Origin of the sequence: Psychrobacter sp. YGAH215 (genome assembly GCF_007280595.1) — a bacterium.
In the GTDB taxonomy this organism is placed as follows: Bacteria; Pseudomonadota; Gammaproteobacteria; order Pseudomonadales; family Moraxellaceae; genus Psychrobacter; species Psychrobacter faecalis.
The window spans coordinates 1-47,528 of the sequence record NZ_VKLR01000024.1 but is presented as its reverse complement, the minus strand read 5'-3'; the positions used below and the strand labels follow the sequence as shown (position 1 = coordinate 47,528).

Sequence of the window (47,528 nt, the reverse complement as noted above, 5' to 3'; positions counted from 1 at the left end):
GCTCAAGGCGTGGATTTACAAACGCCACTCAGAGCCAACATGAAAGAGGATAGACCCAAACCTGTGGTAAGGCGGCTGATGAAAGCCCGCCGTATCGTTGAAACAGTCATTGGTCAGTTATCAGAACGATTTAATATACAAAGGGTACGAGCAAGAGATTTATGGCATTTGTCTCATCGATTGATTCGTAAGATTCTTTCACACAATCTATGCTTTGTACTCAACAAAAAACTTGGTAATCCGCCTCTTCAGTTTGATTTGCTTATTTCAAGTTGAGAGTGGGGTTAGATAAGCAAAATAACGGTACGATTACGTCAGATGAGTCAGCTACTTTAGATATGGTCAATGGCTTGGCGAGCACGGTAGCTGAAGCGCCGACCTATTATACGTTAGATTTTGAAAACGAAAATACGCTAGTGCCGGTTATCGGTATGGCGTATGAAAAGCCGGAGATCGCCTTGCGTGCCGCATTAACCTATCGCGCCCCTGCTAAATATCTGGTATCTAGAGTAGAAAACCTGCAAGTTATTTTGCCGCCTGTCGCTGGTGGTGATGGGGTAACACCGGGACCAGCGACTGATGAAGTTGCCTTACCGCTAGCGGGCAAGACCGAAGTGAAAATGCCGCAGTCGGTCAATTTCGATTTCCAAACCGGTCTGAGTGAAAAGTATGAGTTGCTGGGTATGGTTAATGCCCGCTGGGTAGATTGGAGTAACTTTAATGTTGCCCCGCCTTTAGCGACATTATCGACACAAGAGCCTTTAGCCGCCTATAAAAAAGATGGTTATGCGGTTGAAGTGGCATTAGGTAAGCAGTTTAATCCAAAAGCTTCAGGCGAAGTACGTGTCGGCTATGACCACGGTACTGGCGCACCGCTCAGTCTATTAGGACCTTATGACTCTATCAAAAGCTTGGGGTTAAGCGCGCAATACAAACTGACCGAGCAGCTTAGTGTCTCTGCGGGCGGTCAATATATGTGGTTTGAAGGCGGTCCAGTCGATACTAAGGTTGATGGTCGGGTAGCCAATATTGACGATGGAACTGGCTACGCACTTGGCATGAAATTGGGTTATCATTTTTAAAAATTGACTGAGATTGTTTGTTAAAAATAACTCATATTAGTGCTGATAGAAAATAGAAAAAATCACTAACTTAAAAGTAGGTGCTTTTTTTATTACTAAATTTTAGCAAAAATTAATGATTCTATTAGCTTAACACCCTTATAAGGTCACATAAATAATAGCGTTTAAAAGGTTGGAAATACACTTGCGTAGGTGTTTTTGTTTGTAAGTATTACTTGGAATCGCGGTATCTACCCTTATAAAGAACTCGGCTGATAAATGGCTGTCTTAACAACTAGCATGGCTATTTATCAAAGCTCAATAACTCTTATAAATCTATTTTATAACAACAAACAAGGCTCCTCATGGCACACGATACCTTATTCGAACCCGTAAAAATGGGTACCCAAACTCTAAAAAATCGCATCTTTATGGCTCCCTTAACCCGCTTACGCGCGGTCGAGCCGGGCGATGTTCCTACGGCACTAGCCAGTGAATATTACGCACAGCGTAGTGGTGCAGGATTGGTCATTACCGAAGCAACGCAAGTGTCTTTTCAGGCAAAAGGCTATGCTGGCGCGCCCGGTATTCATACCGAAGATCAGACGACGGCGTGGAAAACCATCGTTGATAATGTCCATGCCAAAGGCGGCAAGATTGTCGTGCAGCTATGGCACACCGGTTTGGTCTCACATGAAAGCGTCCAGCCGGAAGGCAAAGCGCCTATTTCGGCGTCTGATGTTCATGTGGGCGTGCGCACGACATTGCGTGACAGTAATAATCAACCCATTCGCGTTGAATCTACGACCCCGCGTCCAGCCACGCTTGAGGAAGTAAAGCAAGTTATCGCTGACTTTGGGCTTGCGACTAAGAACGCTAAAGAAGCAGGATTTGATGGCGTAGAAATTCATGGCGCGCATGGTTATCTGTTGCATCAGTTTTGGGTTGAGCAAACCAACCAACGTGATGATGAATATGGCGGTAGCCGCGAAAACCGTGCGCGTTTGACCCTTGATGTTATCGATGCTTGTGTCGCTGCATGGGACGCTGACCATGTTGGTATTCGCATCTCGCCGCTTGGTACTTTTAATAATGTCGAAGCAGGCTACCATGAAGACGAAAATATCTGGCTTATTGAGCAAATTAATAAGCGTGGGTTGATGTATTTGCACCTATCTGAGCCTGATTGGGCAGGTGGTACGCCTTATAGCACAGAATTCCGTCAGCGCGTTCGTGATGCGTTTGGGCAAATGATTATTGCTGCGGGTGGTTATACCCCTGAAAAAGCCGAGCAGAATATTAAGGATGGCTATATCGATGCCGTTGCTTTTGGCCGTGATTATATTGCCAATCCTGACTTAGCTGAGCGTATCCGCCAAGGTGCGCCGCTTAATGAGCAACATCCGCAAAGCTTTTATGGCGGCGGTACAGAAGGCTATACCGATTATCCTTTTTTAAAACAAGCTTAAATATTATCGGATAGCCATTTTAAATTGGCTTTATCGATTAAAATAAAGTGATAATGAATAAAAAGCCACCTTGCTAACAATAGTAAGGTGGCTTTTTTAATAGATGAAGTTTAGCTATTTAACAAAATTACCCGTTTGGTAATCACGAAACGTTTGTTTTAACTCCGCTTGGGTATTCATGACAAACGGACCATAGCCTACCACTGGCTCACCGATAGGCTCACCGCTTAATAGTAGCAGTTTAACTATGCTTGACGATGGCTTATCACCAGAAAGCTTATCATCAGCTAGCTTGGGGTACGTTAGCTTAATGCTATCGCTTACCTGCGTTGCTGATTGTCCATTGTCGAAATCAATAATAGCGATATCAGTAACAGTCGGCGCTGTAAACTGAATCAGACTGCCTGCGCTTACTGACTTATCATTAACCAGTAGCGTGCCTTCTTGTACCAATATCATGATGTTATGATTGTTTGGCACTTGCAGCATCGTTGAGCCAGTGCTATGCAAGGCAATATCCCACATATTGATAGGCGTAAAGGTACTTGCTGCGCCTGTCGTATTTTGCCATTTGCCTGCAATAATCCTCGCTTGACCAATAGCATGTCCATTTTCAATATTGCTTAAGTCAACGATAGGCAAATCAGCGCGTTTTAGCGTTTGATATTTGGGCGCGGTCAGCTTATGGGCGCTTGGCAAATTGACCCATAATTGCACCATACTAAAAAGTCCACCACGGCGACTAAAGTCGGGCGAGTGGAATTCTTCGTGCATAATGCCTCGCCCTGCGGTCATCCATTGCACATCGCCTTCTTTGATGATGCCACAACCACCAGCCGAATCGGCATGGCTAATCTCTCCCGCGTAGGCAATCGTTACCGTTTCAAAACCCTTATGCGGATGCTGCCCGATACCGTGCGGCTCCTTCTCATGGTTTGGATTTGGCGCAAAGGTGGTCGGCTGACCATAGTCTAATAATAAAAACGGATCGGTATGCTGATAATTAAAATCAGCTTCGTTATCTAAATGATTAAACAAAGTTTTGATATAAAAACCATCGCCGACCCAATGCGGTGCTTTATTATTATGAATATGTTTGATGGCGCGCATTGCTTACCTCGTCAGCCTAACTGTATTAAAGAATATTTATTTATTTCACTGCCATTCTTTAATAGAAATGAAATGCCTACTCTTAAGTAATTCTAAATCTGTATGGGTTTATATGGTGGTTAAATTCAAAATAGTCAAATATTTAGTGTTTTTAAATTTGTATCACTGGCTTTTAAATTAAAGAGTATGTATGACTTAACATCAAACCACTTCGCCGCAAACAAAACCACTGGCCCACGCCCATTGAAAGTTATAGCCGCCAAGCCAACCGGTGACATCGAGCACTTCACCGATGAAATATAGCCCGTCTTGATATTTGCTTTGCATGGTCTTTGACGAGACTTCATCGGTTGTGATGCCGCCGCGTGTGACTTCAGCGGTTCGATAGCCTTCAGTGCCAGACGGTTTTAGCTGCCAGCCGTTCAGCGTTGCTCCAAGCTCTATCAAGCGCTCATCTTTAATATTGGCAAGCTCGGTATCTTTTATATCGTCCCACAAATGCGTTTGTAGCGCTGCCAGCAGTTTTTTCGGCAAAGCATTGTTGGTATTGTCTGACAAGACCGTGCGGATAAGCTGGCGTGGGTGCGTTTTTTTATGAGCAAGTAAAAGCGCCGTCATATCTATTTCGGGTAGCAAATTGATAGTAATGGTTTCGCCAACATGCCAATAATTGGACAGTTGCAGCATAGCTGGGCCCGACAGGCCACGGTGAGTAAAGAGCAGCGGTAGCTTAAAGGAGATGCGCTCATTACTGGCAATCACCGGCAGACTGATACCGGCAAGCGTGCGAATCAGCTCACCCGTTTTATCGGTAAAGGTAAATGGCACAAGGCTGGCATCAGTTGCGACTAACGTATGACCAAACTGCTGCGCCAGCTCGTAACCAAAGCCGCTCGCACCTAAGGTCGGAATCGATAAGCCGCCCGTTGCTACCACAAGCGATTCGCAGTTATAACTGGTTTGCGGCAGCTTACTTTGATTGCCGTTATCTTTTCTCTCTTGTTTTTCTTTTTTACTCAGACTTTTGCTGGTAATTAATTCAAAGAGAGATTTCTTATTATTCTCATCAGTTTTTACTTGTTCAATGTAGGTATTGAGCTTGACTTGCACGCCCACGGCAGCGCATTCATCAAGGAGCATGGTTAAAATATCTTGTGCCGAATCATCACAAAATAGCTGCCCATGCTCGCGCTCATGGTAAGGGATTTTATGCTGCTCAACCATAGCAATGAATTCCCAACTCGGATAACGGCTCAGCGCAGATTTACAAAAATGGGCATTACTACCGATAAAATGCTCAGGCTCGACGAAGTAATTGGTAAAGTTGCAGCGCCCGCCACCTGACATGAGGATTTTTTTACCGGCTTTATTGGCGTGGTCGAGCACCAAGACGCGGCGACCACGGCGACCCGCGGTGAGCGCACAATATAACCCCGACGCGCCAGCGCCGATGACGATGACATCGTAGTGATTGTGTGCTGCTGCATTGCGCGGATTTTCCATGATGATAGGTTCCAAAAAGCGCTAAGCTTTAAAAAATAGAAATAAAAAAATCGTAAAATTAAAAAGTAGCTGAGTGGACGTTTTAATCATAAAGGGTAGCTATTGTCCATGTTTTATAGCAGGTTACAAGGATTAAATATTTTTGCCCAGTCAACTTATAAAAGTTGCTACCCCTGATTAAGTATACAGCTGTGCAGCGAAATTGTTGTGTTTTGCGCTCGACGTCTTGCAACGACGCTGCTTATTTGTCAAACTAACTTAAGTGTCAGACATTATGGAAGATGACTCTTATCACTTGTATAGGCCACCGTTTGCCGTTCATATTTAACGCAAGCCGTTTAATGATAGTCGCAACGACAGCTGCTACAAGTCAGAATAATTAAAAAAGGATGACTACGATGACTCAAAAATCATTTCCTATCACGGCTGAGTTTGTCGCCGCTGCCAATACTAGCGCTGAGCAGTACACCAAAGAATACCAACAATCTATCGCGTCACCTGAGGCGAACGATGCCTTTTGGGCCAAGCGTGCCGAGCTGATTGATTGGATAAAAAAACCCACCAAAATCAGCGATGTCAGTTATGACTTAGAAGATTTTCATATCAAATGGTATGAGGATGGTGAGCTTAATATTTCAGTCAACTGCCTTGATCGACACGTCAAAAATCACCCTTATAAGCCTGCTATTATTTGGGAAGGTGATCATCCATCGCTACACAAAATCATCTCATTTAAAGAGCTGCACGAAGCGGTGTGTCGTCTCGGGAATGCCATGCGCAAACTTGGGGTCAAAAAAGGCGATCGCGTCACTTTATATATGCCAATGATACCAGAAGCGATGGTTGCCATGCTGGCGTGTACGCGCATCGGGGCGGTACATTCGGTGGTATTTGGCGGTTTTTCTGCCGAGAGTTTGGGCAATCGCATTATCGACAGCCAATCAAAATTGGTCATTACCGCCGACGAAGGTATTCGCGGTAATAAACGCACACCGCTCAAAGCCAATGTCGACCGTGCGTTAGACATGGATGGCACGGAAAGCGTGACCAATGTCGTGGTCGTCCATCGTACGGGTAATTCTGTGCCGATGAGCGGTCGGCGCGATGTTTGGTATCACAGTTTGGTCGATGGCGAATCAAAGCATTGCGAGCCTGAAGTCATGAATGCCGAGGATCCGCTGTTTTTATTATATACCTCAGGCTCTACCGGCAAGCCAAAAGGCGTGCTGCATACCACTGGCGGTTATATCACTTATGCGCTTTCTACGTTTCGCGATGTGTTTGATATCAAAGAAGATGATGTCTACTGGTGTACGGCCGATGTCGGCTGGGTGACCGGTCATACTTATGCCACTTATGCACCGCTTGCTAATGGGACGACGACGGTCATGTTCGAAGGTGTGCCAGAGTATCCGACGTGGGCGCGTATCGGTCATATTATTGATAAACACCAAATCACGGTTTTATATACAGCACCGACCGCCATCCGTGCGATGATGAAAGAAGGCGATACCTTTGTCCGTGAATCTGACCGTTCAAGTTTGCGCTTGCTTGGCTCCGTTGGTGAGCCAATCAATCCAGAAGCGTGGGATTGGTATTACAATGTCGTTGGCGGCGGTAAATGTCCGATTGTCGATACGTGGTGGCAGACAGAAACCGGCGGTATCTTACTGGCGCCAATACCGGGTACTGTCGATATGAAACCGGGTGCGGCGATGAATCCGCTATATGGCATCGAGCCGGTCGTCGTCGATGCTGATGGTCATGTCTTAGAAGGTGCGGCAGAAGGTAACCTTGCGATTAGTGGCGGCTGGCCGGGGCAGATGCGTACTATTTATAACGATCACGAGCGCTTTTTAAAAACCTATTTCACAGAATATCCGGGCTATTACTTCACAGGTGATGGTGCGCAGCGTGACGAAGATGGGCACTACTGGATTACCGGACGCGTGGATGATGTGCTCAATGTTGCCGGGCATCGGCTAGGCACCGCAGAGATTGAAAGCGCGGTGGTTGCGCACCCAGCAACGGCTGAAGCAGCGATTGTCGGTATGCCGCATGACATTCGCGGGATGGGGGTTTGTGCCTTTATCATTCTAAAATCGGGCGAAACCGCAACGGATGCTTTAAAATCTGAGCTCAATCGCCATGTGCGCGCGGAAATTGGCCCGATTGCTAACTTGGATGCTATTTATATGGTGGATGTCTTACCCAAAACGCGCTCTGGTAAAATCATGCGCCGTATCCTGCGAAATCTTGCCGCAGGGCAATATGTTGGTCTGGGCGATTTATCGACCCTTGCCGATAGCGCTGTCATCAATGAGCTGATTGACGTGGTCAAAGCGGAACGCGGAGAGTAAAGAGTATAGTTGGATATGTATTAAAATAATTTTTCCCTTCTTTAAAAGCCATACTATCGTAAATAGTATGGCTTTTTTACCTAGAGGTTATTGCTATTAGGGCGCTTTAAAGCTTCAATGACTTTTGTTTTTCTCTACATTTAAAGGTTTACCGTCATTATGCCGAACTCTTCTTTGCAGCCTACGCCGATATCAGCGCCAAAAATTGCCATTATCGGTGCTGGCTTAACGGGACTATTTACAGCCACCTTATTAGAACGCGCTTTTAGCCAAATGAATGAGCAGAAAATTAATGACAAATCCTCAATACCAGAAATCACTATTTTTGAGAAATCACGCAGCGTCGGGCGTCTAGCAACACGTTACCGCAGCGATAGCCTTACTGATAAAAACTGGCAATGGGCATTTGGAGCGCAGTTTTTTACCGCCAAGAGCGCAAGCTTTCAACAATTTATTGAGCCGTGGTTGCAGACAGGTTTGCTACAGCCATGGTGCGCGCAAGTAGTGAGCTTAACGCCAATGTCGGCAAATAATCAGAAACCCGATATTCACCTCAAAGAGCAATGGGGGAGTACGCAAGCGCGTTATATCAGCACGCCAAAGATGACCAGTTGGGGACGAGCATTGGCTGATGAATTGCAGCATAGCACCATTAAGTTTAATACCCGCGTCGCGCCATTAGCTGGGTATAAGCAAACTCTCGCTAATAAGATTAGTAATAAAACTGAGCTGTTCGATGAAAATGGCAACAGTCTTGGTCATTTTGATTGGGTGATTTGTACGGTGCCAAATGGTCAAGCCGTCGAGCTGATGGCAGATAGCGGTTTTAGTGAATACGTAAAAATCACTGAGCCAACAATGCAGGCGTGCTATAGCTTAATGCTTGGTTGGAATGAGAACCAACCATTACCTGAGGCGCTAAGCCGTTTGGACACGGCGTGGGATGTGGCTTATGTACAGGATTCTATCATTGATAGAATATTTATCGAACATTATAAGCCTGAGCATCATGCACTATTACCCAGCATGACCATTCATGCGCGCAACGACTGGTCAGAGCAGCACGTCGATGACGATATTGATACCATAAAAGCGCAGTTACTAGCAGCCGCCAAGCGAGCATTAAATTGGAATACAGAGAGCGCGCCAAGCCAAGTTGATTGTCACCGTTGGCGTTACGCCGCGACCGTAACCGCTTCTCATAAAGAGCAGTTAGGAGTATTGGTTGATGATGAGCGGCAATGGATTGTCAGCGGCGATTGGTGCGGACAAGGTAATATAGAAAGCTGCTATCAAATTGCAGCGCAGACTGTTGCAGTGATTGTTTAAATTCAATATTCAAAGCATTGCAACTGCGATGGATATACGAAATAAGCTGATTGCTTAAAACATCATTTTATTAAGACTATATAAATCATTAACTTACAGGCAAAAAAAGAGCCCACGAAGGAGGTGTCGTGGGCTGAGGAAACTTATCATGCGACCGAGCTACTACTGATTCGCGAGCCACAAGTAAATTGATCAAGGTTTATTATTGTTAATATAAAGATGATGACGAAATCTATGATTTCAAGAAATTCTCACATCTGCTTACAATTTCCAGTGTACAACTGTATTTATTACACAGTCATCATAACTGAAATTGGCCGATTTACCTAGCTTGCTTACATGTCATTACGTTTTGGTTTATTATCCGCCGATTATTGGCTAAAAATATTCATAACAAACATTTTGCTAAGGATTTTTTGCTCAAAAACACTTGCAATTGAGTAAAGCCAAAACCAACCGGCACAGAAGCATGACGACATGGCTGAAAAATGCTAAGCTAGCCACATTCTTATCGCTCACTATAAACTGGGTTTGTCATGACCGAGAGTACACCGCTGCACACACCAGAACAAAAACCGCTACCAACGCCAAACGACAGAAGTATCTTTAACCTACCCAACAATCTTACGATTGCGCGTATTTTAATGATTCCGCTGTTTGTGGCGATTGCTTATTGGCCACCCGCCATGGGAATTGGCATGCCAGCGATTTCGGACAATGTCATCGCGCGGGTAGGTATGAGCGAATTTAGCGACAGTTTGCTGCGTCATTTGCTGTTGACCGGTGTGTTTATTATCGCCGCGGTGACCGATTGGCTCGATGGTTATTTTGCTCGTAAGCTTAACGTGGTCTCTGCTTTTGGGCGCTTCTTAGACCCAGTCGCTGATAAGCTCATGGTCGCAGCCGCACTGATTATCTTGGTGCAATGGCATCCCAATATCATTATGGCGATTGCGGCGATTGTGATTATCTCGCGTGAAATTGCCGTCTCGGCGCTACGAGAATGGATGGCGGAGCTTGGCAATCGCACCAGTGTCGCCGTTTCTTATGTTGGTAAACTCAAAACCACTTTTCAGATGATCGCCATCACTGTGTTATTGTTAAATTGGCAATCGCTTGAAATGATAGGGTATGTCTTGATGGTGGCGGCGGTAATTTTAACCTTATGGTCGATGATGATTTACTTAAGAGCGGCTTGGCCGTATTTAAAACAAAGCGGTTAGTATATAGAATAAATGCTATCAGTCCTTAAGTTTACATGCTTAAGTTTAAACCGCTCATAAACAAAAACGCCAGTCATGATAAGTGACTGGCGTTTTTTATTTATCATAGTTTTAACTGTATTTAATGATCAAATAATTACAACTCAATAGAGAAATTTTCCCCTAAGCTTTTTTCAATCGCTGTATCGGTAACTGCCGCCGCCGTCATTTTGACCGCGCTGGTAATGGCATTACCATTTGCCCAGTATTCCGCCCCATGCGGCACCACTTTAATCAGCTGTACCCTTGGATCTTCTTTGCCTTGCACAAAATAGGCGTTATACATAACCGACCATAGTTCATCGAGTTTTTCCGCATCCTCAACCAATTCAGCGGTACCAGAAATAGACAAATACTTATCGTCACCTTTCGAGGTATAAGCCAAATTTACTTCTGCATTTTGCTTAATGTTATCGACAGTTTCAGATGGCGTGTGTCCAATAAACCAAATCTCTTTGGCGCCAATGCTGGTTTCGGTGGTGTTCATTGGGCAAGAGTGCAAATGGTCTTCGCCATTGCGCGTGGTCATCATGGTGTATTTAATGTCTTTTACCATCGCTTGGATGGTGTCCATTTGCGCTTGTTTACTCATAATAGTTATCTTTTACTATTGAAATAGGCAGTTTGAGTTTTAAGTTTAAAAGCTTGGGTTTAAAAGCTATCGGCAGATAATTGATGAATGATTAATAACTCTTAGCCGATGACTCGTTATGTGTGCAATCAGTTATTAATATAATAAAGTTGCTTAATAAAACGATATAGCTGCTCTGTAATACGCTGTGACGCTTTGTAAGCTTTAATGTGTTGAAAATAACGAGCAAGGTTGTAAACATATTGGCAAAATTAAAAACAAAAAACGCCAGTAAATAAAAATTTACTGGCGTTCAAATAGATGTCTTGTTTTTTATTTTTTTATTATTAAGACAGCAAAACTTACAGAAAGCGAGGTTATAGAGAGACGGAGAAAGTCTCACCTAAATCTTCAGCAGTTTTACCTTCTTGTACCGCTGCGGTTGCCATTTTAAACATATTGACCACTGAGCTACCGCTAATCCAGCATTCAGCGCCATGTGGTACCACTTTAATCAACTGGACGTTTCCATCTTCTTTACCTTCGGCAAAAAAGGCGTTATAAACAGGTGACCATAGCTCATCTAACTTATCTTTATCGTTCGATAATTCAGCGTTACCACTGATAGAGACATAGTTCTTTTCATCTTGAGTAGCGTACGTTAATCCAATTCTTGCATCGTTTTGAATGTCTTTGACGACGTCTGAGGTTTTATCACCGATAAACCAAATTTCTTTGGCAGCGACATCCGCTTTATTAGTGGTCATCGGCCAAGCATGAATGTCACCTTTTTTATTGGTGGTACTCATCATGGCAAATTTTACGTCTTTGATGATTTCTTGGATTTTGGCGATATGCTCTTGGTTACTCATTAGGTTTATCCTTTTATCATTATAGCAAGTGGTTCTTTGTTTAACTTATGGTTGCTTATTAATCATTCAGTTTAGACAAGCCAGCGCCGTTTATAATAATTTTTATGAGCAGGTTATAGATATAGTTTTAAAGCTCTTTATATTTATTAGCTTGTTATAAGGCGCTTAACTCATCACAACTGCCAACTAGAATAGCGATTATCACTCTCTTATTTATATAGGTCGCCAGTAATGCGATGTGAGTGTTTGTAAGGTTTACAAGAATTAGGTAAAAATTGTGACGCCAGCTGAGCAATATTTCTGTTTTGAAAAGCTTTTTATCTCGGTTTTGACCTGCTTATTACAGGGCTTCTTGTTATAATACGCAGACCATTTACTTTGCATGGCAGAGATGCCTTGATCTTACGGATTATGCCTTTATGATGACCATCGCCGGACAACCGTTTCTTACCGATTTTCAGACGCAGCAACTCATCAGTCAGTTTCAGCAAAAAACCGAGCTAAATGTCAGCCAGATTCATACTCAGCAGGTTTATGTGCTATCGCGCGACCTCGTAGGTGATGAGCAGAAAAAAGCGCTGGATTTGTTTGGGGTGCATGCCGATATTCAACTTGCCGCTCCAGAGGCCAATCAAGTACAAGTGATCGTCGGTCCGCGTTTTGGGACGATTTCGCCGTGGGCCAGTAAAGCGACCGATATTTTTAATAACTGTGAAATTGAGATTAAACGCGTCGAGCGCGTTATCGTTTATACCCTAACGATTGACGCAAAAGCAGACGGTGAATTGAGCGCGACCAATAACAAGTTATCTAAAGCCGCTGAGCAATTATTGTTTGACCGTATGACCCAAAGCCTAGTTTATGATTTAAATGACGTAAATAAGCTGTTTGATGATGAACAGCCAGCATCGCTTAATCGCATCGACGTCATCGGCCAAGGTCAATCAGCGCTAGAAGCCGCCAATAAAGAATTTGGTTTTGCCTTGTCGAGCGAAGATATCGACTATCTAATGAATGCCTACGTCAATGAGCTAAAGCGTAATCCAACTGACGTTGAGCTGATGATGTTTGCACAGGCCAACTCAGAGCATTGCCGTCATAAAATCTTTAATGCCCAGTGGACAGTCGATGGTGCAGTACAGCCAAAATCCCTATTTCAGATGATTAAGAATACTTATAAAGCCAATCCACAAGGTATTTTGTCGGCTTATAAAGACAACGCCGCGGTGATGGCTGGTGCTAAGGGGCTGCGTTACTACCCAGTGCCGACAGATGCCACGGATGCAAATTCTGCCCATCCTTATGGCTTTCATAAAGAAGAAATCGATATCTTAATGAAAGTTGAAACCCATAACCATCCAACGGCGATTGCCCCTTATGCCGGTGCAGCGACGGGCGCGGGCGGTGAGATTCGTGATGAAGGTGCAACGGGACGTGGCGGTAAGCCAAAAGCAGGTTTGACTGGTTTTCATGTATCACACTTGCATATTCCAGAGCTTGCGGAAAAATGGGAACAATCGGGTCAAGTAAGTACGCAAGACTATGGTACGCCTGATCGTATGGCCACCAGCCTTGAGATTATGACCGAAGCGCCACTCGGCTCAGCCAATTTCTCGAACGAGTTTGGTCGTCCAAACTTATGCGGGTATTTCCGTAGTTTCCAATTAGACACTTCAGCAGCAAAAGATGGCAGCCAAATGCGCGGCTATCATAAGCCCATCATGCTGGCAGGTGGTTACGGTAACATCAAACGTAACCTAATAGAAAAAAATGCCATTCAACAAGGTGACCTGCTTATCGTTCTTGGCGGCCCTGCGATGCAAATCGGTTTGGGCGGCGGCGCAGCATCGTCTGTCGATAGCGGCGAGCTAGATGAAGGCTTGGACTTTGCTTCTGTGCAGCGCGATAACGCTGAGATGGAGCGTCGCTGTCAAGAAGTCATCGATCGCTGCTGGGCGCTCGCTGGGAATGAAGCGTCGGGAAATGACGCTGATGCCAGTAATACCAGCAATGCTAGTAAAGACGGTAACCCCATCGTCTCTATTCATGACGTCGGCGCAGGCGGTCTGTCAAACGCTATGCCTGAGCTGGTCGATGACCATGATATGGGCGCCCATTTAAACCTGCGTAAAATCCCGTCGCTGGAAGCGGGAATGTCACCGATGGCTATCTGGTCGAACGAAGCGCAAGAGCGTTATGTGTTAGCGATTCGCCCAGAGAGTAAAGATCAGTTTGATGCCATCTGTGCCCGTGAGCGCTGTCCGTATGCTATCTTAGGCGTAGCGACGGAAGTTCGTCAGCTTATCGTTGATGATGAGATGCTCGATGAGCAGCCAGTCGATATGCCGATGCAAGTACTGCTCGGTGGAACGCCGCAGATGCAGCGTAGCTTTAGCCGTCAAGACAATGAATTGCCACCGCTTGAGCTTAATAACTTTAATTTAGCTGAATCTATCAAAGATGTATTGCGTCATCCAACCGTTGCGAGCAAGTCTTTCTTGATTAGCATCGGTGACCGCTCAATCACTGGTATGGTTGTTCGCGATCAGTACGTCGGTCGCTATCAAGTGCCCGTTGCCGATTGCGCCGTTACCGCGTCTGGTTTATTAGCGCTAGATGGTCAGCCAATGAGCGGTGAGGCAATGAGCGTTGGTGAACGAACGCCTGTTGCGCTGATTAATCCAAAAGCCTCTGCACGTTTAGCCGTCGGTGAAGCGATTACCAATATTGCTGGTGCGCGTATTAACCAGTTATCTGATATCACCATGTCAGCGAACTGGATGGCAGCCTGCGGCGATGACAATGAGGACGCTGCATTGTTTGACGCTGTGTATGCGATCGGCGAAGAGCTATGCCCAGCATTGGGTATTGCTATTCCAGTCGGAAAAGATTCGCTATCCATGCGTGCTAATTGGACGGATAGCAACAATGACGGCAGCATGGATAAATCAGTCGTTTCGCCAATGAGTCTTGTGATTACTGCTTTTGCGCCTGTTATTGATGTGGCAAAAACGCTAACGCCTGAACTCATTAATGGTGATAGCGCCTTCTACCGTATTGATTTGTCAAAAGGTAAACTGCGCCTTGGCGGTTCAATCCTTGCGCAAACGGCAAGCCAATTGGGCAATGAATGTCCTGACCTTGAAAAGCCAAGCGATTTAATCGATTTCTTTAACTTCGTCCAAGCGGGTAATGCCCAAGGCGTCATTAGCGCTTATCACGATATCGGCGATGGCGGTTTGCTGGCGACGATTGCTGAGATGCAGTTTACCAGTCGTCAAGGTATCAAGCTGTCATTGGACGATAAAAACCTACTCGGTCAATTATTCAGTGAGGAGCTGGGCGCGGTCATTCAAGTATTACCGGAAAACGTCGCTGCTCTTATGCAATTGGCAGAAGAATTTAACGTCAGCGATATGCTAAGCCTCGTCGGTCAAAGCTGTGAGGAAGACAGCCTTATCATTCAAACGCCGCTACATATGGGCGATGATACTTTACGCTTTAGCCGTTCTGAGCTGCAACAAGAGTGGACTCAGGTCAGCTATCAAATTGCCCGCCGCCGCGACAACCCAGCGTGCGTCCAGCAAGAGTATGACTTGATTAGCGATGCCAGCCATCAAGGTCTAATCGCTGCACCAAACTTTGACCTCAATCAAAAAGTGGAAGAGCCATATTTAGCTAGCCGTGAAAACAAGCCAAGAGTCGCTATCCTGCGTGAGCAAGGCGTCAACGGTCAGACAGAAATGGCGGCAGGCTTTACCCAAGCAGGTTTTGAAGCGGTCGACGTGCATATGAGTGACTTGCTTGAAGGTCGTATCAATCTACGCGACTTCGACGGTTTAGTCGCTTGTGGTGGCTTTAGCTATGGTGACGTACTCGGCGCAGGCTCGGGCTGGGCAAATTCTATCTTGTTCCATGACGAGTTGCGCATGCAGTTTGTACGCTTCTTTGCCCGTCCGGATACCTTCTCACTCGGTGTCTGTAACGGTTGTCAGATGATGGCGCAGCTAAAAGATTTAATCCCAGGTGCTGAAAACTTTCCAAGATTTATTGCCAATAAGTCGGCGCGATTTGAAGCGCGTACGGTCAACGTCAAAGTCGAGCGTACTAAGTCTATCCTGTTCAAAGGTATGCAAGACAGTATTTTACCAATCGCTGTTGCCCACGGTGAAGGCTATGCCACGCTGAACACTACCGAGATCGACGGTATGGCAAAACACGGTCAGCTTGCCATGCGCTTCGTCGATAGCCAAGGTCATCCAACCGAGACCTATCCGCTCAATCCAAACGGTTCGCTCGGCGGTGTCACAGGTCTGTGTAGCACTGACGGTCGCGTCACCATCATGATGCCGCACCCTGAGCGTACGCTACGTGCCTACAATCACAGCTGGAAACCAGAAGCATGGGATGAGGACGGCGCGTGGATGCGTATGTTCCGTAACGCCCGTGCTTGGTTGCGTTAAGATAGTTTGAGTTAATTTTAAACATAAAAAAAGGTGGGCTTAGGCTCACCTTTTTTGTGTTTGGAATTTGGTTTTATGTGGGAGCTAATCCCGCCTTCCGCTTGTATCTGCCAGTATGGGCGAGGCGGTGACACGAGTTGAGATGTTGCTGTTGCCTCGGCACCACCTCAAACTCTAGCCATCGCAACTCGCCCAAACCAGCAGGATACCGCTGCAGTCGGGGCTAAAACGCGCCTCTGAATGACCATTTTATGATAAATTAGTCTGAACTTTAATTTTAATCGGTGCGCTAGGTGCACACTACGAGCTTTTCAATAAAACCAGTCGCCATTACGAAGATTTTCTATATCTCTGTCACTTGATTTACGCACCATGTTAGATATTGCACCGTTAGCTTGTCCATGGTCTAGCTTTGTAAGAAAAGTATTGACCTCAGATTCATTCGCATGAAGTATCTTATCTAAGTAATATCGTTGTTCACTCTTGTCTAATGTAGTTTCTTGAAGTTGAAAGGGTCTATGTAGCGCAGCTTGAAGCAATGCCACTCTATATTTATCGTTCTCGATTATTTTGAAGTCTTGAGCATTTATATCTATGATCACGTTATATTCTGCGAAACCACTTTCAACAGAAATACTTAAAGTGTAAGCTCCATTTTCTGCTTTCGCTAGCATACGAAGATCATAAAAGATGATTTCTTTATCCATATTTTTTCCTAATCAGCTTTCCCTTTCTGCGCCTCAGCAATCAACTCATGAATCTTTGCGCTTTCTCTTAACACACAAGCCTCATAAGCCGACAGCTGCTCATGTTCTTGTTTTTTTTTTATTTCCTGTTCTTGCTCCTGCCTTGCTTTTTCTTCCAGATATTTCTGTAGCTCGTCTTGCTCATTTTTCTCGTTGTATTGTGAGTTGCTCATGGCTTATGTCTCCTACTATTTTTTTATCCATTAATAAAAGTCATCACGACCAGCATACTTCTTATTGAGTGCACGTAGTATCGCATACGTTTCTAAATCCAGCTCGCCCGTTGGCTGCTGCGGACGGAAATGCAATTGAAAGGCATACACGACATCGCGACTGGCTTTATCCCACGTGTCTGTGTCATTGATTTGATAACCATAATCGCGAAACGCTTGCTTAATATCAGGTATCGTTGCCGCGGCAAACGCGTCTTGATTCATAAAGAATTGCTTATCAAACTCATCATACCAAGCCCCAATGCCGTACTCCTTATGCAGTCGCTCCCAAGGGAATTTAGCACCAGGATCGATTTTACGCGACGGTGCCATATCCGCATGACCGATGATATTCTTTGCTGAGATATTATATATTTTCGCCAAGTCTTGTACCAGCTGCGCTACTTTTCGAATCTGAACCTCATTAAATTCGACATAGTGCTCATAAGGATGATAGTCGAGCGCACCGCTTTTTAAGGCGTCTCGATATTCAGGTTTGATGCCTGGGTTGACAATCTCGATGCCGATAGAGGTATCGTTGAGTATCGTTCTACCAGCAAAACCGCCCGTGCCAGCATGCCACGCGCGTTCGCCCTCGGGCACTAAGTTATAAATTTTATTATCGTTATTATCCAAAATCAGATAGTGAGCGCTGACGTCACCAGTAGTCAAAAGCCTAATAGCGCGGGCATTATTACTCACCGTATAATGCAAAATAATGGTTTTGATACGCTCGCTTTTGCCCGTAGCTTGATAGGTTTCGCTATCGATGACGAAAGGCTCGCTGGTCGCTATTTGGGCGTTATGAGTGGTTACGCAGCCAATTAAAGAAAGTACTAATCCACAGGCTAATACTGTCGATATAATATTTTTTGTCATGAGATTCTCTAGATTATAAAAAAGTTAAATACAAAAAAGGTGAACTAAAAAGTTCACCCCTCTTTTATAAAATAAGAATTTTGAATTTCTTGTTCATTAAAGATATCCTAATCTGTTAAACAGCTAGCATCAACAGCATTTTCAGTATTTTCATTTACTTTTATTAGGTTTATAGCATTAAATTCAATTATTAATCCTTGAGTAGATTTATCTTCAGTACTAGATTTTATTTGTCCACCTGTTATATCTGGAATAATTACTGCTAAATAGTGACCCTCTGTGATTTCTTCATTTTTTAAGATAAGTTCTGTTAACTTAGTCATTGTATATACAGCTTCAATATTTTTATCTTTAGTCATAAATTTTACCTCTATTACTGTACAGCTTGGGAAACAGTAAATGTTTTAGGCTCAATTGAGTATTCATAATCAAAATCAAAATCAATCTCAGAGCCTACTGTAGAATAATTTTTGGGATGAGTAAATTGTTTAATAAACGCTTCTTTATCGACAAAAACGAAACTATCTTTAAGCGTTTTCTCATCAAAATATTCTGTTATACATTTAGAGATGAAGCTGTTTAAAGTAATACCTAGTATATTAGATTCATGAATACTTTTACGATGCATGGCTTCGGACATACGAACATTAAAAGTACCACTACAAGGTCTATCAGGAGACTTACCTTCTTCTATACACATCTCCAGATATTCATCAACTGCTGATTCAAATGAGAGTTTTAATTCTTCTAATGTCTCACCATCATACATAATAAGGTCTTGAATCATTTGAACCTTACCAAACAGACACATATCTTCCGTACTGAGATCTATAGAGCCAGTATAGCCTTTATAAGAAAAATGTTGTTTATTACTCATCTTCTAGCCAGACCTTATTGTCGTTAAAATGTTGAATAACTTCACGTATATAACATCTCTTCATCACTTTCTCAGGATGAGGTTCATGAAAAAGCATAGATAGACTTGTACTTTTATTTATAAACTTTCTTCCAGAGCCACCTTTAGCGTTGGATACTAAATAGCCATGTAAGGACATTATTTTGACAAACTCATTCCATGTAAAGTCAGAAGGAACAGTTTTGAATCTTTTAACTAGTTTTTCTGACTTAGACATATAGTACCTAATAGGGCATGTTAGTTGCAACTACTTTATAGTTGCATATTTATTATTGACGTCATGAATACAACATGTTGTGTTTTTTTGTATATGGAGTACAACATAATGAATCTTTATAGTAGTTTATAAAAGACAAACATAAAATGCTAGATTGATTTTGCTAAGATACTATGCTAGAAAGCTAACGTCTGATTTATCAGTATAAGCCCTTCCTAATCTTCTTCGCCAAAACCGTTTTCCAACTGTCTTCCAAACATTCAATCGCCAGCCACGGCTCGATAACCTCAGCGTCAAATTTCTCTTTTGAATTGGCCAATTGCCATAGCTTTTCTAGGGTCGCAAACGGATAGGGGCGTTCGATGAGATAAACTGGCAAATCAGCGTGAATCATACCGTCACGTACGACTTCAAAATACCAGCCAGCGATACCTTGCTTAGTCACCCAAGAGGCGATATTAGGCACTTTACTAAACTGTCCGATTTGGTCATTGATTTTGTAGCAGGGACGGCGCGGTTGCACGATGCGTAATTGAACACTATCGCCACCATTCCCATTAATGATTTCATCTTGACCATACTGAAAAACATCACCGATACACACCGTCGACTCATCCATTGCAGGCAGGCCATTGACCGCCTCAGTCGTTAAGTTTTCACCCAGTGTGCCAACGCGTACCTTTAAGCCAAACTCAGCGTTAATCTTATCGTAAGTTGCCGTTGCTAATTGATGCACCGCTTTTAAGGGGCCGCCATGATGACGCCGGTCGGCTTGTTCATCGGTAGTTAATCCCATAAAGTTGACCGCAACCGCTTCTTTGATGGGTGCCTTATCAATGGCGCTCATCTGCTCACGGGCAAATGGCATGGCTTTGCCAGCGCGGACGCAAGTTAAATTGGCAATATGTAGCGGTAAAGGTTGATTGAAATCAGCACTATTTTTTTGGCTAGAAGATGCTATTTGCTCTATGCTCATGGATTATCCTAATCGATAGGGATTTATTAGGCGAGTGGTTAACTCATTAGAGGTGTTAAAGATGGCTATTATCTTAGCCTAATCGGGCATGTGATTATATGGCTTTAGCGATTTAACCTTTATCTGTACCAAATTTTAAACAAAAAAAGACCAGAGTTGACTCTGGTCTTTTTTTAAACAGTGCTGTTAACAAACAAGATTATTTATTTTTATTACGGCGACCTGCAGTTTTCTTCTCACGCGGTACAGCGACCAGCTCCGCCAATTGATCAGGTGACGACCATAGGCCTTCTAAGTCATAGAACTCACGCGCAGCTGGCGTCATCATATGCACGACAACAGAGCCCAAATCAATCAGCGTCCAGTCAGAATCGGTACCGCCTTCACGGCCAAGTGGCATAAAACCCGCTTGCTTAACTTCAGCGCCGACGCTGTCTGCCATCGCACGGACGTGACGTTTTGAAGTACCGTCAGCGATGACGATGCGCTCCATCACGTCCGTTAGATTTTCTACGTTTAAAACAGTGATATTTTTTGCTTTCATATCGTCAAGCGTGTTTTCGACTACCGCTAAGCATTCTTTTAAGCGTTCTTCAGTCATGGTATTGGTCATAAATGGTCTTCTCTTCAATCATAAATATTAAAAATAAAATAGTAAATCATCACATTGCTTGCTCACGAGCCCTTGAAAAATAGGTAAATAGGCAGGTGTTTTTGCGGCAACATGAATAAAATAGGTAAAGTTAAACGTATAAGGCGATTTTAACGGAATTGAGCAGCAGAATATAGCTGATGGTCGATAATATATTGATAAACGGCAGGATTTAGCCATTTAGCGAACGAATTGGGTACAGTCGGGTTAATGATAGCATTTATTGGCTGTAAAGTTGCGTTTTGCGAACCTTGCTTGCGCAGCTGTTGACGTACTTGGGTGCTTGATATCGCTGCCACAGGGCGCGGGTCTATATAAATGCGTCCTTGAGCGGCGTTTTTCAAGTTACTGCTGGCTGTTAAATGCTGCAAAGCTGGCGCGACAAGGTCAGTAGCCGAGTCAGTGATGAAGTGTTGCAATGCTATGGGAAGCTGAGATTGCAGTGCAGTAAGGTTTGACGTTACTAAGTCTTGATTAATAAGCTTTTCTTGTGCAATAGTATTTTCATCATTATTATTAATAATAGGGTCATTTTTAATAATAGGGTCATTTTCAGCAATGCTAAGCCGATTAAATACCCATAAATTGACATGATCGGTCAGCGTCAAACCGTCTTTCCATTTATCCAAACTCTGCGCGCTGTCCATGCCCATGATAAATATCAGGTCATCGTGCGGGTAGCGCGCGCGTAAGGTTTTTACACTATCAATGGTATAGACCGGCGGCGTTTGCCACAGCTCAAGCTCATTGATTTGTAGCGGGGTATTTTTTATAGCCAGCTTTAGCATGGCCAGACGGTGCTTAGGGTCAGTGCTGTCTGCTTTAAAAGGCGACCGCGCATTGGGCAATAATGACACCTGTAGCTCGTGCTGTTGTTGCTCAGCTATTGGTAATAAACTTTGATAAACGTACAGCGCCATTTGCAGATGACCATTATGCACAGGATCAAATGAGCCGCCCAAATAGGCACGAATGGCGGGTTTGGCGTTTTTTGTTAGGTGATAGTCTTTAGAATAAGGCATAAATAAATGAGCAAAAAGCGCTATGAATGGACAGTGTCGTTAAGTGAACTATAGCATTATTGGAGAGCGCTCAGTAGGGTCGTATGTTTTAAAGCCCTAAAGATTTAACAAAAATAGTCCATAAAAAACCGACCATCATGATGATAGTCGGTTAAATGTATAGCGATTAAAGATGACTGTAAATTATAAACGGTACCGCTATTAAATCTCGTCGCTATGTGCTTGAATGGCGGTCAGGGCAATGGTATAAATAATATCATCGACCAACGCACCACGCGATAAGTCATTAACGGGCTTATTCAAGCCTTGCAACATCGGTCCGACACTGACCACATTGGCGCTACGTTGTACCGCTTTATAGGTGGTGTTACCGGTATTTAGGTCAGGGAAGATAAAGACGTTTGCTTGTCCGGCAACCGGTGAGTCAGGGGCTTTTTGTTTACCGACGCTCATGACCGAAGCGGCATCATATTGCAATGGGCCATCGACGGCGAGGTGCGGCGCACGCTGACGGACGATTTCGGTTGCACGAATGACTTTTTCGACATCAGCGCCCGTACCAGATGAACCCGTTGAGTAGCTAATCATCGCCACTTTTGGATTGATACCAAAGGCGGCGGCAGACTGCGCCGATTGAATGGCGATTTCAGCGAGCTCTTCGGCGTTCGGGTCAGGATTAATGGCACAGTCACCATAGAGCACCACTTGCTCAGGTAGCAGCATAAAGAACACTGACGATACCAGCGAATACTGCGGCGCGGTTTTAATCAGTTGAAACGCAGGGCGCACGGTATTCGCTGTAGTATGTATTGCCCCAGAAACCAAACCGTCAACCTCGTCCATTGCGAGCATGGTCGTACCTAAATAAACCGTGTCTCTGAGGTATTCAGCAGCGACTTCGGCGTTGGTTTTACCTTTACGGCGCTCGACCACGGCATTGATATATTTATCCATATCGAGGCTATCGGGGTCGATAATCTCAAGGCCCTCAGGCAACACCAAATCGCGATTTTTCGCTACTTGCTCGACCTCACTACGCTTGGCAATCAACACGCAGTTGGCGATACCGCGACTTTGGCAAATGCACGCCGCTTCGACCGTACGTGGCTCTGAGCCTTCTGGGAGCACGATACGTTTTTTGGCGTTTTGCGCTTTTTTGACCACTTGATGACGAAATGCCGAAGGAGACAGGCGCATCTCATACTCTTGGCTAAAGTACTCTTTAATCCAGTTGAGGTCTAAATGCGCGGCAACATAACGCGCCACTTCTTCAGCGCGCTCGGTATCATCGCTTGGAATCTCAGAGCTCATATACATCAGGCTTTGTACGGTCTCATAACTGTCACTTTCGACACTCATGATAGGGATGCCGGTTTTGAGCGCCGATTGCCAAAGCTCAGCGACGGTTGCGCTTGGTACCACACCGCCCGTTAATACCAGTCCTGCTAAAGGGATGCCGTTGATACAAGCAAGCCCTGCGGCCAACAGTAAGTCGTCGCGGTCACCCGGCACAACGATAAGCGTACCACGTTTAAAGACTTCATCAACGCGAGCGACCGAGCGCGCGGTCAAACTGATGCGGTTGATACGGCGCGATTTTGCCTCACCGACGTTTAACCAAGTGGCGTCGAGCTCAGCGGCGATATCCCATGTACGGGGTACGGATAAAGAATCGCTAAAAGGCACCACACCTATCAGGCGAAATTGCTCGGTATCAAAGTAGGGTGACAGACGTTGCACTTCTTGAATGAAACCTTCATCTAAGCTAACAATCGCCTCGCCAGGGGCAACGGGCTGATTTTCGAGGGTGTTTGGTATATTCACTCGCATCAAGATACAGCCCAAAGTACGATCAGAGCCCATACCGCCAAATTCACGAGCGTGGACGTCAAGCTTGTCAGCCAGATAGGCAGGTTTACTGGTATCGGCGGTGCTGACAAAAATGATTTTAGCATCTAAGGCATGGGCAATGGCGCGGTTGATTTGCGACGCATAAGAGGTCTCAGTCGTCGATACTAAGCCTTCACAAATCACCACATCGTAGTCGTCGCCTAAGGTATGATAATTGACGACGACTTCTTCCATCAAATCATCAAGATTGTCGTCGCCAAGCATACGCTCAAGGCGCTGACGGCTGATAGATTTGGGTGGATTAAGACCAAAAGCGTGCATTGCCAGCGCGCTTGAGCTGTCTAAACTGTTTTGCTTATCTAAGGTATCGTCTTGTAAAAACGGCTTCATAAAGCCAGCTTTGATACCGTTATAGTCAAAGGCGCGAATCAAGCCTAACGCCGCTGACGTCACACCGATACCGCGACTGATGGGCACAAGTAAAAAAGTTTGCATAATGTATCCTACTATTTATTTTATTTTTTAAGCGCGTTTTATCCTTGTGCCATACAAACGCTCCCTGTTTTCTTATGGCACAAGTAATGGTTTGTTTAGCAATCTGATGCTTATAAACCTAAGGCTTCGCGCGTTTCTTGGGCAATGCGGCATTCTTCATCGGTTGGTACCACCCACAGCTCAATGCTGCTATCGTCGGCATGGAAACTGCCTTCTTTGCCACCGACCAAGCTGGCGTTTTTAGTGCTATCTACCTTGATACCAAAATGCGGCATCATCTCTAAAATACGCGTCCGTGTGGTCACTGAGTTTTCCCCAATCCCGCCGGTAAAGACAATGCCGGTAAAGTCAGGTAGCGCACAGCTTAAGCTGGCAAGGTACTTAGCGACGCGGTAGCAGAACATCTCAATCGCAAGCTTAGCATCTTGATGACCTTCATTTGCTGCTTGCTCGATAGTACGTAAATCATTGGATAAGCCTGAAATACCCAGCAGCCCACTTTCGTTATTGAGCATCTTGTCGGTTTCTTCTAAGCTCATGCCTAGCTGGCGCTTGAGATGAATATGCAAGCTTGGGTCAACATCGCCGCTGCGCGTGCCCATCATCAGCCCTTCAAGCGGCGTCAAACCCATACTGGTATCGAGACTTTCACCATTATAGACAGCCGTCGCCGAGCAGCCATTACCTAGGTGCGCGGTCAACCAACCATGTGGCGCTTTAGCACTGGTGATTTCGCTGGCGCGTTCTGATACATAAGCGTGCGAGGTACCATGAAAGCCGTAACGACGGATTTTATATTCATCATAAAGGACTTTTGGTAGCGGATAGCGAAAGGCAACTGGCGGCATGGTTTGGTGGAAGGCGGTATCAAATACCACCACTTGCGGAATCTCGGGATAAATTGCTTGTACTGCTTCGATACCGAGCGCATTGGCAGGGTTATGGAGCGGTGCTAATACTTTTAAGCGTTTGACTTCTTCTAACACATGCTGATCGACACGCACCGCTTCTGAATACTCGCGGCCGCCATGCACCACGCGGTGGCCGACAGCAATAAAGTGATATTGCTCAAGTAACTCAAGGATTTTTTTCAAGGCCAGTTCATGACGACCGCCAGCGATGGCGATTTCTAGCTTTTCACCATTTAGCGTTGTGTGTTTGATGCGCGCAGTGTCGAGGCCTAAGTTTTCTGCCAGACCTGTGATACGCGTAGCATTGTCTTCGCTGATGAGTGCGTATTTGATTGAAGAGGAGCCGCAATTAAGGACTAAAGTGGGGTTGGTTAGATTCGATGTTTCAGAGTCTTTATCATTAAAATTGGTGGTTACGCCAGCGCTCATACTCTATCCTTAGAAGTTATTTTTTGGGTGGTGATTCGACATCGATAGTCACCGATTACATAAAAAAACCAGCCATATTCTTGTCGCCGTAAGCCAAACAGCTGCCATACGCAACAATCCTATCGCTGATTTTTATCATTGCTGCTGCAAGGGTTCACTATAATGTACCATATTTTGAGGTTTATACCACGATAACTATAAGGCTTTAATTATGCCGTTTTATACAAGTGTACACCGAATACCATCAACCGCTGCCAGAGATAATAGGATAAAAGCTGTTTTTATAAAATTGTAAGTAAGTTTGTCTGTGGTTCTCTGTCTGTAGCTATTGATAGCGTTTATAAAATCCCATTTTGCCTAGCGTTAGTCGTTAATTCTTATAAATTTATGCGCCAATCAGCAGCAGGGGGCGCACAACTTTATCGAATAATGCTATGATTAAAAAATTGTCCTATTTTTCTACTGCAGCCTTATTTTCGCTGATAGTGATTGTTATCGCCTGCAAACCATTGCAAGATGAAAGGTTAGCCATTCTATGTTTACTATACGCCGTACCTCAAATTTTAACAGCGCTAATTTAAGCGTTGACGTCAAACCTGCTGTTTATCAGGTAACCATAGCGACGCTGGTAATCGGGGCAACTGCGTTGGCAGGTTGCGGACAAAAAGGCGATTTGTATTTAGCAGAATCGAGTAGCCAAACGGTAAAAGACAATACGGCTGTGCTTGAGAGCACCAGTCATCCGCAAGATGCCGCCTTTGCTAAGCTCAATGACAATGCAAATAACGCGCAAAACGCCGAAGGTTTTCAGTTGCCGGCGCCGAGTACGGATCCTAACGATTATTAATGCTTGTCTATTAGTATTGGTTTATTAAAAGCCAAATATTCAAACGATTCTTAGCCTATTCAAGCTGCTAAACCCATTAATCCGTTAATCCGTTAATCCGTTAATCCGTTAATCCCTTAATACATTGATTATATTAGAGACAACTTTATGAGTCAGTCAGTCACGACCAAAACTGAGCAAGGATTGTATGTGCATCCTGAAGCCTTAACCGACCATTTGCCTGCGCTCGATTATCGCGATGGCGCGTTATATATGGAGCAGGTAAGTATTGATGAGGTGGCCAAGCACTATGGTACGCCGTGTTATGTCTATTCAAAACAAGCGGTTTTAGACGTTTATCAGGCTTATACGACGAGTTTTGCCAGCCTAAAGCATCAGATTTGCTATGCGGTTAAAGCAAACTCTAACCTTGCTGTACTTGGCATCTTGGCGCAAGCAGGAGCAGGATTTGATATCGTCTCACGCGGTGAGTTGATGCGGGTGTTGGCAGCGGGCGGGAAAGCTGAGCGCGTGGTATTTTCAGGCGTTGGCAAAACCTATAGCGAAATCGAATATGCCCTTAACCAAGGTATTGGCTGCTTTAACGTTGAGTCAATTAGTGAATTGGCGCTGATTAATGAAGTGGCAAAAGCGCTTGATAAAACCGCGCCGATTTCATTGCGGGTCAATCCCAATGTCGATGCTAAGACCCATCCGTATATTTCAACAGGGTTAAAAGACAATAAGTTTGGTATTGACCATGAAAATGCCGTTGCTGTCTATGAGCAAGCGGCGCAATTATCGCATATCGATATCGTCGGTATCGATTGCCATATTGGTTCGCAATTGACGGAAGTTGCGCCATTTGTCGCGGCACTCGATAAAGTGATTGAGCTGATACATAGTCTGCGTGATAAAGGCATTGAGCTGCGTCATATCGACTTGGGCGGCGGCCTTGGCGTACGTTATATTGATGAGACGCCAGTGTCTATCGAGACGTTTGCGCAAGCATTACTGCCTAAACTGGGTGAGCTTGGTTTAACGGTATTCTTCGAGCCAGGTCGCAGTATCGTGGCCAATGCCGGTGTATTATTAACCAAGGTTGATGTGTTAAAACCAACCGAGCACAAGAACTTTGCTATTGTCGATGCGGCAATGAATGATTTGATACGTCCTGCTTTATACCAAGCAGGAATGGCAGTGATTCCTGCGACATTGCCCAAAGACGGTTTAGATACCGATGGTACACAGCCGTGGGATATCGTTGGGGCGATTTGTGAAACTGGTGACTTTTTAGCAAAAGACCGCTTATTGTCATTAGCAACAGGTGATATTTTAGCTATCACTGGCGCTGGTGCGTACGGCTTTACCATGAGTAGCAATTATAATTCGCGCGGTCGTGCTAGCGAAGTGATGGTAGCCGATGATAAGCATCAACTGATTCGCAAACGCGAAACGCTTGAATCTTTATATGCTGATGAAGTGTTGTGGCAGGATAAATAGTTTTTTAGCCAGTTTAGTGCTTACGAGTTTTTTTAGTTAAAAATGACCCATTGTGATAACGACAATGGGTTTTTTATTGCCTGCTTTAATGAAGGTTTGGATAAGAAATATTTGTTCGGTGATAGAGCTTTAACTTAGCGTTTGATAGCGGTGATAATTATGATTGTATCTGACAGCGTGCTAATATAAGGCATACATAAAAATAGGATAGGATAACAAGGATATGCTAATAGAATTTACAAAAATGCATGGGCTGGGCAATGATTTTATGGTCATCGATTTGGTGACCCAACGCTTAGAGTTGACCAAGGAATTGGTACAGCTGTTGGGTGATCGTCATTTAGGCATCGGCTTTGATCAATTGCTCGTCGTCGAGCCGCCGATGCGCCCCGATGTTGATTTTAGTTATCGCATTTTTAATACCGATGGCACAGAGGTTGAGCAATGCGGTAATGGCGCGCGCTGTTTTGCCCGTTTTGTGCAAGCGCGTAAACTGTCATTTAAGCAGCGCCTGCGCGTTGAAACGGCGAGCGGGATAATCTCCTTAACGACCGACCGTTATGGCTGGGTCGAGGTTGATATGGGTAAGCCCAAATTTGAGCCAAGTGAGATTCCCTTTACCCCAAGAGCGACGACCAAAATCCAAAATGCCTATCATCTAAACGTTAATGGTACGCCGGTGCAGCTTTATGTCGCCAATATGGGCAATCCGCATGCGGTCATCAGGGTTGATAATGTCCTAGAAGCTGATGTTGAGACCTTGGGTAAAGCCATCGAATCACATCCGGCCTTTCCAGAGCGCGTCAATGTCGGCTTCATGCAGGTCATGAATCAGCGTCATATCCGTCTGCGTGTTTATGAGCGCGGCGTTGGCGAAACCCAAGCTTGTGGTACGGGCGCTTGTGCAGCGGTGGCGGTTGGTATCCGTGAAGGCTGGCTTGATGAAGGCGAAGACATACGCGCGCAGCTTTATGGCGGCAGCATGATTATCAAATGGCAGCCGGGTTATTCTGTGATGATGACTGGGCCAACGGCGTTTGTCTATGAAGGGGTGTTTAGCCCAGATGGCTTAATGGCGCAAGCAGGCATTAAGCCTACTCCAGAAGGCTAATAGATAATGACGACAACGCCTAGCTCGAATATTCAGTCAAACACTAAATCAAACACTAAATCAAACACTAAATCAAACACATGGCTATCGGCAGAATTGGCAACAACCATCGAAGCAGATAGTACGCTACGTGAACTGCTAGCGCCAGTGCATCGTTGGCTAAATACGCTGTCGGTACGCAATCACTCCGAGCACACATTGGTGGCTTATTTTGCAGGTCTAAATCAATTGGCGCTGTTTTTACGCGGCAAACGTCTGACATGGACGCGTTGTGATAAGCGGCAGTTAGCCCAGCATATCAGCCAACGCCTAGATGAAGATAAGCTGGCACTGGCGAGCGTTCAGCAAGAGCTATCGGCTATCCGTCATTTTTATGGCTGGTTGATAGAAGAGGGTTTAGCGCGTATTAACCCGACTACGGGCTATCAGCTTAAGCGCAGCCCTAGACCGCTGCCGTCTATCGCCGATGTGGATTTATTGACGCAATTGCTTGACCAAGAAATCCCTGATACGCCAGAGCAGGCGCGCTTGTGGTTGCGTGATAAGGCAATGTTTGAATTGCTTTATAGTAGCGGTCTGCGTGTTGGCGAGTTGGTGGCGCTCGATATGGCCGATATAGACTTGGCTGATTTGCGCGTGCGCGTGACGGGTAAGGGCAATAAAACGCGCTTAGTACCTTTAGGTATCAAAGCCGCCGAGGCGATTAAACGTTATCTACCGCATCGCAATCTGTGGGTCGAGCAGATGGACAGCGCCTTGTTTATCAGTGAGAAATTAGGTACGCGCTTATCCACACGGGCGGTGCAGCAGCGACTCAAAGTTGCGGCTACGCGGGCTGGGATTGCGCAAAATATGTATCCACATTTATTGCGCCACTGCTTTGCATCGCATATGCTATCTGGCAGTGGCGATTTGCGCGCGGTACAAGAGATGCTCGGTCATAGCGACATTAGTACCACGCAGATTTATACTCATGTTGATTTTGCTAAATTGACCCAAGTTTATGATCGCGCTCATCCGCGTGCGTCGCATACGCAAAATGGTGTTGATGTTACTTAAGTTCTGGTTATTTCTTAAGCATTTAATCCTACATTTATGCCAAACGGTGACAGTCAAAGATTGGCATCTTTTGCCGTCCTTGCGCTTGTCCTGCTTTATCTAAGTTTGCTAATACCAAGGCATAATTTTTATTAGCAGAGTTTTTTAAGTCACTATCCTCATAGCTATTGATAATCGTGCCGTCATAAGCAGTAATCGTGCTATGTCCCCATGTTTGCCGACTATCGCCATTCTTATAAAGATGCTCACCACCTTGTGCGGCACCAATCACCATACACTGACTGTCTAATGCCCGCGCGCGTAGCAATAGCGACCAATGTGCCTGTCCCGTTAAATAAGTAAACGCCGATGGCGCACTTAACACCTCTGCGCCCGCCTGCCGTAATCGCTGCGCTAAGGCTGGAAAGCGTAAATCAAAACAGACCATCATACCGAGCTGATAAACGGCATCATTTGCTTCGAGTGGAACCACAACCGTTTGCGTGCCAGGCTCAAAAGTCGCCGCTTCATTATAGCTGCCTTGTTTATCGGCAACGGTTGCAGTAAATAAATGGATTTTGTCATAGCGTGCCACACGCGTACCATCGGGCGCAAATAGCTGACTGACTTGACGTAGCCTTCCATCGGGCACGATGACGCCATCAGGGCGATAAGGGCAGGGCAGCGAGCCTGCTAATAGATAAATACCAAAAGCACGTGCATACTCGGCCATTGCGTCGGATAGTTCATCAAAACGCTCGGCAGTGGCAAACTGTCGACCCATGCTACAGCAGTTTTCTGGTAAAACGACTAACTGCGCACCTTGCTTGCTTGCCTCACTAATAGCAGATCTTATATCGGCTAAATTGGCTTCGATGTCTTGCTGACTGTTCATTTGTACAGCAGCAACGGTGAGTTGTCCGTTATTTCTTATCTCATTCATAGTATTATTCTCGATTTTTAAGCTTTATAGGGCTTTACTCTTAGTTATTTTTATTCTGTTATATTTAAAAGCTCGGCATCCCTGCAAAGCTATTGCAGTTTTATAAGGTGAACAAAAGCTAAAAATGGCTTACCTGAACAGAATATAAATTATCATAGCAACATTGTAGCAAAAAATGCTATCGTCATGACCTGATAGGCTAAAGCGCTTATTAGTGATGATAAGCGTTAATAAGCGCAGGCTTTAACCAGCATAACATATAGAATCTCACCACGATCGAAAGGTAATCAGTCACCCATGAGTATGTCGTTTGGATTGGCGACCACGCTAAATACCTCGCAAAAGCTAACCCCGCAAATGCAGCAAGCCATCAAATTGCTGCAGCTCTCTAGTCTTGAGCTTGCGCAGGAGGTACAGGCGAAGCTTGATAGCAATCCTTTGCTAGAGCGTGTGGAAGAGGATGAAGATGACTATGATAATTTCGACAGTTACGACAGTCATAATGGCGAGCCGTTAACATTAGATAGTTGGAACCGAAATACTAGCGTTGATTCGTTTGCTAAATCTACCCACTCTTTGGATGATGGTTTCGACTATTCTGACAATAGTAGTGATAGCTTAGATAAATTACAGCAAGCCAGTTTTGATGATGAAGCAATCGATAACTATGCCGTGGAGGGCGACGATTATAGCGGTTTTGACAGCGGTAATTATGCCTCTGCCGCGATAGGTTCAGGGAGTCTTTCAGCTCATTCGGCTAACGGCAACAATGAGGACTTTAATAGTTATCAGGGCAGTACCAGCGCCACCATTCAAGACCATGTACGCTGGCAGCTGAACTTTAAGCGCCTCTCCGAAACAGATACGCTTATCGCCGAATATCTCATGGATTCTATGGATGAGATGGGTTTTATACGCCTTGATATCGATGAGTTGTTACAAAGCTTCGATACCATCGCCAGCTTTTATCAATGGGACGAGCGCGTCGAGTACGATGAGGTCATGGCGGTACTGCGCATGATCCAATCGTGCGACCCGCTTGGCGTTGGCGCACGCAACCTCAATGAGTGCCTAGCGCTGCAATTGTCCAAGCTTGATACGAATACAAAATATCTTAAAGAAGCCCAAGCGCTTCTCTCAGCCAGTGAGCATTTGGTCAGCAATAATATCAAAGCCTTGACTGAACTCACCGGCCTCGCGCCTGAACAGATTACCCCCGCGCTTAACCTGTTACGTACGTTAAACCCATCACCCGGCTTATTATTTCAAAGCAGTCAGCCCGATTATATGCAGCCGTCAGAAAGCTACGATATTCCTGATGTATTGGTCACGCCGATTCGCCGCCACAATAGCAATAACACCACTGATAACAAAAATGGAAACGACACGACTGCGCAAATAGACGGCTGGCAAGTGCGCCTCAATCCTGACACTTTACCTAAGTTGCGGGTCAATCAAGAATATGCCAATTTGGTCAAACGTGGCGATGACAGTCCTGACAATCAATATCTGCGCGAAAATCTCACCGATGCGCGCCTGTTTATTCGCAGTATCGAAGAGCGCAATCAAAACCTATTAAAAGTAGCAACCAGTATCGTGCGCTACCAGCAAGAGTTTTTGCAACATGGCGCCACTGCCATGCAGCCTTTGATTTTAAAAGCCATTGCCGAAGAAGTTGATTTGCACGAATCCACCGTTTCGCGCCTCACTACGAGCAAAACCATTTTGACGCCCCAAGGGTTGTTTTCCCTTAAGCATTTTTTCTCATCTCACGTCAGCAGTAGTGACGGAGACATCTCCTCAACCGCCATCAGCGCCATGATTAAACAGCTTATCGCAGATGAAGACCCGAAAAAGCCATTATCTGATAGCCGCATAAAAGATTTTTTATTTGCAGAAGGCATCGATATCGCCAGACGAACGGTAGCCAAATATCGTGAAGCAATGAATATCGGATCATCCACTCAGCGCAAACAAAAATATTAAATGTTGTCATTCAACGACTTATAAATGTCATAACGCCAGAATTAAGCCAATTCAAACGTAAATAAAAAATAAAATTTTTTGATTATATAGAAACATTTATGAAACATCGTTTTTTATTACATTTACTTACAATTTGATGACTTGCTACTCTTTGGTTTTCATGACAAATTAGAGTCATACCAACAACGAAAACCCAGTATTGGTTTGGCCGATTTAGTTAATTTAACAAATGATAAAAATGTATTTTAATTTTTTATTTTAATAAAGGAGTAGAAGAATAAAGCAGTTAGCGAATAGAAAATGACAAGCCAAACTTTATGATAAGAAAGGTACTGGATGAATTATTGGTAAGGCAGCATGACCAAAGCTATAAAGCTAACTCACTGCTGATTGTACGTAATAATATAAGCAATAATAAAAGGACGATAATATGAATGTTTCTATCAGTGGTCACCATATCAGTGTTACCGAAGCCATGGACAACGCCGTTCGCGAAAAGCTTGTAAAAGTAGAACGTCATTTCGATCAGATTCAAAGTATTCAGGTAAAATTATCGCTAGATAATAGCGGCTCAAGTGAAGGTGGGAAAAAGACCCATAAAGCCGAAGCGATTATGCGAGTTGCAGGTCAAGAAATGTTCGTCCAAGCCTGCGAAGACGATATGTATAAAGCCATTAATGAGATGGCAGACAAGCTTGATAGACAAGTACGTAAATATAAAACCCGTCAGGATCGTAAGAAAACTCAAGGTCCAGGGCGCGATGAACGCTACGAAGAGCTGACAGTTGATGATGCAGCACCTGTCATGTAATGGGTTCGTCACTGCTCTAAGTAGTATTCACTACAGCAACCGATCTACATAGTAGCTGACTTTATTATTATGACTGTTTGATAAATATAGCCTATAAGATAATTATTATAATTGGCGTATTTACTAAGTAATCATATTGGAATGATAGCTCGTAAAGTTGCTTTATTTGTTAAGAGCACGACAAATAAAAAAGACCTCAACGTATCAACGTAAGAGGTCTTTTTTATTGCTTAATTTTTATCCATGAAAAAATTAGCGGGCTAATATTCGCTTAACCACCACCAACTGCTTGTACCACTTCTATATTCATACCTTCAACAATACGCATTTTGTCAAGCTCACTTTTTGGAATAAGTTCACCATCGATTTCAACCGCATAGCGGCCTTTACTAAGTCCAAGCTCATTGACGACCATTTGGACGGTTTGATGCGTGGTCTGCAATTTTTTACCATTAACACTAATATTACTCATAATATGTGCTCCCTAAAAGCTAATAATCCTTTGTTACTCATCCATTGACCCATTTTGTTATTCAACTTAAGCAGTATGGCCTAAGCGAAATGTCGAGACAGCAAGCCATAGCCAACCGGCAATCATCAGCATACCGCCGATAGGGGTAATCGCTCCAAGCCAGCGCGGTGCCCCAAGCGTCATGGCATATAAACTGCCCGCAAAAATAAGTGCGCCGATTTGTAGCAGCCATGCTGTGGTTTGGGTCGTATAATTAAGGCGAATAAGAATACCAACGAGCAATAATCCAAGCCCGTGTACAAACCAATATAGAGTTGCCGTCTGCCACCATTCAAGCTGCTGGATACTGACCGAATTTTTAAGCCCATGAGCGCCAAACGCGCCCAAGGCGACGGCGATAGCCATATTAATAGCGGCGATACTTATCCAATTTAGCATGGTAAAACTCGTGTTATAAATAGGATTGTTATCATAGGTAAGTTTTAACTAACAAACTAAAGCTTATTGGATATCATCGGGCAAAATAACGCTATCGATGGTCATGGCTTCACGGATTTTATCCATGGCGTTTTTTTCGATTTGGCGTACGCGCTCTGCTGAGATAGAGTAAACCGCTGCTAGTTCATGTAAGGTTGATTTTTGCTCAGAAAGCCAGCGCTGCTCAACGATATCGCGTGAACGATCATCTAGCGTATCCATCGCTGCTAGTAGAGCCGATGAGTTGTTCTCTTCCCAGTCATCCTCTTCAACCATCTCTGCAGGGTCGATACCATCTTCTAAAAACAGCTGCGGCGCGTAGCGACCATCGTCATCATCGCTCGATTGCGCTTCAAACGACGCATCATACGAGGTCAAGCGTGACTCCATTTCTAGCACTTGTTTACGTGTTACATTTAAATCGTTGGCAATGGCATCGGCTTCTTCGAGCGTTAATTGGTTGTTGGTCTTTTTCAGGCTGCGTAAGTTAAAGAATAATTTACGGTGCGCTTTAGTAGTAGCAACTTTGACAATACGCCAGTTACGAATGACGAATTCGTGAATCTCAGCCTTAATCCAATGCACGGCAAAGGATACCAAACGCACGCCTTTATTAGGATCAAAGCGTTTAACCGCTTTCATCAAGCCCAAGTTGCCTTCTTGGATTAAATCGGCTTGCGGCAGACCATAGCCTGAGTAGCTACGGGCAATATGAATCACAAAGCGTAAATGCGACATAACCAGCAGACGCGCCGCTTCAACATCGCCCTCATCATAATAGCGGTGAGCAAGTTCTTGCTCTTGAGTCGGTGTCAAAATCGGAATTTGATGCACGGTATTAATATAAGCGCCCAAGTTTACGCCAGGCGCCGATAAATGTGTTGGCATAGCAGGCACTAAGTCACGGGTACGTGTATCGCCAAGTGCGCTCGCATCGTAAGGCGGACGCGCCGCAGCGGCTTTCAAGGCCGCATCGCGTGCTTTGTTTTTTTCAGGTGCTGCGCTGTCTTTTTTACGGGTATTTGCAGCGTTATTAGAAGTATTAGCCATATTCTTGACCTTGGTTAAATAGATAAGCAATGAGTCAGATAAAAATCTTATAGTTATAATTGTAAAGGATAGCGCCGCTTAGTTGCTATCAGTTTTGGTAATGATGAAGTGATATATTGTATCAACAGCAGTACTGGTTTTTGTTCCTAGCATTTTGTCGCTACTTGCCGCTGTTGCTTGATTGATAAGCAATAATAAGGGATTTGCTGTGCCTGTTTGCTGGCTCTGCTGACAAAAAGCGCTGATATCAGCTTGTGAGTTTGGGTCCGTGGCAACGACATATAACGATTCACCAACCGCTACTTCTCGTAGCGCCACTTTGGTTTTTAATAGCGGCATAGGGCAGGCAAGACCGCGCCCATCGACCATATTTTTAATTATGATTGGCTGTCTTTGCTCTGCGCTATCCGTCGAGTTAAGATTTTCTACTAAGTTAAGAGTATCTGCTGGCAATAAATCGAGCAGCTGCGTTATCGATTGTTGCTGCGCGTCAGATACGGTTTCGACAAAACAAATAGGATATGAGTCTCGTACAATGACAGATTGGTTATCAGTAGACATAAAATAAACCTTTAAAATATCAATGCTTGAGAAAGTATCACTTGTAGTCCATGGATAACAAGCGCTTACCACGACCTACTATTATAGCAAATTGCCACTACTCAATTGCAGTTGAATATAGTTATCATAATCATTGGTCAATCAGTATATCTAATAACAACCGGGCGATAGGATAAAATTTACATTTAATACTTCGCTTTATAACGCTTAAGTTTACACAAGCATGTTGCACAAGCGTGACGCGTGGCAGCGTTATTGGTAGCCAGATGCAGACGGCAATTGACCTTAACTAAACAAGCTCGTATAGTCAAAAAGACGTTAGGATTACTCGGATAGGATACGCACTTGTATTATTTTCATAGACCAGCATTGCTTAAAAAATCGCTGTTTAAAAGAACGCTAAAAACGCTAACAGGCGTTTTTGTACTAAAGGTGGGTATATCGGCTACCTTGCTGGCACTGGCAACTACTGCCAATAGTGCTGGCACGCAAGTCGCGCCATTTACTTACGGTTCCTGGCAGACATCAAGTGCTGAAGAATTAGATTTACCCAATTTGCGCGGGCAGGGGCTAAGCTTTGCTGAGCAATATGAAAATAAACTGCTTGGGGAGTGGTCATTAAGAAACATCAATAGTCGCGCGAAGATGGAGCACGACCCTTGGATTTATGAAACCATAAAAGAGATGACGTGGCGGCTAAATGCGCAAGCTCGCCAGCAAGCGCCGCTAGGTTTGGTTATCATTGATAACCCTAGTATCAATGCTTTTGCAGCGCCCGGCGGGGTAATTGGGCTCAATACTGGAACGATACTGGCGGCAAGCAGCATGGATGAGCTTGCCAGCGTCGTCGCGCATGAGGTCGCTCATATTAGTCAGCACCATTATGAGAGCGGCGCGGATGAGCGCAAAAAAGCCTTGCTGATGCAAATAGGCGGCATGCTGGCAGCGATTGCAGCCTCAGCGGTCGATGGCGATGCGGCGGCGGCAGTCATGATGGGCAGCCAAACCGCTACCATGAATAGCAGCATGGCTTTTAGCCGTAGTAATGAGCGTGATGCCGACCGTGTGGGCATGCAAATCATGAACCAAGCGGGTTACGATCCACGCGCCATGCCGCGCTTTTTTGCAACCATGAATCAAAAAAGCCAGCTCAACCAAACCGCCAATCAATTCCTGCCCAGTTTTGTGCGCTCGCATCCTTTGAGTAATGAGCGTTTAAGCGAATCGCAAAGCCGCGCCCAGCGTTATGATGCTCTGCCATTGTCCAAGCAGCAGCGCCATCAAGCGTTGTTTGATTTGCTCTATTGGCGCACGCAAAGCACCGGCGAGCATGTCTCTGAAACCGCATTGACGACCGCCGCGAAAAATAGCGTTGGTGCAAAATTGGCGTTGATGTATTGGTATGGCGAGCAGCAGCGTTTTGGCGAGGCCAATGAGATATATACCGAGCTGTCAGCGCTACCCGCAGCCCAACGGCAAGTATTGGAACCCTTATTGTCCATAACCCAAAGTCAAATTCTCACGGAACAAAACAAATGGCAACAAGCGGCTGAACTGCTTGAGAGTCAGCAGCGCTTATATCCTGAACGCCGTGACTTGCGTCTTTATTTAGCGGAAGCGCTGACCAATAGCAATCAGCCAGCCAAGGCGCAAGCACTGCTTAAGCCCCTGACCGAGCAGCAGCCAAGCGACCGCTATGCGTGGCAAAGCTTGCAATTGGCCAATGAAAAAATCGCCAAAACTACCGAGTCGCCGCAACTGGCAAAAATCGCTACCATCAATGCGCTGCGTTATCGCAGTCACGACCAGCTGTGGAGTGGACGCTATGAGCGTGCGCTGACTTCCTTAACGCAAGCCAAGCAATTGACCGAGCAAATGCAAAAAACCGCGCAAGCGAGCAGTGCCCGACCGTTACTTGCCAACATCAATGCCGAAATCAAGGCAGTAAAAACCGCCAAAGACTTTAAGCCTTAGGCGGTTGTTTGCTAGCTTGGTTTTTATAAGAATTAAGCATATATAGCAGTCTGACTTTAAAACCGACTCAGTGCGACTGAGATGAATTTTTTGTAGCCTCTGTGATAGCAGCAAGCAAGGAAAATTTATATCAGTCGCACGTCGCTACTCACGTATCGATTTCATTTTAAGCTAATGATAACTTTTTACGTTAACCTTGCAAAGCGTCTTTGACCAATTTAGAGATTAATGCGGGATCAGCACGGCCTGCGGTTTTATTTTTTAACACGCCCATCACGCTACCCATATCGCGCATTGAGGTGGCGCCTTGCTCTTTGATTTCAGCATTCACCAAAGCGGCAAGCTCGGCATCATCCATTTGTTTTGGCATAAACTCATTGATGATATCAATCTCGAACTGCTCTTTGCTGGCCAAATCATCGCGGCCGTTTTCGGTAAAGATAGACAAGGACTCATGACGCTGTTTGAGCTGCTTTTGTAGCACTTCTAACACTTGCGCATCATCAAGCTCGGTTTGGCGATCAATCTCAATCTGCTTGACCACAGATTGGACGTTGCGCAACACTTTGACGCGTTCAAGCTCGCGCGCTTTCATAGAGGTTTTGATGGTGTCAGATAACGTCTGTTTAAGTTGGCTCATTGTTATTATTCCTTATAAGTATGGGTAAAATAGTTTTTGGTAAGTGTTAAATAAAAATCTGCTGAGCATTTATCAGCAGCAATAACAAAAATTGTAGCATAAAAAACGCCACTGTTATTCATCGATAACAGTGGCGTTAGTGTAGCGCTGGTAGGTAGCTAATCGTATTGGTGATTAGTACATACGAGTGGTACGAATAGTTTCGCGTTGTAATTTTTTCTTATAACGCTTTACAGCAGCGGCTTTTTTGCGCTTGCGTACTTGCGTTGGTTTTTCATAAAATTCACGCTTACGTACGTCTGATAGAACGCCGGCTTTTTCACAAGCACGTTTGAAACGACGGATAGCGATGTCAACTGGTTCGTTTTCTTTAACCTTAACTGCAGGCATGAAATCTCCTTGATTAGGATGAGATATAAGGGCATTAGTTTGGCTGTGTATTAGTATTTAGCCGTAATATCTCAAGATTATCGGCATCAGCTCAAACTAGGATAGTCTTGCGCACTAGCACAAGGGCGCTTATTTTAATCAAAAACTGCAGTAAAGTCAAAGGCTTTAGCGTATTTATGTAAGATAAGGGCTTAAATAGAGGTCAAATAATAGACAATAAAAATTAATTGCACCGTACAAATATAATAAGATTTAACTGAAGGCGTGAGTGTTAATATTTTTAATAATCTTTTAACAAATAATCAATAAATAGTGGACAAAACAGCTGTTTAGCAATAACGGCTTATATGGAGTCTATGGTATCCTATACTCAGTCTGTCGCTCATATTTAAGCTGCTTTAAATTTCAAGATTTAGCTATTGAAACTAGACGCTTAAAAATATGCCTAGATAGACGTTACAAGGCTTTTATAGCTATTATTTTGAGGATCTTTGAATGAAAAATGGCATGAAGAAAACAACGATTGGTACTGTATTGTGGGCGACATTGTTTCTGACGATGGGCGTCAGTCTAAGTGCTTGTAGCAGTGACAAGGAAGAAGCGGGCACTGAATCAGGTGAAGTCTTAGCAAAAGATAAAGTCGATGAAGCTTCAGAACTTGCACGTGCAAACGCACCTGAAGCAGAAGATATGGACTTCCCAGAAACAGCGCCGATGCCTGCTGCTGACACGGCAGAAGGGACAGAAGAGGGTGCTACGGGTACTGACACTGCAGTAGCAGAAGATGGCGCAGCGACAGATGCGGCAGGAGATATGGCTACTACAAGTACTGATACAGAAGCGGCTACTACTGATAGTGCCACGGCGACAAATACCGATGAGGCCGCTACGACTACTGATACGACTGAGCCTGCAACGAACTAATAGTATTTAGTAGCTATGAGTAATTAAGTAAGTAAGCCGCATGCTCATTTCATAATAGCGATTCATCATTGCCAGCGATGACTATTAATATGCCAGCTACGATATTTAAGTTTATATTAACAAACTATAGATGAAAGATTAACTATGACTATGCAACAAAATACAATGAAGAAAAAATCCGTTGCTAAATTGGCGCTCACAAGCCTAAGCTTGAGTGCACTTTTGGCATTGAGCGCTTGTAGTGGCGGCGACAATACAGCGGCTGAAGAGCCAGCTACTACCAATGAAACTGAAACGGTGGCTATAGAACCTGAAGCGCCTGTAACAGAAACCGAAGTGGTCACCCCTGAGCCTGCGGTTGAAGCAGAGCCTACGGAAGTACCTGTCGTAGAGGCTGAACCTGAAGCTGCTGCTGAACCAGAAGTGTTGGCGGCCGATGCTGGTGCTCAGCTGTACGAAAAGCAGTGTAAAGTTTGCCATGAGAATGGTTTGCTTGACGCACCGAAATTTGGTGATAAAGAAGCTTGGGCACCGCACCTTGCCAAAGACATAGAAACGTTACACATGCATTCTGCTAAAGGCTTTAATAAAATGCCTGCGCAAGCGGTTGGAGACGTCACTGAAGCACAAGTTCATGCCGCAGTTGATTATATGGTTGCTGCCGCTCGCTAATATTACGTATTGAAATTTGCTAGAATGACCGCCATTGTAAGCTAACAGTGGCGGTTTTTTATTAATGCTACAAAGCAAATATAAAGGCACATAGATGAAAGTATTGGGTTTAGAGACCTCCTGTGATGAAACAGGTCTGGCGATTTTTGATAGCGAGCAGATAGATAGCAATAATAAAGGCTTGCTTGGGCAAGTGCTGTATTCACAGATAGAGCTGCACGCACTTTATGGCGGAGTAGTGCCTGAGCTTGCCAGCCGCGACCATATTCGTAAGCTGGTACCGTTATTCAACGAATTGCTAGAGCAGTGCGATATCACTAAAAATGAGATTGATGCGATTGCTTATACCAAAGGGCCGGGACTTATAGGGGCGCTGATGACGGGCGCATTATTTGGACGTAGCTTGGCTTATGGCTTGGATGTGCCAGCGATTGGCGTTCACCATATGGAAGGACACCTGTTAGCGCCTTTGATGGGAGCGAATCCGCCAGCGTTTCCATTTGTCTCCTTACTGGTTTCTGGTGGTCATACTTTGCTGATTGCCGCATATGGTATCGGGCAATATGAAATCCTTGGTGAGTCTATCGATGACGCGGCGGGTGAATGTTTTGATAAAGCGGCTAAAATGCTTGGTCTGCCATACCCTGGTGGACCAAATATTGCCAAATTGGCAGAAAATGGCAATCAAAATGCCTATGACTTACCGCGCCCGATGCTACATCGCGGTTTAGATTTTTCCTTCAGCGGTATGAAAACGGCGGTGCATAATCTTATCAAGGACACTGATGGCTCCGACAGCGATCCAAAAGTGCGCGCCGATATTGCGGCAAGCTTTCAACATGCAGTAGTTGATACGCTAGTGAAAAAATGCGTCAAGGCACTGAAACAAGTCGAGATGAGTCGCTTGGTCATTGCAGGCGGCGTCAGTGCCAATAGCCATTTGCGTGAGACGTTAGAGCGCGAGCTTGCTAAAATCAATGCGACCGTCCATTACGCACCGCCAGCGTTATGTACCGATAATGGAGCAATGATTGCTTATGCGGGTTACGAGCGTTTGCAAGCCGGTCAAGCAGATGATTTGGCTGTTAGCTGTGTCCCACGTTGGCCAATGACCGAGCTGCCTGCGCTATTATAAATGCTAAATGTTATAAGCTATCTTATACTTAACCTATTAAACTTTATCTTAATCAAGGATAGCTTATGCAGTGGCTTGCGATTGGACTAGGTGCTGCCATTGGTGCTTGCCTGCGCGGCTGGCTGGCGCGTTTTAATCCGCTGCATCACTGGATACCGCTTGGTACGCTTGGCGCCAATGTCTTAGGTGGACTTTTAATAGGATTAGCATTAGTTTGGTTTGAGCGTATGGGTAGCGACTTATCTCCTAATGTCAGGTCGTTTGTCATAACTGGTTTTTTGGGCGGACTGACGACTTTTAGTACCTTTAGTGCTGAAGTATTTACCTTTATCCATAACGGCAAACTACTTGCGGGTTTAGGACTGATTGGGTTACATGTGGGGCTGACGTTATTAGCAACGGCAATTGGCTTTTATTTGTTTAAATTGATTTTATAATAATAAAAACTCAACAATAAAAAAGAGCCATATTAATGTTTAATACGGCTCTTTTTTTAAACGACTTTTTAAAAAAAGCACTAGCTATACCGGTTTTACAATCCCTTCTAATAGACTCGCAAACCCTTGCATATACGCCGTATCTTGGCTCGAGGTGCGCGTCGCCGCATAAAGTTGGCAGTAAACGCCTTTACCGAGCGGCCGCGAAACCACCCAGCCTTTTTTTTCATACTCGCTTACCACCCAATCAGGCAGTGCCGCCACCCCGCGTTCACTTGCCACCAATTGAATTAGCATCGCCGTGAGCTCGGTGGTACGAATCGCTTTAAAACTGACCGCTTCTGGGGTCATGAAATTGGCAATGATATCGAGGCGCTTAGCTTCCACCGGATAGGCAATCAAGGTTTCAGCAACCAAATCTTGGGCATGAATAAATGGTTGCTCAGCCAAGTCGTGAGTCGGCGACAGCACCAAACGGCTCTCGTACTCAAACAATGGCTGATAGCTGATACCTTCTATTGGTAAATTACTGGTGGTAATCAATAAATCGATATCACCTTCTTGCAGTAAATGATGCGGCTCAGGCTCAAAACCGGTGGCAAAATCCAGCTCAACATCTGACCATTCGCGGCGATAATGATTGAGAATGGGCATCAGCCAATCAAAGCAGCTATGACATTCTGACGCTAAGCGCAATCGACCCGCTTGACCATGAGCTAAGCGTTTTAAATTGGCTTTGGTGCGTGTGACCTGCGGCATGATACTGTCTGCCAGCGCCAGTACCGTTTTGCCCGCTGGCGTAAAGGTCAGCGGACGCGTGCGCCGATTGACCAAGCTAATATCGTAGTAATTCTCTAACTCTTTTAACTGATGCGAGACCGCAGAGGCGGTGACATGCAGCTCATCGGCAGCAGCGGCCAATGATCCATGGGCTCGCAGCGCAGTTAGCGTATTAAGATGACGAAGCTCTAGCATAAAATAACCTAACCACTGACGTTAAAGAAATAGGAAAATAGGTGTTTATAATCTTGGAAAATCATAGGCGCTTTTTGCCTAAAATTACATTGCCATTATTTTACCGTAAAAATTAAAACTAGCGCCGACGCAGCAGTAATTGCGAGATAACCACTAAAACTAAGGAAGCGACGAGTAAAATTGTCCCAATCGCGTTGACCTCAGGTTTAAGTCCCACGCGCACCATAGAATAAATACGGAGCGGTAAAATCTCATAGCTAGGGCCGGTCACAAAGGTCGATACCACCACATCATCAAGCGATAAGGTAAAGGCAAGTAGCCAACCAGCCATCACCGCAGGGAAAATTACTGGAATCAACACCGTACGAACCATCGTTGATTCGCTAGCACCTAAATCTCGCGCCGCTTCCATCAAACGCTCGTCTAAACTGCTTAAACGCGCAAAGACAGTGATAACGACAAACGGCAAGCAAAAGGTAATGTGCGCTAGTAATAGCGAGACAAAGCCAAGCTGCAGGCCGATTAATAAAAACAGCGCCAATAGCGATATCGCTAGGACAATTTCAGGTGACATCATCAGCACAAATAACAGGCCATTGAGAAGCCCTTTACCGCGAAAGTCATAGCGATGCAGCGCAAGCGCCGTTAATGTACCGATAACGGTCGAAACCGTAGCCGCAACCAAGCCTAAAACAATAGAGTGCCAAAAGGCATCAAGCATCGCCTGATTATTCAGTAGCGACTCGTACCACTTTAAACTAAAGCCGCCCCAGTTATAACCAATTTTTGATTTATTAAATGACATTACCACCAAAACGATGATAGGCAGATATAATAAAATATAAATCAGACTGAGATAGCCTTTGGCGGCAATATTACCTAATTTGATAGAGCGTTTATTTTTAATTGGAGTACTATTCAGTGAACTATCAGACATTAGGCCACCTCGTTAAAATCAGTCTTGCCAATACGGCGGCTACTGGCACGATAAGCGAGTAATAATACCGCCATCGCAAGGGTCAATAGCACACTGGCGGCGGCACCAAATGGCCAATCACGCGCATCTAAAAACTGGTTTTTGATAATATTACCGACCAATAAGTTACGTGAGCCGCCCAAGATATCGGCGACATAAAACATCCCCATCGCTGGTAGTAGTACCAACAGCACCCCGGAGATAATCCCCGGTGTGGTTAAGGGTAATACCACGTGCCAAAAGGTTTGGCGCTTTGAAGCACCCAAATCTTGCGAGGCAAGCAGCATATCATTACGCAAATCACTGAATACTGCATACAGTGGCAGCACCATAAATGGAAATAACAAATAGGTTAAACCGGCAATAACCGCGCCTTGGGTATATAGAATATCAATGGGCGCATTGATAATACCAAGTGTTAATAAGGATTTATTAATCAAACCATTGCTGGCAAATAATAGTTTTAGCGCATAGGTGCGCACCAAAGAGTTGGTCCAAAATGGCAATATCAGCATAAGCATCAATAGTGGCTGCCAGCGTTTATCCACTCGAGAAACAAACCAAGCAAAGGGATAGCCAAGTAATAAGCAAATGACTGTGGTGATACCCGCCATCCATAATGAATGCACAAAGACATCAAAATAAAGCGGGTCAATCATGCGCACGTAACTGTCGAGAGTGACCGGTAAACTAATAAAAGCGGTGCTATCACGGGTCAAAAAGCTGACGGCAATCACCAGTATATTTGGCAATAGCGCAAAGATGAGCAGCCAACCCCAAATTAGCCATAGCGTTGCGGTACGAAAAGGGCTTTTATTGCTCAAGTTTTTATGACTTGATTTTTTATTACCTACGTTAGGACGCGCCATTAGCTGATATCCTTTTGGGCAGCTAATTTACTAGGGCTATTGTTTATCCCGTTATCAATGCCGCTAGCAAGCGTATCTTCTTCTGGCAACACCCATTCCCAGCCATCGACCCACGATACTTTAACGCCTTCGTTAAGCTTATAATCAAAACTTGGGTCATCTTCATCAAAGAATTCCGAGGCTTTAATAATATGGCCGTTGGTTAGCTCAATAATCGAGTCTAAGGTACTGCCTTTATAGTTACTTTCAATCACCCGCCCCAGTAAGCCGCCATGTTCTTTATCATTGGGGTCATAAATGCGTAAATCTTCAGGGCGCAATAGTAAGTTAACGATATCACCAACTTGCACGTCATTGGCAAAGTCAGGGCGGCGCAGATTGCGTAAGGTCGTCGGCCCCTCTTGCGCTTGTGCTTCGCAGACCTCGACCTCAATACGGCCATTGGTCACGCGCCCATCACGATCGGGCTGCTCAGGGTAGACGCCTTTGACTTCCGCTTTAAATAAGTTGGTTTCACCGATAAATTTGGCGGTAAAGAGATTGGCAGGGGTTTCATAAATCTCAATCGGCGTACCAATTTGCTGAAATCTGCCGTCTTTCATTACCGCAATGCGATCCGACATCGACAGCGCTTCTTCTTGATCGTGGGTGACAAAGACAAAGGTAATGCCAAGCTCACGTTGTAGACGTTTAAGCTCAGATTGCATTTGCAAACGCAATTTATGGTCGAGCGCCGATAAAGGCTCATCGAGCAATAATAGCTTAGGACGATTAATCACCGCACGTGCAATCGCCACCCGCTGCTGCTGACCACCGGATAAATCTTGTGGTTTGCGATTGGCAAGGTGTTCAAGTTGTACCATCGCCAGCATCTCACGTACCCGCGTTTGTATCTCATCTTTTGGCACTTTTTTGAGTTTAAGCCCATAAGCGACGTTTTGCGCCACCGTCATATGTGGAAATAACGCATATTGCTGAAACACAGTATTGACCGGACGCTTATCCGCTGGCAAGCCTGCCATTTGCATGCCATCAAGATAAATCGCCCCTGCATTTGGCTGCTCAAAACCCGCAATTAAGCGCAGCAAAGTCGTCTTACCGCAGCCTGATGGCCCAAGCAAGGTGATAAATTCGCCATGTTCAATATCAAGGTTAATATCCTTTAACACTTCGGTTTGATCATAAATTTTTTGGAGACCAGTCAGTTGCAGCAGCGCCTTGTCACTATTAGGCGACAAAGGTGCGGTTTGCAGGTTTACATTCGTTTCGGTCATAAGGTTGATTCCTAAAACACCAAATGCGCAGCAGCACTAAAATAGTAGATACTGGCAGCAATTTGCATGTTGTTAAGTCTGGCGATAAGCGTTGGCTATATATACAATCTGGTTGCTGCGTATTATAACAAACCCTTGTTATAAGTCAGTGCAAGTTCGTTATTGGTTGGTTTAGGTTGTTAAAAAAATAATGAGCTAAATGCTTGACTGCAAATTTCTTGTCTTGCAATGCTTTGGCTTGCGATGCTGCCATCTTACAATAAAGAATTTTTACCGTTTTTCTGTCTTGCTTGCGCTACAATAATTTTATGTATGCCACATACAAGGATATTTGCAATAGCAAACGGCTAAGTTTAAAAAATAAGCATAGCTGAAAGCTATATTTAAAGTAAAAAATAGAATGCTAGCGCAATTTATAATTTAAACCATTTTGATAAACAAGGACCCCTTATGCCTAACAGTAACCGCCCAAAAACTGGACAAGAAGCACTGGCACTACTCAAAGAAGGAAATGTACGCTACGTAGAAAGTCTGACCAGCACTGACCCTTGCATGCAAAAACGTCCTGAGTTGATCAGTGACCAAGATCCATTAGCGATTATTTTGGGTTGCTCGGACGCCCGTGTCCCAGTTGAGATTGTGTTTGACCAAGGTTTGGGCGATTTGTTTGTCATACGCGTGGCAGGTAATGTGGTTGCGCCATCGCAAATTGGCTCGATTGAATTTGCGGCAGAAAAATTTGGCACCAAACTGGTGGTAGTGCTTGGGCATTCGCATTGCGGAGCGGTGACCGCTTGCGTCGATGCGCTGATCAATCCTGAGCAAAACTATTCGCCAAATTTACAATCAATCGTCGATCGTATTCGCCCAAGTGTCTATAACTTACATGAGCTGGCAACGGCCAATGGTCAAGACGTCGATGCGGATGAATTGGTCGATCGCTCTATTCGTGCCAATGTACGCATGTCGGTCAGCCAATTAAAGCATGGTTCGCGCGCCCTAGAAGACTTAACCAGTAGCGGTCAGCTACTCGTCGTTGGCGCTGAATACAATTTAGAGACTGGAAAAGTACGCTTTTTAGATACTTAATCGTTGTTTACTATTAGGGCGTGTTGAACATTGGATATAAATTTCTGGCAAAAAAAATAGCGAACGGTTAATCTTTAAGTTCTCACACA

Annotated in this window: 45 protein-coding genes; 19 read left to right on the top strand and 26 right to left on the bottom strand. The window is 44.7% G+C overall.

Features of this window, described 5'->3' with window-relative positions:
- From FOR85_RS10330 to FOR85_RS10320, 3 genes are all read left to right on the top strand, one after another.
- Positions 1–276, top strand: a 276-nt coding sequence (locus FOR85_RS10330) for a transposase (protein WP_144297868.1), incomplete at its 5' end; no start/stop codon positions are given.
- A 2-nt stretch (positions 277–278) separates the two neighbouring features.
- Entirely contained in the window at positions 279–1,082 is an 804-nt protein-coding gene (locus FOR85_RS10325; protein WP_144297867.1) for an outer membrane protein transport protein, read from the top strand.
- Between the two features lie 344 nt (positions 1,083–1,426).
- Positions 1,427–2,530, top strand: coding sequence for an alkene reductase (locus tag FOR85_RS10320; protein WP_144297866.1), 1,104 nt, complete (start codon positions 1,427–1,429; stop codon positions 2,528–2,530).
- 114 nt (positions 2,531–2,644) lie between these two features.
- On the opposite strand, the gene FOR85_RS10315 is transcribed toward FOR85_RS10320, so the two are convergent.
- Both FOR85_RS10315 and FOR85_RS10310 read right to left on the bottom strand, forming a co-directional pair.
- Positions 2,645–3,640 carry a pirin family protein gene (locus FOR85_RS10315; protein ID WP_144297865.1) on the bottom strand — a complete coding sequence of 332 codons (996 nt, stop codon included), beginning with the start codon at positions 3,638–3,640 and terminating at the stop codon, positions 2,645–2,647.
- A gap of 201 nt (positions 3,641–3,841) precedes the next feature.
- The gene (locus FOR85_RS10310) at positions 3,842–5,143 is read right to left on the bottom strand and encodes an NAD(P)/FAD-dependent oxidoreductase (RefSeq protein WP_144297864.1); all 1,302 of its coding nucleotides are present in this window, start codon (positions 5,141–5,143) and stop codon (positions 3,842–3,844) included.
- Positions 5,144–5,541: 398 nt separating this feature from the next.
- Here FOR85_RS10310 and acs point away from each other — a divergent pair, with 398 nt between their 5' ends.
- The 3 genes from acs to pgsA all read left to right on the top strand — a co-directional run bounded on the left by acs (position 5,542) and on the right by pgsA (position 10,055).
- On the top strand, positions 5,542–7,503 hold the full coding sequence (acs, locus tag FOR85_RS10305; protein WP_144297863.1) for an acetate--CoA ligase: 1,962 nt from the start codon (positions 5,542–5,544) through the stop codon (positions 7,501–7,503).
- A 159-nt stretch (positions 7,504–7,662) separates the two neighbouring features.
- The gene (locus tag FOR85_RS10300) at positions 7,663–8,832 is read left to right on the top strand and encodes an NAD(P)/FAD-dependent oxidoreductase (protein WP_144297862.1); all 1,170 of its coding nucleotides are present in this window, start codon (positions 7,663–7,665) and stop codon (positions 8,830–8,832) included.
- Between the two features lie 536 nt (positions 8,833–9,368).
- Positions 9,369–10,055, top strand: coding sequence for a CDP-diacylglycerol--glycerol-3-phosphate 3-phosphatidyltransferase (gene pgsA / locus FOR85_RS10295; RefSeq protein WP_144297861.1), 687 nt, complete (start codon positions 9,369–9,371; stop codon positions 10,053–10,055).
- 136 nt (positions 10,056–10,191) lie between these two features.
- Here pgsA and FOR85_RS10290 read toward each other — a convergent pair whose 3' ends face one another.
- Both FOR85_RS10290 and FOR85_RS10285 read right to left on the bottom strand, forming a co-directional pair.
- Positions 10,192–10,686 (bottom strand): pyridoxamine 5'-phosphate oxidase family protein, encoded by a 495-nt coding sequence (locus tag FOR85_RS10290; protein ID WP_144297860.1) that lies wholly within the window; start codon positions 10,684–10,686, stop codon positions 10,192–10,194.
- Positions 10,687–11,042: 356 nt separating this feature from the next.
- Positions 11,043–11,537, bottom strand: coding sequence for a pyridoxamine 5'-phosphate oxidase family protein (locus tag FOR85_RS10285; RefSeq protein ID WP_144297859.1), 495 nt, complete (start codon positions 11,535–11,537; stop codon positions 11,043–11,045).
- A 419-nt stretch (positions 11,538–11,956) separates the two neighbouring features.
- Between FOR85_RS10285 and purL the strand changes: the two genes are divergently transcribed.
- Complete coding sequence (purL, locus tag FOR85_RS10280) at positions 11,957–16,000, top strand: phosphoribosylformylglycinamidine synthase (protein ID WP_144297858.1); 4,044 nt, start codon at positions 11,957–11,959, stop codon at positions 15,998–16,000.
- A 311-nt stretch (positions 16,001–16,311) separates the two neighbouring features.
- On the opposite strand, the gene FOR85_RS10275 is transcribed toward purL, so the two are convergent.
- From FOR85_RS10275 to FOR85_RS10225, 11 genes are all read right to left on the bottom strand, one after another.
- Positions 16,312–16,707, bottom strand: a complete 396-nt coding sequence (locus FOR85_RS10275) for a hypothetical protein (RefSeq protein ID WP_144297857.1) — start codon at positions 16,705–16,707, stop codon at positions 16,312–16,314.
- Positions 16,708–16,715: 8 nt separating this feature from the next.
- Positions 16,716–16,919, bottom strand: coding sequence for a hypothetical protein (locus tag FOR85_RS10270; RefSeq protein ID WP_144297856.1), 204 nt, complete (start codon positions 16,917–16,919; stop codon positions 16,716–16,718).
- Between the two features lie 30 nt (positions 16,920–16,949).
- Entirely contained in the window at positions 16,950–17,837 is an 888-nt protein-coding gene (locus tag FOR85_RS10265) for an N-acetylmuramoyl-L-alanine amidase (protein ID WP_144297855.1), read from the bottom strand.
- A 107-nt stretch (positions 17,838–17,944) separates the two neighbouring features.
- The gene (locus tag FOR85_RS10260) at positions 17,945–18,196 is read right to left on the bottom strand and encodes a hypothetical protein (protein WP_144297854.1); all 252 of its coding nucleotides are present in this window, start codon (positions 18,194–18,196) and stop codon (positions 17,945–17,947) included.
- A 14-nt stretch (positions 18,197–18,210) separates the two neighbouring features.
- On the bottom strand, positions 18,211–18,714 hold the full coding sequence (locus FOR85_RS10255) for a type II toxin-antitoxin system HicB family antitoxin (RefSeq protein WP_144297853.1): 504 nt from the start codon (positions 18,712–18,714) through the stop codon (positions 18,211–18,213).
- Positions 18,707–18,970 carry a hypothetical protein gene (locus FOR85_RS10250; protein ID WP_087041973.1) on the bottom strand — a complete coding sequence of 88 codons (264 nt, stop codon included), beginning with the start codon at positions 18,968–18,970 and terminating at the stop codon, positions 18,707–18,709. Before FOR85_RS10250 ends, FOR85_RS10255 begins: the two co-directional genes overlap by 8 nt.
- Before the next feature lie 199 nt (positions 18,971–19,169).
- Positions 19,170–19,946 (bottom strand): MOSC domain-containing protein, encoded by a 777-nt coding sequence (locus FOR85_RS10245; protein ID WP_144297852.1) that lies wholly within the window; start codon positions 19,944–19,946, stop codon positions 19,170–19,172.
- Positions 19,947–20,145: 199 nt separating this feature from the next.
- Positions 20,146–20,559: a ribosome silencing factor gene (gene rsfS / locus FOR85_RS10240; protein WP_068406254.1), complete on the bottom strand. Its 414-nt coding sequence runs from the start codon at positions 20,557–20,559 to the stop codon at positions 20,146–20,148.
- A gap of 149 nt (positions 20,560–20,708) precedes the next feature.
- Positions 20,709–21,620, bottom strand: coding sequence for a nicotinate-nicotinamide nucleotide adenylyltransferase (locus FOR85_RS10235; protein WP_144297851.1), 912 nt, complete (start codon positions 21,618–21,620; stop codon positions 20,709–20,711).
- Between the two features lie 201 nt (positions 21,621–21,821).
- Positions 21,822–23,966 carry a phosphate acetyltransferase gene (gene pta / locus FOR85_RS10230; RefSeq protein WP_144297850.1) on the bottom strand — a complete coding sequence of 715 codons (2,145 nt, stop codon included), beginning with the start codon at positions 23,964–23,966 and terminating at the stop codon, positions 21,822–21,824.
- Positions 23,967–24,076: 110 nt separating this feature from the next.
- The gene (locus FOR85_RS10225) at positions 24,077–25,306 is read right to left on the bottom strand and encodes an acetate/propionate family kinase (protein ID WP_144297849.1); all 1,230 of its coding nucleotides are present in this window, start codon (positions 25,304–25,306) and stop codon (positions 24,077–24,079) included.
- A 535-nt stretch (positions 25,307–25,841) separates the two neighbouring features.
- Here FOR85_RS10225 and FOR85_RS10220 point away from each other — a divergent pair.
- The 4 genes from FOR85_RS10220 (at position 25,842) to FOR85_RS10205 (ending at position 29,805) form a co-directional block, all read left to right on the top strand.
- Positions 25,842–26,153: a lipoprotein gene (locus FOR85_RS10220; protein ID WP_144297848.1), complete on the top strand. Its 312-nt coding sequence runs from the start codon at positions 25,842–25,844 to the stop codon at positions 26,151–26,153.
- A 147-nt stretch (positions 26,154–26,300) separates the two neighbouring features.
- A complete protein-coding gene (lysA, locus tag FOR85_RS10215; RefSeq protein WP_144297847.1) occupies positions 26,301–27,635 on the top strand; it encodes a diaminopimelate decarboxylase in 1,335 nt (444 codons plus the stop codon).
- A 223-nt stretch (positions 27,636–27,858) separates the two neighbouring features.
- Positions 27,859–28,746: a diaminopimelate epimerase gene (dapF, locus tag FOR85_RS10210; protein WP_144297846.1), complete on the top strand. Its 888-nt coding sequence runs from the start codon at positions 27,859–27,861 to the stop codon at positions 28,744–28,746.
- 6 nt (positions 28,747–28,752) lie between these two features.
- On the top strand, positions 28,753–29,805 hold the full coding sequence (locus FOR85_RS10205) for a tyrosine recombinase XerC (RefSeq protein WP_144297845.1): 1,053 nt from the start codon (positions 28,753–28,755) through the stop codon (positions 29,803–29,805).
- Between the two features lie 34 nt (positions 29,806–29,839).
- Here the strand turns inward: FOR85_RS10205 and FOR85_RS10200 are convergent, their stop codons facing one another.
- Positions 29,840–30,727 carry a carbon-nitrogen hydrolase family protein gene (locus FOR85_RS10200; RefSeq protein WP_144297844.1) on the bottom strand — a complete coding sequence of 296 codons (888 nt, stop codon included), beginning with the start codon at positions 30,725–30,727 and terminating at the stop codon, positions 29,840–29,842.
- A gap of 297 nt (positions 30,728–31,024) precedes the next feature.
- Here FOR85_RS10200 and FOR85_RS10195 point away from each other — a divergent pair, with 297 nt between their 5' ends.
- Positions 31,025–32,713, top strand: a complete 1,689-nt coding sequence (locus FOR85_RS10195) for an RNA polymerase sigma-54 factor (protein ID WP_144297843.1) — start codon at positions 31,025–31,027, stop codon at positions 32,711–32,713.
- A gap of 430 nt (positions 32,714–33,143) precedes the next feature.
- Positions 33,144–33,524: a ribosome hibernation-promoting factor, HPF/YfiA family gene (hpf, locus tag FOR85_RS10190; RefSeq protein ID WP_068406286.1), complete on the top strand. Its 381-nt coding sequence runs from the start codon at positions 33,144–33,146 to the stop codon at positions 33,522–33,524.
- Between the two features lie 271 nt (positions 33,525–33,795).
- Here hpf and thiS read toward each other — a convergent pair whose 3' ends face one another.
- The 4 genes from thiS to FOR85_RS10170 all read right to left on the bottom strand — a co-directional run bounded on the left by thiS (position 33,796) and on the right by FOR85_RS10170 (position 36,084).
- On the bottom strand, positions 33,796–33,996 hold the full coding sequence (gene thiS / locus FOR85_RS10185) for a sulfur carrier protein ThiS (protein WP_102077024.1): 201 nt from the start codon (positions 33,994–33,996) through the stop codon (positions 33,796–33,798).
- A gap of 66 nt (positions 33,997–34,062) precedes the next feature.
- Positions 34,063–34,434 (bottom strand): DUF423 domain-containing protein, encoded by a 372-nt coding sequence (locus tag FOR85_RS10180; RefSeq protein ID WP_068406292.1) that lies wholly within the window; start codon positions 34,432–34,434, stop codon positions 34,063–34,065.
- Positions 34,435–34,497: 63 nt separating this feature from the next.
- Positions 34,498–35,361: an RNA polymerase sigma factor RpoH gene (gene rpoH, locus FOR85_RS10175; protein WP_197488882.1), complete on the bottom strand. Its 864-nt coding sequence runs from the start codon at positions 35,359–35,361 to the stop codon at positions 34,498–34,500.
- Between the two features lie 240 nt (positions 35,362–35,601).
- The gene (locus tag FOR85_RS10170) at positions 35,602–36,084 is read right to left on the bottom strand and encodes a sulfurtransferase TusA family protein (protein ID WP_068406298.1); all 483 of its coding nucleotides are present in this window, start codon (positions 36,082–36,084) and stop codon (positions 35,602–35,604) included.
- A gap of 345 nt (positions 36,085–36,429) precedes the next feature.
- Between FOR85_RS10170 and FOR85_RS10165 the strand changes: the two genes are divergently transcribed.
- Positions 36,430–38,058 (top strand): M48 family metallopeptidase, encoded by a 1,629-nt coding sequence (locus FOR85_RS10165; RefSeq protein WP_144297841.1) that lies wholly within the window; start codon positions 36,430–36,432, stop codon positions 38,056–38,058.
- Positions 38,059–38,248: 190 nt separating this feature from the next.
- Here the strand turns inward: FOR85_RS10165 and FOR85_RS10160 are convergent, their stop codons facing one another.
- On the bottom strand, positions 38,249–38,698 hold the full coding sequence (locus FOR85_RS10160; RefSeq protein ID WP_068406303.1) for a GatB/YqeY domain-containing protein: 450 nt from the start codon (positions 38,696–38,698) through the stop codon (positions 38,249–38,251).
- 174 nt (positions 38,699–38,872) lie between these two features.
- Complete coding sequence (gene rpsU / locus FOR85_RS10155; RefSeq protein WP_010195908.1) at positions 38,873–39,088, bottom strand: 30S ribosomal protein S21; 216 nt, start codon at positions 39,086–39,088, stop codon at positions 38,873–38,875.
- Positions 39,089–39,583: 495 nt separating this feature from the next.
- On the opposite strand from rpsU, the gene FOR85_RS10150 reads away from it, so the two are divergent.
- The 4 genes from FOR85_RS10150 (at position 39,584) to FOR85_RS10135 (ending at position 42,256) form a co-directional block, all read left to right on the top strand.
- Positions 39,584–40,012, top strand: a complete 429-nt coding sequence (locus tag FOR85_RS10150; protein WP_223808604.1) for a hypothetical protein — start codon at positions 39,584–39,586, stop codon at positions 40,010–40,012.
- Positions 40,013–40,156: 144 nt separating this feature from the next.
- Positions 40,157–40,684, top strand: coding sequence for a cytochrome c5 family protein (locus tag FOR85_RS10145; protein ID WP_068406307.1), 528 nt, complete (start codon positions 40,157–40,159; stop codon positions 40,682–40,684).
- A 94-nt stretch (positions 40,685–40,778) separates the two neighbouring features.
- Positions 40,779–41,819 carry a tRNA (adenosine(37)-N6)-threonylcarbamoyltransferase complex transferase subunit TsaD gene (gene tsaD, locus FOR85_RS10140; RefSeq protein ID WP_144297840.1) on the top strand — a complete coding sequence of 347 codons (1,041 nt, stop codon included), beginning with the start codon at positions 40,779–40,781 and terminating at the stop codon, positions 41,817–41,819.
- 65 nt (positions 41,820–41,884) lie between these two features.
- Complete coding sequence (locus tag FOR85_RS10135) at positions 41,885–42,256, top strand: CrcB family protein (protein WP_144297839.1); 372 nt, start codon at positions 41,885–41,887, stop codon at positions 42,254–42,256.
- Positions 42,257–42,340: 84 nt separating this feature from the next.
- Here the strand turns inward: FOR85_RS10135 and FOR85_RS10130 are convergent, their stop codons facing one another.
- The 4 genes from FOR85_RS10130 to potA form a co-directional block, all read right to left on the bottom strand.
- Positions 42,341–43,231 (bottom strand): LysR family transcriptional regulator, encoded by an 891-nt coding sequence (locus FOR85_RS10130; RefSeq protein WP_144297838.1) that lies wholly within the window; start codon positions 43,229–43,231, stop codon positions 42,341–42,343.
- A 118-nt stretch (positions 43,232–43,349) separates the two neighbouring features.
- Positions 43,350–44,168 carry a spermidine/putrescine ABC transporter permease PotC gene (gene potC / locus FOR85_RS10125; protein ID WP_144297837.1) on the bottom strand — a complete coding sequence of 273 codons (819 nt, stop codon included), beginning with the start codon at positions 44,166–44,168 and terminating at the stop codon, positions 43,350–43,352.
- Positions 44,168–45,076 (bottom strand): spermidine/putrescine ABC transporter permease PotB, encoded by a 909-nt coding sequence (potB, locus tag FOR85_RS10120; protein ID WP_144297836.1) that lies wholly within the window; start codon positions 45,074–45,076, stop codon positions 44,168–44,170. The genes potC and potB overlap by 1 nt, the downstream gene beginning before the upstream one ends.
- Positions 45,076–46,350, bottom strand: a complete 1,275-nt coding sequence (gene potA, locus FOR85_RS10115) for a spermidine/putrescine ABC transporter ATP-binding protein PotA (RefSeq protein WP_144297835.1) — start codon at positions 46,348–46,350, stop codon at positions 45,076–45,078. The genes potB and potA overlap by 1 nt, the downstream gene beginning before the upstream one ends.
- Positions 46,351–46,800: 450 nt before the next feature.
- Here potA and FOR85_RS10110 point away from each other — a divergent pair, with 450 nt between their 5' ends.
- The gene (locus FOR85_RS10110) at positions 46,801–47,439 is read left to right on the top strand and encodes a carbonic anhydrase (RefSeq protein ID WP_068406318.1); all 639 of its coding nucleotides are present in this window, start codon (positions 46,801–46,803) and stop codon (positions 47,437–47,439) included.
- The last annotated feature ends 89 nt before the right edge of the window (positions 47,440–47,528 follow it).

Coding starts and splice junctions, on each gene's coding strand:
- potC (WP_144297837.1), bottom strand. CDS start 44,168: ATGTCTGATAGTTCACTGAATAGTACTCCAATTAAAAATAAACGCTCT.
- FOR85_RS10320 (WP_144297866.1), top strand. CDS start 1,427: ATGGCACACGATACCTTATTCGAACCCGTAAAAATGGGTACCCAAACT.
- pta (WP_144297850.1), bottom strand. CDS start 23,966: ATGCAAACTTTTTTACTTGTGCCCATCAGTCGCGGTATCGGTGTGACG.
- FOR85_RS10270 (WP_144297856.1), bottom strand. CDS start 16,919: ATGAGCAACTCACAATACAACGAGAAAAATGAGCAAGACGAGCTACAG.
- FOR85_RS10170 (WP_068406298.1), bottom strand. CDS start 36,084: ATGTCTACTGATAACCAATCTGTCATTGTACGAGACTCATATCCTATT.
- FOR85_RS10290 (WP_144297860.1), bottom strand. CDS start 10,686: ATGAGTAAACAAGCGCAAATGGACACCATCCAAGCGATGGTAAAAGAC.
- purL (WP_144297858.1), top strand. CDS start 11,957: ATGATGACCATCGCCGGACAACCGTTTCTTACCGATTTTCAGACGCAG.
- FOR85_RS10135 (WP_144297839.1), top strand. CDS start 41,885: ATGCAGTGGCTTGCGATTGGACTAGGTGCTGCCATTGGTGCTTGCCTG.
- FOR85_RS10130 (WP_144297838.1), bottom strand. CDS start 43,231: ATGCTAGAGCTTCGTCATCTTAATACGCTAACTGCGCTGCGAGCCCAT.
- FOR85_RS10200 (WP_144297844.1), bottom strand. CDS start 30,727: ATGAATGAGATAAGAAATAACGGACAACTCACCGTTGCTGCTGTACAA.
- hpf (WP_068406286.1), top strand. CDS start 33,144: ATGAATGTTTCTATCAGTGGTCACCATATCAGTGTTACCGAAGCCATG.
- rpoH (WP_197488882.1), bottom strand. CDS start 35,361: ATGCCAACACATTTATCGGCGCCTGGCGTAAACTTGGGCGCTTATATT.
- lysA (WP_144297847.1), top strand. CDS start 26,301: ATGAGTCAGTCAGTCACGACCAAAACTGAGCAAGGATTGTATGTGCAT.
- FOR85_RS10195 (WP_144297843.1), top strand. CDS start 31,025: ATGAGTATGTCGTTTGGATTGGCGACCACGCTAAATACCTCGCAAAAG.
- FOR85_RS10145 (WP_068406307.1), top strand. CDS start 40,157: ATGACTATGCAACAAAATACAATGAAGAAAAAATCCGTTGCTAAATTG.
- FOR85_RS10265 (WP_144297855.1), bottom strand. CDS start 17,837: ATGACAAAAAATATTATATCGACAGTATTAGCCTGTGGATTAGTACTT.
- tsaD (WP_144297840.1), top strand. CDS start 40,779: ATGAAAGTATTGGGTTTAGAGACCTCCTGTGATGAAACAGGTCTGGCG.
- potA (WP_144297835.1), bottom strand. CDS start 46,350: ATGACCGAAACGAATGTAAACCTGCAAACCGCACCTTTGTCGCCTAAT.
- FOR85_RS10255 (WP_144297853.1), bottom strand. CDS start 18,714: ATGAGTAATAAACAACATTTTTCTTATAAAGGCTATACTGGCTCTATA.
- FOR85_RS10300 (WP_144297862.1), top strand. CDS start 7,663: ATGCCGAACTCTTCTTTGCAGCCTACGCCGATATCAGCGCCAAAAATT.
- FOR85_RS10310 (WP_144297864.1), bottom strand. CDS start 5,143: ATGGAAAATCCGCGCAATGCAGCAGCACACAATCACTACGATGTCATC.
- thiS (WP_102077024.1), bottom strand. CDS start 33,996: ATGAGTAATATTAGTGTTAATGGTAAAAAATTGCAGACCACGCATCAA.
- FOR85_RS10220 (WP_144297848.1), top strand. CDS start 25,842: ATGTTTACTATACGCCGTACCTCAAATTTTAACAGCGCTAATTTAAGC.
- FOR85_RS10225 (WP_144297849.1), bottom strand. CDS start 25,306: ATGAGCGCTGGCGTAACCACCAATTTTAATGATAAAGACTCTGAAACA.
- FOR85_RS10150 (WP_223808604.1), top strand. CDS start 39,584: ATGAAAAATGGCATGAAGAAAACAACGATTGGTACTGTATTGTGGGCG.
- FOR85_RS10160 (WP_068406303.1), bottom strand. CDS start 38,698: ATGAGCCAACTTAAACAGACGTTATCTGACACCATCAAAACCTCTATG.
- FOR85_RS10245 (WP_144297852.1), bottom strand. CDS start 19,946: ATGAGCATAGAGCAAATAGCATCTTCTAGCCAAAAAAATAGTGCTGAT.
- FOR85_RS10315 (WP_144297865.1), bottom strand. CDS start 3,640: ATGCGCGCCATCAAACATATTCATAATAATAAAGCACCGCATTGGGTC.
- FOR85_RS10285 (WP_144297859.1), bottom strand. CDS start 11,537: ATGAGTAACCAAGAGCATATCGCCAAAATCCAAGAAATCATCAAAGAC.
- pgsA (WP_144297861.1), top strand. CDS start 9,369: ATGACCGAGAGTACACCGCTGCACACACCAGAACAAAAACCGCTACCA.
- FOR85_RS10260 (WP_144297854.1), bottom strand. CDS start 18,196: ATGACTAAAGATAAAAATATTGAAGCTGTATATACAATGACTAAGTTA.
- acs (WP_144297863.1), top strand. CDS start 5,542: ATGACTCAAAAATCATTTCCTATCACGGCTGAGTTTGTCGCCGCTGCC.
- FOR85_RS10250 (WP_087041973.1), bottom strand. CDS start 18,970: ATGTCTAAGTCAGAAAAACTAGTTAAAAGATTCAAAACTGTTCCTTCT.
- dapF (WP_144297846.1), top strand. CDS start 27,859: ATGCTAATAGAATTTACAAAAATGCATGGGCTGGGCAATGATTTTATG.
- FOR85_RS10235 (WP_144297851.1), bottom strand. CDS start 21,620: ATGCCTTATTCTAAAGACTATCACCTAACAAAAAACGCCAAACCCGCC.
- rsfS (WP_068406254.1), bottom strand. CDS start 20,559: ATGACCAATACCATGACTGAAGAACGCTTAAAAGAATGCTTAGCGGTA.
- FOR85_RS10205 (WP_144297845.1), top strand. CDS start 28,753: ATGACGACAACGCCTAGCTCGAATATTCAGTCAAACACTAAATCAAAC.
- FOR85_RS10275 (WP_144297857.1), bottom strand. CDS start 16,707: ATGGATAAAGAAATCATCTTTTATGATCTTCGTATGCTAGCGAAAGCA.
- rpsU (WP_010195908.1), bottom strand. CDS start 39,088: ATGCCTGCAGTTAAGGTTAAAGAAAACGAACCAGTTGACATCGCTATC.
- FOR85_RS10180 (WP_068406292.1), bottom strand. CDS start 34,434: ATGCTAAATTGGATAAGTATCGCCGCTATTAATATGGCTATCGCCGTC.
- potB (WP_144297836.1), bottom strand. CDS start 45,076: ATGGCGCGTCCTAACGTAGGTAATAAAAAATCAAGTCATAAAAACTTG.
- FOR85_RS10110 (WP_068406318.1), top strand. CDS start 46,801: ATGCCTAACAGTAACCGCCCAAAAACTGGACAAGAAGCACTGGCACTA.